General features: G+C 70.0%; 59 protein-coding genes and 1 pseudogene (1 of these 60 cut by a window edge). 20 read left to right on the top strand and 40 right to left on the bottom strand.

The window, feature by feature from the left end:
* Positions 1-220 precede the first annotated feature (220 nt).
* Positions 221-937 (top strand): hypothetical protein, encoded by a 717-nt coding sequence (locus ACIQ9E_RS11430; protein WP_403705504.1) that lies wholly within the window; start codon positions 221-223, stop codon positions 935-937.
* 179 nt (positions 938-1,116) lie between these two features.
* On the opposite strand, the gene ACIQ9E_RS11425 is transcribed toward ACIQ9E_RS11430, so the two are convergent.
* On the bottom strand, positions 1,117-1,797 hold the full coding sequence (locus ACIQ9E_RS11425; protein ID WP_006348412.1) for a response regulator transcription factor: 681 nt from the start codon (positions 1,795-1,797) through the stop codon (positions 1,117-1,119).
* Complete coding sequence (locus tag ACIQ9E_RS11420) at positions 1,794-3,053, bottom strand: sensor histidine kinase (RefSeq protein WP_403705501.1); 1,260 nt, start codon at positions 3,051-3,053, stop codon at positions 1,794-1,796. Before ACIQ9E_RS11420 ends, ACIQ9E_RS11425 begins: the two co-directional genes overlap by 4 nt.
* 215 nt (positions 3,054-3,268) lie before the next feature.
* Here ACIQ9E_RS11420 and phoU point away from each other — a divergent pair, with 215 nt between their 5' ends.
* Complete coding sequence (phoU, locus tag ACIQ9E_RS11415) at positions 3,269-3,958, top strand: phosphate signaling complex protein PhoU (protein ID WP_006348410.1); 690 nt, start codon at positions 3,269-3,271, stop codon at positions 3,956-3,958.
* A 172-nt stretch (positions 3,959-4,130) separates the two neighbouring features.
* On the top strand, positions 4,131-4,292 hold the full coding sequence (locus tag ACIQ9E_RS11410; protein WP_403705499.1) for a hypothetical protein: 162 nt from the start codon (positions 4,131-4,133) through the stop codon (positions 4,290-4,292).
* A 102-nt stretch (positions 4,293-4,394) separates the two neighbouring features.
* On the opposite strand, the gene ACIQ9E_RS11405 is transcribed toward ACIQ9E_RS11410, so the two are convergent.
* Positions 4,395-5,663: an MDR family MFS transporter gene (locus ACIQ9E_RS11405; protein WP_403705497.1), complete on the bottom strand. Its 1,269-nt coding sequence runs from the start codon at positions 5,661-5,663 to the stop codon at positions 4,395-4,397.
* Positions 5,664-5,851: 188 nt separating this feature from the next.
* Between ACIQ9E_RS11405 and ACIQ9E_RS11400 the strand changes: the two genes are divergently transcribed.
* On the top strand, positions 5,852-6,613 hold the full coding sequence (locus ACIQ9E_RS11400; RefSeq protein WP_403705494.1) for a phosphoglyceromutase: 762 nt from the start codon (positions 5,852-5,854) through the stop codon (positions 6,611-6,613).
* Between the two features lie 676 nt (positions 6,614-7,289).
* Here ACIQ9E_RS11400 and ACIQ9E_RS11395 read toward each other — a convergent pair.
* From ACIQ9E_RS11395 to ACIQ9E_RS11365, 7 genes and pseudogenes are all read right to left on the bottom strand, one after another.
* On the bottom strand, positions 7,290-8,552 hold the full coding sequence (locus tag ACIQ9E_RS11395; protein ID WP_403705491.1) for a tyrosine-type recombinase/integrase: 1,263 nt from the start codon (positions 8,550-8,552) through the stop codon (positions 7,290-7,292).
* The gene (locus ACIQ9E_RS11390) at positions 8,552-8,788 is read right to left on the bottom strand and encodes a helix-turn-helix transcriptional regulator (protein WP_403705488.1); all 237 of its coding nucleotides are present in this window, start codon (positions 8,786-8,788) and stop codon (positions 8,552-8,554) included. Before ACIQ9E_RS11390 ends, ACIQ9E_RS11395 begins: the two co-directional genes overlap by 1 nt.
* Positions 8,781-10,127 (bottom strand): annotated as a pseudogene (locus tag ACIQ9E_RS11385) (replication initiator). Before ACIQ9E_RS11385 ends, ACIQ9E_RS11390 begins: the two are co-directional and overlap by 8 nt.
* Positions 10,124-10,366 (bottom strand): hypothetical protein, encoded by a 243-nt coding sequence (locus tag ACIQ9E_RS11380; protein WP_403705486.1) that lies wholly within the window; start codon positions 10,364-10,366, stop codon positions 10,124-10,126. The pseudogene ACIQ9E_RS11385 and the gene ACIQ9E_RS11380 overlap by 4 nt, the downstream one beginning before the upstream one ends.
* 156 nt (positions 10,367-10,522) lie before the next feature.
* Positions 10,523-10,717 carry a hypothetical protein gene (locus tag ACIQ9E_RS11375; RefSeq protein WP_389879618.1) on the bottom strand — a complete coding sequence of 65 codons (195 nt, stop codon included), beginning with the start codon at positions 10,715-10,717 and terminating at the stop codon, positions 10,523-10,525.
* Positions 10,711-12,051, bottom strand: coding sequence for an FtsK/SpoIIIE domain-containing protein (locus tag ACIQ9E_RS11370; RefSeq protein WP_403705483.1), 1,341 nt, complete (start codon positions 12,049-12,051; stop codon positions 10,711-10,713). The genes ACIQ9E_RS11375 and ACIQ9E_RS11370 overlap by 7 nt, the downstream gene beginning before the upstream one ends.
* Positions 12,048-12,392 carry a hypothetical protein gene (locus ACIQ9E_RS11365; RefSeq protein WP_403705480.1) on the bottom strand — a complete coding sequence of 115 codons (345 nt, stop codon included), beginning with the start codon at positions 12,390-12,392 and terminating at the stop codon, positions 12,048-12,050. The genes ACIQ9E_RS11370 and ACIQ9E_RS11365 overlap by 4 nt, the downstream gene beginning before the upstream one ends.
* A gap of 202 nt (positions 12,393-12,594) precedes the next feature.
* Between ACIQ9E_RS11365 and ACIQ9E_RS11360 the strand changes: the two genes are divergently transcribed.
* Positions 12,595-13,335, top strand: coding sequence for a GntR family transcriptional regulator (locus ACIQ9E_RS11360; protein ID WP_403705478.1), 741 nt, complete (start codon positions 12,595-12,597; stop codon positions 13,333-13,335).
* 489 nt (positions 13,336-13,824) lie between these two features.
* Here the strand turns inward: ACIQ9E_RS11360 and ACIQ9E_RS11355 are convergent, their stop codons facing one another.
* The 8 genes from ACIQ9E_RS11355 to ACIQ9E_RS11320 all read right to left on the bottom strand — a co-directional run bounded on the left by ACIQ9E_RS11355 (position 13,825) and on the right by ACIQ9E_RS11320 (position 18,335).
* Positions 13,825-14,742: a pentapeptide repeat-containing protein gene (locus ACIQ9E_RS11355; protein ID WP_403705475.1), complete on the bottom strand. Its 918-nt coding sequence runs from the start codon at positions 14,740-14,742 to the stop codon at positions 13,825-13,827.
* A gap of 46 nt (positions 14,743-14,788) precedes the next feature.
* A complete protein-coding gene (locus ACIQ9E_RS11350) occupies positions 14,789-15,922 on the bottom strand; it encodes an IS630 family transposase (RefSeq protein WP_366259523.1) in 1,134 nt (377 codons plus the stop codon).
* A gap of 17 nt (positions 15,923-15,939) precedes the next feature.
* Positions 15,940-16,311 carry a VOC family protein gene (locus ACIQ9E_RS11345; protein ID WP_403705471.1) on the bottom strand — a complete coding sequence of 124 codons (372 nt, stop codon included), beginning with the start codon at positions 16,309-16,311 and terminating at the stop codon, positions 15,940-15,942.
* Between the two features lie 355 nt (positions 16,312-16,666).
* Entirely contained in the window at positions 16,667-16,879 is a 213-nt protein-coding gene (locus tag ACIQ9E_RS11340; RefSeq protein WP_403705469.1) for a hypothetical protein, read from the bottom strand.
* Positions 16,876-17,130: a hypothetical protein gene (locus tag ACIQ9E_RS11335; RefSeq protein ID WP_403705466.1), complete on the bottom strand. Its 255-nt coding sequence runs from the start codon at positions 17,128-17,130 to the stop codon at positions 16,876-16,878. The genes ACIQ9E_RS11340 and ACIQ9E_RS11335 overlap by 4 nt, the downstream gene beginning before the upstream one ends.
* A 50-nt stretch (positions 17,131-17,180) precedes the next feature.
* A complete protein-coding gene (locus tag ACIQ9E_RS11330; protein ID WP_403705463.1) occupies positions 17,181-17,489 on the bottom strand; it encodes a hypothetical protein in 309 nt (102 codons plus the stop codon).
* On the bottom strand, positions 17,486-17,797 hold the full coding sequence (locus ACIQ9E_RS11325) for a hypothetical protein (RefSeq protein WP_403705460.1): 312 nt from the start codon (positions 17,795-17,797) through the stop codon (positions 17,486-17,488). Before ACIQ9E_RS11325 ends, ACIQ9E_RS11330 begins: the two co-directional genes overlap by 4 nt.
* The gene (locus ACIQ9E_RS11320) at positions 17,787-18,335 is read right to left on the bottom strand and encodes a hypothetical protein (protein WP_403706214.1); all 549 of its coding nucleotides are present in this window, start codon (positions 18,333-18,335) and stop codon (positions 17,787-17,789) included. Before ACIQ9E_RS11320 ends, ACIQ9E_RS11325 begins: the two co-directional genes overlap by 11 nt.
* 391 nt (positions 18,336-18,726) lie before the next feature.
* On the opposite strand from ACIQ9E_RS11320, the gene ACIQ9E_RS11315 reads away from it, so the two are divergent.
* Positions 18,727-19,965 (top strand): hypothetical protein, encoded by a 1,239-nt coding sequence (locus tag ACIQ9E_RS11315; RefSeq protein WP_403706212.1) that lies wholly within the window; start codon positions 18,727-18,729, stop codon positions 19,963-19,965.
* A 4-nt stretch (positions 19,966-19,969) separates the two neighbouring features.
* Here the strand turns inward: ACIQ9E_RS11315 and ACIQ9E_RS11310 are convergent, their stop codons facing one another.
* Positions 19,970-20,884 carry a phosphotransferase family protein gene (locus ACIQ9E_RS11310; RefSeq protein WP_403705457.1) on the bottom strand — a complete coding sequence of 305 codons (915 nt, stop codon included), beginning with the start codon at positions 20,882-20,884 and terminating at the stop codon, positions 19,970-19,972.
* A 483-nt stretch (positions 20,885-21,367) separates the two neighbouring features.
* On the opposite strand from ACIQ9E_RS11310, the gene ACIQ9E_RS11305 reads away from it, so the two are divergent.
* Positions 21,368-22,507, top strand: a complete 1,140-nt coding sequence (locus ACIQ9E_RS11305) for a TIR domain-containing protein (protein WP_403705454.1) — start codon at positions 21,368-21,370, stop codon at positions 22,505-22,507.
* Between the two features lie 68 nt (positions 22,508-22,575).
* Here ACIQ9E_RS11305 and ACIQ9E_RS11300 read toward each other — a convergent pair whose 3' ends face one another.
* Complete coding sequence (locus ACIQ9E_RS11300; protein ID WP_403705451.1) at positions 22,576-22,959, bottom strand: ATP-binding protein; 384 nt, start codon at positions 22,957-22,959, stop codon at positions 22,576-22,578.
* A gap of 196 nt (positions 22,960-23,155) precedes the next feature.
* Positions 23,156-23,896 carry a GntR family transcriptional regulator gene (locus ACIQ9E_RS11295; RefSeq protein WP_403705448.1) on the bottom strand — a complete coding sequence of 247 codons (741 nt, stop codon included), beginning with the start codon at positions 23,894-23,896 and terminating at the stop codon, positions 23,156-23,158.
* Between the two features lie 80 nt (positions 23,897-23,976).
* Between ACIQ9E_RS11295 and ACIQ9E_RS11290 the strand changes: the two genes are divergently transcribed.
* A complete protein-coding gene (locus ACIQ9E_RS11290; protein ID WP_403705445.1) occupies positions 23,977-25,071 on the top strand; it encodes a DUF1152 domain-containing protein in 1,095 nt (364 codons plus the stop codon).
* Positions 25,072-25,083: 12 nt separating this feature from the next.
* Here ACIQ9E_RS11290 and ACIQ9E_RS11285 read toward each other — a convergent pair whose 3' ends face one another.
* From ACIQ9E_RS11285 to mshA, 3 genes are all read right to left on the bottom strand, one after another.
* On the bottom strand, positions 25,084-25,650 hold the full coding sequence (locus ACIQ9E_RS11285) for a hypothetical protein (protein ID WP_403705442.1): 567 nt from the start codon (positions 25,648-25,650) through the stop codon (positions 25,084-25,086).
* An 84-nt stretch (positions 25,651-25,734) separates the two neighbouring features.
* Positions 25,735-26,250, bottom strand: coding sequence for a YbjN domain-containing protein (locus ACIQ9E_RS11280; protein ID WP_403705440.1), 516 nt, complete (start codon positions 26,248-26,250; stop codon positions 25,735-25,737).
* Positions 26,243-27,601 carry a D-inositol-3-phosphate glycosyltransferase gene (gene mshA / locus ACIQ9E_RS11275; RefSeq protein ID WP_403705437.1) on the bottom strand — a complete coding sequence of 453 codons (1,359 nt, stop codon included), beginning with the start codon at positions 27,599-27,601 and terminating at the stop codon, positions 26,243-26,245. Before mshA ends, ACIQ9E_RS11280 begins: the two co-directional genes overlap by 8 nt.
* 343 nt (positions 27,602-27,944) lie before the next feature.
* On the opposite strand from mshA, the gene ACIQ9E_RS11270 reads away from it, so the two are divergent.
* The 3 genes from ACIQ9E_RS11270 to ACIQ9E_RS11260 all read left to right on the top strand — a co-directional run bounded on the left by ACIQ9E_RS11270 (position 27,945) and on the right by ACIQ9E_RS11260 (position 31,988).
* Positions 27,945-28,736, top strand: coding sequence for a class I SAM-dependent methyltransferase (locus ACIQ9E_RS11270; protein WP_403705434.1), 792 nt, complete (start codon positions 27,945-27,947; stop codon positions 28,734-28,736).
* A gap of 266 nt (positions 28,737-29,002) precedes the next feature.
* A complete protein-coding gene (locus ACIQ9E_RS11265; RefSeq protein WP_403705431.1) occupies positions 29,003-30,157 on the top strand; it encodes an NlpC/P60 family protein in 1,155 nt (384 codons plus the stop codon).
* A gap of 502 nt (positions 30,158-30,659) precedes the next feature.
* Complete coding sequence (locus tag ACIQ9E_RS11260) at positions 30,660-31,988, top strand: PP2C family protein-serine/threonine phosphatase (RefSeq protein WP_403705429.1); 1,329 nt, start codon at positions 30,660-30,662, stop codon at positions 31,986-31,988.
* A gap of 231 nt (positions 31,989-32,219) precedes the next feature.
* Here the strand turns inward: ACIQ9E_RS11260 and ACIQ9E_RS11255 are convergent, their stop codons facing one another.
* The 3 genes from ACIQ9E_RS11255 to ACIQ9E_RS11245 form a co-directional block, all read right to left on the bottom strand.
* Complete coding sequence (locus ACIQ9E_RS11255; RefSeq protein WP_403705426.1) at positions 32,220-32,558, bottom strand: DUF2516 family protein; 339 nt, start codon at positions 32,556-32,558, stop codon at positions 32,220-32,222.
* 131 nt (positions 32,559-32,689) lie between these two features.
* Entirely contained in the window at positions 32,690-33,421 is a 732-nt protein-coding gene (locus tag ACIQ9E_RS11250; RefSeq protein WP_403705423.1) for a hypothetical protein, read from the bottom strand.
* Positions 33,422-33,448: 27 nt separating this feature from the next.
* Complete coding sequence (locus ACIQ9E_RS11245; RefSeq protein ID WP_403705420.1) at positions 33,449-34,009, bottom strand: helix-turn-helix domain-containing protein; 561 nt, start codon at positions 34,007-34,009, stop codon at positions 33,449-33,451.
* A gap of 602 nt (positions 34,010-34,611) precedes the next feature.
* Between ACIQ9E_RS11245 and ACIQ9E_RS11240 the strand changes: the two genes are divergently transcribed.
* Both ACIQ9E_RS11240 and ACIQ9E_RS11235 read left to right on the top strand, forming a co-directional pair.
* The gene (locus ACIQ9E_RS11240) at positions 34,612-35,133 is read left to right on the top strand and encodes a SigE family RNA polymerase sigma factor (RefSeq protein WP_366262326.1); all 522 of its coding nucleotides are present in this window, start codon (positions 34,612-34,614) and stop codon (positions 35,131-35,133) included.
* A complete protein-coding gene (locus ACIQ9E_RS11235) occupies positions 35,130-35,708 on the top strand; it encodes a PASTA domain-containing protein (RefSeq protein ID WP_403705417.1) in 579 nt (192 codons plus the stop codon). Before ACIQ9E_RS11240 ends, ACIQ9E_RS11235 begins: the two co-directional genes overlap by 4 nt.
* Positions 35,709-36,143: 435 nt before the next feature.
* Here ACIQ9E_RS11235 and ACIQ9E_RS11230 read toward each other — a convergent pair whose 3' ends face one another.
* On the bottom strand, positions 36,144-37,091 hold the full coding sequence (locus ACIQ9E_RS11230; RefSeq protein ID WP_403705414.1) for an alpha/beta fold hydrolase: 948 nt from the start codon (positions 37,089-37,091) through the stop codon (positions 36,144-36,146).
* A gap of 177 nt (positions 37,092-37,268) precedes the next feature.
* On the opposite strand from ACIQ9E_RS11230, the gene ACIQ9E_RS11225 reads away from it, so the two are divergent.
* On the top strand, positions 37,269-38,246 hold the full coding sequence (locus ACIQ9E_RS11225) for a helix-turn-helix transcriptional regulator (protein ID WP_403705411.1): 978 nt from the start codon (positions 37,269-37,271) through the stop codon (positions 38,244-38,246).
* An 88-nt stretch (positions 38,247-38,334) separates the two neighbouring features.
* On the opposite strand, the gene ACIQ9E_RS11220 is transcribed toward ACIQ9E_RS11225, so the two are convergent.
* Both ACIQ9E_RS11220 and ACIQ9E_RS11215 read right to left on the bottom strand, forming a co-directional pair.
* A complete protein-coding gene (locus ACIQ9E_RS11220; protein ID WP_403705408.1) occupies positions 38,335-39,402 on the bottom strand; it encodes a PQQ-binding-like beta-propeller repeat protein in 1,068 nt (355 codons plus the stop codon).
* A 42-nt stretch (positions 39,403-39,444) separates the two neighbouring features.
* Complete coding sequence (locus tag ACIQ9E_RS11215; protein ID WP_403705405.1) at positions 39,445-39,951, bottom strand: hypothetical protein; 507 nt, start codon at positions 39,949-39,951, stop codon at positions 39,445-39,447.
* A 363-nt stretch (positions 39,952-40,314) separates the two neighbouring features.
* Here ACIQ9E_RS11215 and ACIQ9E_RS11210 point away from each other — a divergent pair, with 363 nt between their 5' ends.
* The 4 genes from ACIQ9E_RS11210 to ACIQ9E_RS11195 all read left to right on the top strand — a co-directional run bounded on the left by ACIQ9E_RS11210 (position 40,315) and on the right by ACIQ9E_RS11195 (position 44,251).
* Complete coding sequence (locus ACIQ9E_RS11210) at positions 40,315-41,394, top strand: MerR family transcriptional regulator (RefSeq protein ID WP_403705402.1); 1,080 nt, start codon at positions 40,315-40,317, stop codon at positions 41,392-41,394.
* A 278-nt stretch (positions 41,395-41,672) separates the two neighbouring features.
* The gene (locus tag ACIQ9E_RS11205) at positions 41,673-42,101 is read left to right on the top strand and encodes a helix-turn-helix transcriptional regulator (protein WP_403705399.1); all 429 of its coding nucleotides are present in this window, start codon (positions 41,673-41,675) and stop codon (positions 42,099-42,101) included.
* A gap of 10 nt (positions 42,102-42,111) precedes the next feature.
* The gene (locus ACIQ9E_RS11200; protein ID WP_403705396.1) at positions 42,112-42,525 is read left to right on the top strand and encodes a VOC family protein; all 414 of its coding nucleotides are present in this window, start codon (positions 42,112-42,114) and stop codon (positions 42,523-42,525) included.
* Between the two features lie 595 nt (positions 42,526-43,120).
* A complete protein-coding gene (locus ACIQ9E_RS11195) occupies positions 43,121-44,251 on the top strand; it encodes a selina-4(15),7(11)-diene synthase (protein ID WP_403705393.1) in 1,131 nt (376 codons plus the stop codon).
* Positions 44,252-44,458: 207 nt separating this feature from the next.
* Here the strand turns inward: ACIQ9E_RS11195 and ACIQ9E_RS11190 are convergent, their stop codons facing one another.
* Genes ACIQ9E_RS11190 through ACIQ9E_RS11180 form a run of 3 tightly spaced genes read right to left on the bottom strand, consistent with a single transcriptional unit; the run spans position 44,459 to position 47,710 of the window.
* A complete protein-coding gene (locus tag ACIQ9E_RS11190; protein WP_403705390.1) occupies positions 44,459-45,823 on the bottom strand; it encodes a GNAT family N-acetyltransferase in 1,365 nt (454 codons plus the stop codon).
* A 24-nt stretch (positions 45,824-45,847) separates the two neighbouring features.
* The gene (locus ACIQ9E_RS11185; protein ID WP_403705387.1) at positions 45,848-46,822 is read right to left on the bottom strand and encodes an asparaginase; all 975 of its coding nucleotides are present in this window, start codon (positions 46,820-46,822) and stop codon (positions 45,848-45,850) included.
* Positions 46,823-46,876: 54 nt separating this feature from the next.
* On the bottom strand, positions 46,877-47,710 hold the full coding sequence (locus ACIQ9E_RS11180) for a hypothetical protein (RefSeq protein ID WP_403705384.1): 834 nt from the start codon (positions 47,708-47,710) through the stop codon (positions 46,877-46,879).
* 155 nt (positions 47,711-47,865) lie between these two features.
* Here ACIQ9E_RS11180 and dtd point away from each other — a divergent pair, with 155 nt between their 5' ends.
* Positions 47,866-48,303 carry a D-aminoacyl-tRNA deacylase gene (dtd, locus tag ACIQ9E_RS11175; RefSeq protein WP_389879582.1) on the top strand — a complete coding sequence of 146 codons (438 nt, stop codon included), beginning with the start codon at positions 47,866-47,868 and terminating at the stop codon, positions 48,301-48,303.
* Between the two features lie 49 nt (positions 48,304-48,352).
* On the opposite strand, the gene ACIQ9E_RS11170 is transcribed toward dtd, so the two are convergent.
* From ACIQ9E_RS11170 to ACIQ9E_RS11145, 6 genes are all read right to left on the bottom strand, one after another.
* Complete coding sequence (locus tag ACIQ9E_RS11170) at positions 48,353-49,354, bottom strand: YgfZ/GcvT domain-containing protein (RefSeq protein WP_403705381.1); 1,002 nt, start codon at positions 49,352-49,354, stop codon at positions 48,353-48,355.
* Between the two features lie 9 nt (positions 49,355-49,363).
* Complete coding sequence (locus tag ACIQ9E_RS11165) at positions 49,364-49,825, bottom strand: Fur family transcriptional regulator (protein WP_403705378.1); 462 nt, start codon at positions 49,823-49,825, stop codon at positions 49,364-49,366.
* Between the two features lie 76 nt (positions 49,826-49,901).
* Complete coding sequence (locus tag ACIQ9E_RS11160) at positions 49,902-50,474, bottom strand: FABP family protein (RefSeq protein WP_403705375.1); 573 nt, start codon at positions 50,472-50,474, stop codon at positions 49,902-49,904.
* 306 nt (positions 50,475-50,780) lie between these two features.
* Entirely contained in the window at positions 50,781-51,629 is an 849-nt protein-coding gene (locus tag ACIQ9E_RS11155; RefSeq protein WP_403705372.1) for a hypothetical protein, read from the bottom strand.
* On the bottom strand, positions 51,626-52,375 hold the full coding sequence (locus ACIQ9E_RS11150; RefSeq protein ID WP_403705370.1) for a hypothetical protein: 750 nt from the start codon (positions 52,373-52,375) through the stop codon (positions 51,626-51,628). Before ACIQ9E_RS11150 ends, ACIQ9E_RS11155 begins: the two co-directional genes overlap by 4 nt.
* A complete protein-coding gene (locus ACIQ9E_RS11145; protein WP_403705367.1) occupies positions 52,372-53,274 on the bottom strand; it encodes a hypothetical protein in 903 nt (300 codons plus the stop codon). The genes ACIQ9E_RS11150 and ACIQ9E_RS11145 overlap by 4 nt, the downstream gene beginning before the upstream one ends.
* A 124-nt stretch (positions 53,275-53,398) precedes the next feature.
* Here ACIQ9E_RS11145 and ACIQ9E_RS11140 point away from each other — a divergent pair, with 124 nt between their 5' ends.
* Positions 53,399-53,761 (top strand): DsrE family protein, encoded by a 363-nt coding sequence (locus ACIQ9E_RS11140; RefSeq protein ID WP_403705365.1) that lies wholly within the window; start codon positions 53,399-53,401, stop codon positions 53,759-53,761.
* A 21-nt stretch (positions 53,762-53,782) separates the two neighbouring features.
* Here ACIQ9E_RS11140 and ACIQ9E_RS11135 read toward each other — a convergent pair whose 3' ends face one another.
* A protein-coding gene (locus ACIQ9E_RS11135; RefSeq protein ID WP_403706210.1) for a DUF3099 domain-containing protein crosses the window boundary here: on the bottom strand, positions 53,783-54,015 show its 3' portion. Its footprint extends 157 nt past the window's final position; the window shows 233 of its 390 coding nt (coding positions 158-390); its start codon lies off the right edge, out of view; the stop codon is at positions 53,783-53,785.

Raw genomic sequence — 54,015 nt, 5'->3', positions numbered from 1 at the left:
CTTCCGGGGCAGGGTCCGTCCGGACCGGCCCGGGGCCGGGCGGGGCCCGAGGGGCGAAGGGCCCGTAAGGGGCGGGTCGGGTGCGGGCCCGAAGGGAGGGCTCTGTAATCTGTGGACGAACTGACGCGGGCACGGCCGCCATTGCGCCGGTTCAGCAGAAGCAGAGCAGAACCAGAACAGTCCCGATGCCAGATCCGTACGTGCAAGGAGATGCCGCGCCGTGAGCCTCCCCCTTACTCCGTCCGGGGGCGCTACTCGCCTTCGCCGCGGCGCCGTCGCCGTGACCGCAGTCGCGCTGTCGTTCGCCGCGCTCACCGCGTGTGGCGCGGGCAACAACGCGCAGTCGCTCGGCATCAAGCCGGACACCGCGACGGCCTCCGTGGACAACATCGCCATCCAGAACGCGAATGTGATCACCCAGCCGAAGACGGGCGAGGCCGGTCCCGCGGTCGTCTCGGCGACGATCTTCAACAAGGGCGAGACCGAGCAGACCCTGGACTCCATCACCCTGCCGGGCGGTGCGGGCACCGTGAAGCTCTCGGCCGCCTCCGGCTCCGGCGGTGTGACCGTTCCCGCCCAGGGTTCGATCGTCATCGGCGGCAAGGGCAACGCCTCGGCCGTCATCGAGGACGGCACCGCGCTGACGAAGAAGATCGGCGGCGTCCAGGACGTCGTCTTCAAGCTCAGCAAGACGGGCGACGTCAAGCTGGAGGCCTTCGTGGTCCCGTCGTCGGCCGACGGCTTCGCGGACTTCGGTCCGGGCAACGCGCCCGCCCCCGCGGCCTCCCCGTCCCCGGCCTCGTCGGGTCAGCCCGGCGCAGAGGGCACGGAGGGCACGGAGGGCACGGAAGGTGCCGAGGGCGCGGAGAAGCCCGAGGGTGCCGAGCAGCCCGAGGGCGCGGACGCGTCGAAGGGCACGGAGACGCCCGCGGGCTGAGCCCCGCGCCGTACCGTACGAACGCAGAGCGAAGGCGCCCCGCCGTGACCGGTGGGGCGCCTTCGTACATCCGCCGCTTCGTACGTCCCTCCTACATCCGTCGTACTCCCGTCATACAACCTGTCGTATGTCGTCGTACGTCTCGTAGGTCGTCGTACATCCGGCAGCGGTGGGGCCTGCTACGGCTCGAACTTGTAGCCGAGGCCGCGGACCGTGACGAGATAGCGCGGGGCGCCGGGGTCCGGTTCGATCTTGGCGCGCAGCCGCTTGACGTGGACGTCGAGGGTTTTGGTGTCGCCGACGTAGTCCGCGCCCCAGACCCGGTCGATGAGCTGCATCCGGGTGAGCACCCGGCCCGCGTTCCGCAGCAGCATCTCCAGCAGGTCGAACTCCTTCAGCGGCAGGTCGACCTTGCCGCCGGAGACGGTGACGACATGGCGGTCGACGTCCATCCGCACCGGGCCGGCCTCCAGCGCCGCCGGGGCGGCCTCCTCCGGCTCCCCGCGGCGGCGCAGCACCGCGCGGATCCGGGCGACCAGCTCGCGCGAGGAGAACGGCTTGGTGACGTAGTCGTCGGCGCCTATCTCCAGGCCGACGACCTTGTCGATCTCGCTGTCCTTGGCGGTCACCATGATGACCGGCACGTTCGAGCGGCCGCGGAGCTGGCGGCAGACCTCGGTCCCGGGGAGTCCGGGCAGCATCAGGTCGAGAAGGACGAGATCGGCGCCGTTGCGCTCGAACTCGTCGAGCCCCTCGGGTCCGGTGGTCGCCACGGCGACCTCGAAACCCTCTTTGCGGAGCATGTAGGAGAGAGCGTCGCTGAACGATTCCTCGTCCTCGACGACGAGCACTCGGGTCACGGAAGGACCTCCGGGGCAGGGATCTCGAAATGCGGATCAGTGGGGGGAGTGGGCCGGTCGGCGCTGTCGGCGCGATCCGGTTCGATGGTGCGGGAGCGGTGACGTACGGATCCCGCTTCCGGGAGTCGCAGGGTGAAGGTGGAACCCTGGCCCTCGGAGCTCCAGACCGTGACCTCCCCGCCGTGCGAGGCGGCCACATGTTTGACGATCGCCAGCCCGAGGCCGGTGCCTCCGGTGGCGCGGGAACGGGCGGGGTCGACGCGGTAGAAGCGTTCGAAGACCCGCTCGCGGTCCTTCTCGGAGATGCCCATGCCCTGGTCGGTGACGGCGATCTCGATCAGGCTTCCGCCCGGGGCGGGGACGCGGCGGGCGGAGATGCCGACGCGGGTGCGGGCCGGCGAGTAGTTGACGGCGTTCTCGACCAGGTTACCCAGAGCGGCGGCCAGCTGACCCCGGTGACCCCAGATATGCAGTCCGTCGGTGCCGCCGGAGACCATGGTGATGGCCTTGGTGGAGGCCGGGTGGCGGGAGCGGTCGATCGCCTCGGCGACCAGTTCGTCGACCCGGACCGGCTCGGCGCCGTCCAGCGGATCGTCGTTCTGGACCCGGGAGAGGTCGATCAGCTCCTGGACCAGGCTGGTCAGCCGGGCGGCTTCGATCTGCATCCGCCCGGCGAAGCGGGAGACCGCCTCCGGATCGTCCGATGCGTCCATCACGGCCTCCGCGAGCAGGGAGAGCGCGCCGACGGGGGTCTTCAGCTCATGGCTGACATTGGCCACGAAATCCCGGCGTACGGCTTCGATGCGGCGGGCCTCGGTGAGGTCCTCCACCAGGAGGAGGACCAGCCGGGAGCCCAGGGGCGCGACCCGGGCGGAGACGGCGAGCGCCTCGCCCCGGCCGGTGCCCCGGCGGGGCAGGTCCAGTTCGACCTGGCGGATCTCGCCGTCGCGGCGGGTGTCCCTGGCCATCTTCAGCATGGCGTCGACCGTCAGTTTTCCGCCGCGTACCAGCCCGAGTGCGTACGCCGCGGAGCTGGCCTTCACCACGGAGTCGCTCTCGTCGAGGACGACCGCGGAGGAGCGCAGTACGGAGAGGACCGTGTCGACGCCGGGCGGCAGCACGGCGTCCGTGTGCAGCGACGACCGGGTGGGCCGGCGCTGCTCGCGTTCGCTCCAGCGGAACGCCAGCACGGCGAAGACGCCGGTCAGCAGACCGCCGATCGCCGCCACTGCGGCGACCGCCGCGTTCACGTCCATGCCTCAAGGTTAGGCATGGTCATCGCGCGGGTGGCGGCCGAAGGGGTGACCTGGGGTACTCGTCGCCCAGAGTTCACCGGGGGGACCGGGCCGGTTCATTTGGGAAAGTGGGGGTCGACTCCTTGGCCGCCGACCGTGGGAGCGTGGGGGTCCACGGACCCCATCCGGGCCCCGGTCACCGCGACCGGACCACGGTCACCGAGAGAGGGAACTCCATGCGGGACGCGTACCACGAGGAACTGGACTCCATCAGTGAGAGTCTGGTCGAGATGGCCCGGCTGGTCGGGTCGGCCATAGGGCGCGCCACGACGGCGATGCTCGACGCGGATCTGAAACTGGCCGAAAGTGTGATCGCGGCCGATCAGAAGGTCGACGATCTCCAGCACGATCTGGAGGGGCGGGCGATCGCCCTGCTGGCGCGCCAGCAGCCGGTGGCCACGGATCTGCGGATCGTGGTGACATCGCTGCGGATGAGCGCGGATCTGGAGCGTTCGGGTGATCTGGCCCAGCACGTCGCGAAGCTGGCGCGGCTGCGTTTCCCGGAGTCGCCGGTGCCGCGGGACCTCCAGGCCACGATCCTGGAGATGGGCCAGCTGGCGCAGCGGCTGATGGCGAAGGCCGGCGAGGTGATCATCACCAAGGATGTCGATCTGGCGCTCCAGCTGGAGACCGACGACGACGAGATGGACCTGCTGCACCGGACGCTGTTCCAGCATCTGATGGACGACCGCTGGAAGCACGGCATCGAGACGGCGGTCGACGTGACGCTGCTGGGCCGCTACTACGAGCGGTTCGCGGACCACGCGGTGTCGGTGGCGAAGCGGGTGGTGTATCTGGTGACGGGCGAGCACGCGGACGATCTCCAGCCGGACACGGTGGACCAGGCGGATGCCGTGGAGGCCTGAGGGGACCGTGTGTCCGGAGTGACGGCCGCTCCGTACGGCTCCTTGCCCACGCTCCGTACCGATGTCTCCACGCGCTGTTGACGCGCCCGCCTCCGCGGGCATCGAATGGCGGGAGGCGGCATGTGGTGCACGCCGTGCGCGATCATGCCTCCGTATCCGATGAGGAGGAACCATGGCCGATTCCCCGACCCCGGACACCCAGCAGGAGTCCGCGGCCGACGCACAGCGCGATGTGATGCGCCTTCCGCTGCTGGGCACCTGCGGCTGCGGCTCGGGCTGCGGCTGCGGCTGCAAGTCGGGGTCGCCGTGCCAGTGCAGTGGCGGCTGCGGCTGACACGCGTTCGTACGGACACCGCAAGGGCCAGGGCCCGCCGGCCGTCCCGAGCCGGCGGGCCCTGCCGTGCAGTGGTGGGTCCTGGTGCGCGTCCGCCCCGTTTCAGACGGCGGTCTTGGCCACCGCGCCCTTCAGTCCTTCCTCTCCTCCCTTTGCCACTCCGCTTGCCACTCCGCCTTCCCGCCCCTCCGGCACTCCCGGCTTCGGCTCCGCCCCCAGCCTGCGCAGCAGCAGCCAGAATCCGGCCGCGGCTGCGGTGCCGAGGACGGCGCAGAGGGCCCAGAGCCAGTCGGCGCCGAAGCGGTCGATCATCTGCCCGGCCATCAGCGGGGCGACCAGGGTGGCGACGGACCAGGTCAGGGAGTGCACGCCCTGATAGCGGCCACGGCCGTGGAGCGGGGAGAGCCGGACGACCAGACCGGCCTGGGTGGGGGCGCTGAGGATCTCGCCGAGGGTCCAGACGGCGACCGTGAGGGCGTAGAGGGCGATGGAGTCGGCGAAGGCGGTGAGCCCGTATCCGTACCCCGCGAGCAGGGAGGCGACGACCAGCAGCAGACGCGGGTCACGGTGGGTGATCACATGGGTGAGCGGGATCTGGAGGATCACGATCAGCAGCCCGTTGAGGGCCATGACCATGCCGAAGCTGGACGGGGAGAGCCCGGAGTCGCCCATGGCGAGGGGGAGGCCGATATAGCCCTGGGTGAAGATCAGCGCGAGGAGGAAGGAGAGGGTGACCAGGCTCATGAAGCGCCCGTCGCGCAGGACGGTCCCCATGCCGATCCGCGGTTCGGGGCCGCTGTCCTGCCCGGTGCCCGCGGGGCGCTCCGGCCGGGACTCGGGGAGTTTGACGAAGATGACGACCGCGCAGGCCAGGGTCATCACGGCCTCGCCGAGGAAGCCGATGAGGAAGCTGTACTCGGCGATGAATCCGGCGGCGGTCGCGGAGACCGCGAAGCCGAGGTTGATGGCCCAGTAGTTGAGGGAGTACGCCCGGACCCGGTCCTCAGGGGGCACGATATCGGCCATCATCGCCTGCACGGCGGGGCGCGAGCCGGTGGTCGCGGCGCCGACGACCGCGGCGACGGCGGCGATGGCGGCCGGGTGCTGGACGAAGCCGAGGACCCCGACGGCGACGGCGGACAGGGCCTGGGTGATCAGCAGGGTGGGCCGCCGTCCGATCCGGTCGGCCAGGATCCCGCCGCCGATGGAGCCGGCGACGCCGCCGAGCCCGTAGAGGGAGACGACCAGTCCGGCGTACGAGGCGGAGTACCCCTGCTCGGCGGTGAGGTAGAGCACGAGGAAGGTGGAGACGAAGGCGCCGAGCCGGTTGACCAGGGTGCTGGTCCACAGCCACCAGAACTGGCGGGGCATCCCCGCCGTACTTCTCCGTACGGCTCCGTGCAACCGCCCCGCGCCCATGCTGGTTCCCCCACCTCATGTAAGTGTCGCTAACCTTTGCCGCACATTACATCTGGCTGGATGCAGAGACCACCCATTTGACGGGACCCGTCAACCGTCCCGCGCGTGGGCCGCGAGGCGGGTCCATTAGGCTCGTACGCATGGCCGACGCACCGTACAAGCTGATCCTCCTCCGCCACGGCGAGAGCGAGTGGAACGCAAAGAACCTGTTCACCGGCTGGGTGGACGTCAATCTCACCGAGAAGGGCGAGAAGGAGGCGGTCCGTGGCGGCGAGCTGCTGAAGGACGCCGGGCTGCTGCCCGACGTGCTGCACACCTCCCTCCAGAAGCGCGCCATCCGCACCGCGCAGCTCTCCCTGGAGGCCGCGGACCGCCACTGGATCCCGGTCCACCGCTCCTGGCGCCTGAACGAGCGCCACTACGGCGCCCTCCAGGGCAAGGACAAGGCCCAGACGCTCGCCGAGTTCGGCGAGGAGCAGTTCATGCTCTGGCGCCGCTCCTACGACACCCCGCCGCCCCCGCTGGCGGACGGGTCCGAGTTCTCCCAGGCCGGCGACCCCCGCTACGCCGACATCCCGCCGGAGCTGCGCCCGCGCACGGAGTGCCTGAAGGACGTCGTGGCCCGCATGCTGCCGTACTGGTACGACGGCATCGTCCCGGACCTCCTGGCCGGCCGCACCGTCCTGGTCGCCGCCCACGGCAACTCGCTGCGCGCCCTGGTCAAGCACCTGGACGGCATCTCGGACGAGGACATCGCGTCCCTCAACATCCCCACCGGCATCCCGCTCGCCTACGAGCTGGACGCCGATTTCAAGCCGATCGTCCCGGGCGGCACGTACCTCGACCCGGACGCGGCGGCGGCGGCCATCGAGGCCGTGAAGAACCAGGGCAAGAAGAAGTAATTCAACGCCCGAAAGCCCCCGACCTGCGTTTTCCGCGCAGGGCGGGGGCTTTTTGCTGGGGCTGGGCCGTCTCTGGGCCGTCGGCGGTATTTGGGCCGCTTCCGGAGTTGCACCGCCTCCCCCGGCAACTGCCGCTGCTAGCGGTATGCTTGGCCCGCCTTACCTGAACCTCCCTTGAACTCTGTGCGAATGCATGCGAGTTCCAAGGCTCCGGCCCGATAGGCGGGTCGGCTGGAGGGGAAGGGAGGTGGTAGAGAGGTGAGTCTTGAGAAGGGCAAGCCTCGTAGCTGGACCGATGCCGAGAAGTGGCAGGTCTGGCTAACGGGGATCGGCCTGTTGACAACCATCACTGCCAGCGTGATGCAGTTCGCTCGATGAGCGACTCACGCGCGAGGCCGGGAGGGATCGGGTGCTGCACATGCAGCGAGCCCGGTCTGCTGCTACGCGACCGGGCTCGCTGACTGCACGAGGGCCTGGGTCTGGTTGCCGCCGGATCCAGGTCCTCGTTTGTTCTAGAGTCTTCAGCAGTTCCGCTAGATACCTCTAGTTGCAACTAGAGGTATCTATAGGCGAGTCTCCCACGAGACTGCTAATTCAATCAACTTTCCGCAATGGCTTTCCGAGCTCATTCGGACTTGCAGTTCACCGCGATTCGCGCTGCTCATCCGCCGACTCGTTACGGCTGCGAGGTTCGCGTCCCATGTTGCCTGCGCACCCCCATGCCAGCAAACACCGAGGCCACAGCCTTGCGCGTGCGCTCTCTGCTGGACGGCAGCAGATGCGCGTACACCCTGAGTGTCAAGCCGGGGTCGGAGTGGCCCAGGTACTCGGCGAGCGCCTTGACGTTCTCCCCCGCGTCCAGGAGGACGGAGGCATAGAAGTGGCGGAGGGCGTGCATGCCGTTCTCGCGCGACTCCGAGTAGGGCTCGCCGGGTTCGGGGACCGGAATCACCCCGGCCGCGGCAAGCGCTGGCTTCCACGCGTCGTCGTTGAGCGACGTCCGCCAGACATGGCCTCCGCGCGGTGCCGTGAAGACGAGACGCTTGGTCATGGGCGGGCCGTCCGCAACCTTCCACGGCAGAGTGATCTCCACGGGCGGGAACCGCTTCAGGTGCGCCCGCAAGGTGTCGGCCACCGGGCCAGGGAGGGGCACGTCCCGGAGCTTGCCGCCTTTGGGCGGTGCGAACACAGGCTTGCTTCGGCTGAGCTTCAGTTGCTGGACCACCTGCAGGGTGTCCGTGGCGAAGTCGATCGCGTCAATTGCCACCCCGAGGATCTCCCCCTGCCTCAGGCCGCAGCCTCCGCCCAGATCCACCATCGCCTGGTATCGCTCCGGCATGGCGGCTCGGACGCCGAAGAGGCGTTCCGGCGTCCAGGGGACGACCCGTCTTTCCTCCACGGTCGGCGGCCGGACGGACCGGGCAGCGCACGGATTCCGGGGGAGGTGTCCGTCGTCTACGGCTGCGCTGAGAACGGCCCGCGCGTTGGAGTAAATGGTGCGGGCGTACGAGCCGCGGATGCCGTTCTCCTGAAGCTGCCGGACCCAGTCACGGATGTGTGCAGGCTGGAAGGAGCCGAGTGGACGCGTACCGAGGTACGGATAGGCGTGCAAGCGAAGCTGCGACTCCATCGAAGCCCGGGTGTTCGGGTCGGGCGCGTGGACCACCCAGCTCTCGGCGTACTGCTGAAACGTGGTCCGGGCCGCACGAGGGTCGATGTACTGACCGCGCGCCATGTCCGCTTCCGTCTCGTTCAACCACCTCTCGGCAAGCCGCTTCTGCCGATCCGGGAAGCTCTTCGACTTCTCCGTGCCGTCAGGACCGATGTAACGGGCGCGATAGCGCATGCCCGCGCCGTACCGCTCGGTCCTGACCCTGTGCATCTGCCCGTCCGGCCCGGTCTCGGACTTGTACCAGCGGTCTTGGATGTGTCCCGCCATCAGGCAGCCACCCCCTTGCGCTGGGCATCAACCCAGGCCCGAACGTCGACGGGGTCGAACCGCAGATGCCGGCCGACACGGAAAGCCCGAGGGCCGGTGCGCTTGCGGCGCCACTGATAGACCGTCTCGACGCTGGGCAGCCGGAACATGGCCACCAGGTCCACGGGCGTCAGATATCGGGAAGGCAGGCGCGACTCCACGGCCGTGTCTGCTGAGGCGAGGCGTCGATCAGCCACGGGTGGAATCTCCTTCCATGTGGTGGGCGGTGGCTGCGACGAGGGCGGCCTCCGGGGAGTAGCCGCGTCCGGCATAGCGCCAGTGGCCGATGGCTATCGTGGGGCGGTCATCGAGGCCCAGGGCGCGCTACTGCTGGTGGGCCCGGTGCTCGGTTCGTGCGGTGCGCAGGGCGGTCAGGGTGGTCGAGTAGCTGCGGGATTTGGTGGAGAAGTGGCCGCGGTGGCCGAGCATGTGGGCCCAGCGGCGCAGTTCGAGGGTGGTGAAGGGCGGGAGGGCTCCGAGCCACCAGCAGGTGGCGATCATGCGGAGGACATGGGCGCGGACGGGGAGGAGTACGAGGTGCCGGGCGGTGGTAATCCGTCCGTCGACCGCGCCAGCCGCTTCCGCTCCCTTGGTTGCGTACTTGGCGATGTACGCGGCGACGGCGCCGTGCTCGGCAATGGGTCGGACGTCGACCTGGGCGCCGAAGCGGAGTGTGCGGTGGCCGATGACACCGGCTCCGGGTGATGGGAGCCGTACGCGCCCTGCGGCTGTGTGTACGGCGTCGGTCAGCAGGTCCGCAGTCGCCCATGCGGGTGGTGGGGTGCTCGGGCCGTCCGGGCCGTCGAGGCGGATGACGGCATGGAAGTGGATCAGGCCGCGCCGTTGGTATTCGACGACCTTGGTGTACGAGAGCCGGGCAGCCAGGCGGAGTTCGGTCCGGGGCAGTCCGGCCCGCCGGGCAAGTTCTCGCCGCAGTTCGATGGTGAAGCGGTGCCACAGGTGCCCGGACCGGGCCTGCCAGAGGACGGCCCCGGCGTAGTCGTAGCAGCGGGGGCAGATCGGTTCACCGAGCCGGGGATCATCCGTGCTGTGCCGTGTGGCGCAGCCGACCGGCTGATCGTGCGGACAGCGTTCCTTCGGCGACCGGGGACGGCAGGGGCTAACCCGTCCGCTTCGCTCCCGGCGGGTGTGCACGGGGCCGAAGCCGGGCGCCGTGAGGGTGGCGAACACCCGGGGGTGGTCGATGACCGTTTCGGGAGTCCCTTTGCCGCCGACGAGCCCGGCCCTGATCAGGTGGTAGGTGTCGGCCCGGTAGACGCGGGCACACGGCGAGCAGACGGTGGAGCGCCGGTTTCCGCAGGGGACCAGGAGCCGGCCGCCGTATGCCGCCGAAGAGTGGCTGAACAGGGCTTGGCCGCTGTCGGAGGCGAAGACGGTGGACTCGCCCACGAGGTGGACGGGGTTGGCACAGCCTCCGAGGCCGACGATGTTCCGGCGCCAGGCGGCGAACTCGGGAGTGGCCGCCTGCTCGACGAGGGCCGCAACGGCGTGCGGAAGGTGCTGGGGCTCGGTCATCGCGTACCCCTTCCTCCGAACGCCTGCCCCATGACGGCGGCGATGGCGTGCGGACGAGTCTTCGCGCTGAAGCGGAAGGTCGGGTCGGTGAGCCAGAGCGCGGCGGCATGGGCCGGGCACAGACGCTTTTCCGTACCGTCGAGCGCAACGAGGACCACTCCCTCCTCGCCGTCGCACAACGGGCGGTCGTCGTCCCGCAACGCGCACACGGGCGGATGCGGACGCTTCCTGGTGGACAATGAGTGTCGACTCCTTTCACTACTCAGGTGGCGGATGGAGTGGGTTCCTGACGGGGTCGGGTTTGGCGACTTCGCGCCCCGTCGGGAGCCCGTGATCGTGATGTCAGGGGGCATGGCCCCTTGTCCCTTCTGGTGTCGGGATCTCTGGTGTCCGGATCAGAAGCGGAACTGGCTGATGAAGCCCGCCACTCCGTCGAGGGCCGACTGGACCGTCGGCGCGGCCGCGGTCGTGGCCAGCAGGAATCCGAAGGTGGCGGCAAGCAGCGTGTGGGGCCACCGCAGGTAATGGATGCGCAGCAGGAACCAGATCAGCAGGCCGAGCAGGAGCGCGGCGGACATGGTGATCAGCACGGTGTCCCCTTCTCGGCGGTCGGGGTGCCGGCCAGTTCCGAGATCCGCGGTGTGAGGTGCTCGTACTCGGCGGCGACGGATTCGGCCTCGGCTTCCGTGATGAGGAAGGAGCGGGCCCGTTCCCAGCCGTCCCCTGAGGCGAGGATCGCCGTCCCCGCTTGTTCCGGGGTGATGGCCTGTGCGGCCTTGAGCGCGTCGGGGTTGAGGTCGCCCAGGGTCATCTCCGCCGTACCCGGATCCGATACGCGGTGGCAGGCACGGCCCCCGAGCTGGGCGCGGAGCGCCGTCACTCCCGGGCCCATATCGGATCCGACGCGCTGTCCGGCGATGATCAGAAACACTCCGAGAGCGGCGCCGAGCTGGGCAAGGCGGATGAGGGCGGTAGAGGCTGCGTGTGCCTCGTCCTTCTCTCGCCGGTCGGCCACGAGGAAGAGTTCCGCCACCTCGTCGACGATCACGACGACGGGGACCGGGCGGGTGTTGTCGGGCAGTCCCCAGACGTTGCGGACGTGCGCTTCGCGGCAGATCACCATCCGGTCGAGAGTGAGGTCCACCAGTGCCGACAGGAGCTTCACGGCTTGGGCTCGGTTGGTAGCGAGTGCGGAGAGCCGCGGGCCGTACAGGGACAGTTCCATGCCCCCTTTGCAGTCGATGCCGACCAGGGCCACGGGTTGCGGGGCCAGTCCGGCGACGAGCGCGTTGAGCAGGGTGGACTTGCCGGAACGAGTGGCGCCGACGATCAGCCAGTGCGGCACTCGCCGCAGGTCGACCACCCAGGGGGCAGCAGTTTCCAGGACCCCGACGGTCACCCGCAGAAGCTGGTGGTTCGAAGAACGCTCGAATCTCCGGGGTGCGTGGAGCGGATCCGAGGGCAGGGCAGCGATGCGTGCGACGCCGGGTGTCCAGGGGCTCACCCGGACCGCGTGCACCTCCCAGGCGTGGGCCATCGCGGGCGCCGCCTTGATGAAGTCCTCCGGCGTCTGGCCGGGGAGAAGCCGGGCAAGCATCCAGAAGCCGCTACGGGTTGGCCGGATGAACCCGTATCGGGGAACCTGCGGTTGTGGGGGCGGGGCGCCCTTGCCGACGAGTCCGGAGACGACGATCAGCGCGGCTTTGCGGCTGATCGCGAGGCCGCACCCGGCCATAAGCGGCCGCCAGGTCCGCACGACCCTGAAGCAGGCGGCCGGGTACCCGAAGACCAGCCACCAGACGTGCGGGTAGCGGGTTCGGAGAGCCGGAGTGGCCGTAGCCGCCGTGGCACCCAGCAGCAGGACCAGGAACAGAGCCCAGAACGGCCACGCAGCGGGTGTGTGTTGCTCGGTGGATAAGGTCACTGCCCACCGCCCTTGGCCGCCGCCGGGGCGGCGAGGGGGCGGATCTCCTCGGCCCGGAACGCGATCCCGTGCCGTCCCTCGTTCTCCCAGGGCATGGCGATGAGGTCCCGCACGTGCACCGGCATGCCGAGCTGAACACCGGCCGGCTCACCGGGCACGCTCACATTGACCACGTCGGCGGACGCCCCGCTCATGAGACACAAGCCCACCTGGTACATCGTCTTGCCGGTCGTACGGTCGATCTTGAGCTGTCCGGTCTCACGGTTGGCGACACGCGGGGAGGGCGGGACGGCACAGATGATCCCCGTGAACTTGGCGGTGTCGATCGGAAGGGCTGCCACGTACTGAACTCCTCTGTGAGAGCACCCGAAGGCGAATCCTTCGGGTTGATTGACCACCCGTAGTACGGGTTGAGACTCCACAGTGCAGCCCGTAGTACGGGTTGTCAAGCAGCAGGGAATGAGCGAGGCTGTCCAAACGAGTGCAACAGATCGTCCAAGCAGACGGATGAACCCGATGACGACCCCGGCACGGAGGCCCCTCATGCCGCCGAAGAAGACGCAGCCAAAGTACCGCCAGATCGCGGACTACCTGCGCGAAGGCATCCTCGACGGCACCTTCCCGGCCGGCCAGCCCCTGCCGTCGGAAGAACTGCTGGCCAAGCAGTTCGGAGTGACCCGCCCCACCGTGCGCCAGGGCATCACCGAACTACGCGCCTCCGGCCTGGTCGAGGCCATCATGGGCCGCGGCACCTTCGTCCGCTCGCCCCACAACCGCCCGAGCTTCACGCGCCCCCGCGGAGTCCGCCGTACGACGGAGGGCCGCTACGTCGAGGCCGACGGCATCCGCTGGACCGACGCCGAGCCCGCCACGATCACCCGCACGGACGCCCCGCTCGCCCTGGCGGACCTCCTGCGTATCCCGCCGGGCGAGCCGATGTTCACATACGACACCCTCCAGACCGCTGACCACGGCAGACTCCGCCAGCTCCACCGGACGTACGTCCCGTTCTCGGTGCTAACCGACACCCCTTACGAAGAGCAGCAGTTGCCAGCGGCGCCGGAGCTGTATGAAGCCCTGGCCGGCCTGGGCCACACCCTGTCCTTCACGGAACACCTCCGCCCCCGCATGCCCCTCCCGGACCAGGCCCAAGCCCTCCGCCTCTCCGAAGGCGTCCCCCTGCTCCACATCTTCCGCCTGACCACCAACCAGGACGGCAAGCCCCTAGCACTGGAGGAGTTCTTCCTCCCGGGCGAGGACCTTGAGGTGTCGTACCCCCTGTAGCCAATCCCGGGGCCACGACTGTGCACGGCTCAAACTTTCTCTACTTCATCAAGGCGCTGCGCAAGCGCACCGCATGCGGCCCGGCCCCCTCGGGCTAGGCTTGTCGCTCCCGTCTCCGTCCCATTCCGGACCCTGCACCGCTGGCCACGCAAGGCGACAGTACGCATGAGCAGGGAGAACCCCTCTGTGGCCGGGCGGTCGGTTCCACGGCTTTAGCCACCTCCCTGGTCCGGGACCCGCGCCGAGCAAGACCAGGGGGCCACTCGATCAAATTCCGAGCAGGATCACAGCCTGCCCGAGTTGCCAGCCAGCGTACGGCCCCCTGATCATGCTCGACCCCAAACCAGGCAGGACACCGACCAAACCCGATCCACCGACCTTGGATTGAAGTCATCCCAAAATCTCACAGAGCATCAGGCATGGTCACCAATGTCCCGTCTATCAATTCTCTACCACTAGGCCACGTCAGAAGGCCAGCAGAAGCGCAAGTCATCCCCTCGAATCGAGGGGGATGCTCAAAGCGTGCATCCGAAAAGTCCACTTCCCCCCAAACAGGACTCTATCGAATTTCACAGAAGCATGCTCGAAGGATGCCGAGACGAATAGAGCGCTTGAATGGAATTTCGCATCGGTGAATGATACTTGCTCCTTGAATCTGGAGTGGCCGAACCAGACTCTATCGTGGAATACCGCCTCATCGAACCATGTACGCCACTCGAATTGAGCTACCCCAAAGATCGTATTCCCGTGGAACTGCGCCCGAATGAAGACCGCCTTCTGGAATACGGCTCGACCAAATGAAGCAGAGTCCAGCGATGCGCCACTTAGGTCCACATCAGCATTTTTCCAAAAATGAGGGTGATTTGGCCTTAGCCGTTCTTCCAGTAGCCGCTGGGCAGCTAGCCGAACATTACCCTCCGCTCGATCAACTGGACTGGACAGCGCCTCATAGGGCATCCGAAGGTACGCACAAATTACGTTCATGCACGTTTCCCGATCCCGCTCGGAATCGTCAGCAATTCGAGCCAGAGCATACATTCCCGCTAGACGCACCGCAGCGGCTTCGTGCCCGAGTTGCTCGGCAGCCATAGTAAATCGGTCGGTGAAAAGCCTGTCACGCTCGCGATTACTGTTGGCCTCCTCGTTCCGCTGCTTCCTGTAGGCAACGTACAGGGCCGCTACAGCACCGCACCCGGCGACGACAGTAAGAGCTGTTTTAGCTACTTCCAGACTATTTTTGCTAGCACCTGGAACCAATTCATTAAGGGCGAAGTATGCACCAACGGCGGCAGTCGCCCCAAAAATAAGCATTGCGAGATACGGCACCATGAATGGCTTGGGCTGATAAGGACGCGACTGCGCCTTGTGCCATTTGGCGATGAACTTACGAATATCAATCACCCCCATGGAGGGGAATGGTACCCAAAGCACCCATGCCGGATCTAGTGCCGTATCAGGCAACGTTTGCCCTGGCGACCACGGCACGTAGTCGCTGGTCGTCGGCGTGGTGGTTTCGCCAGATGATGTAGCGGCGGATCATGCTGCCCTGCTCCTTGTGGCTGGCGTGGTCGGTGCCGTCGAGGGTGAAGTAGCGCAGGGCTGTGAACTGGGCCTCGATGCGGTTCAGCCAAGAGGAGTTGGTCGGGGTGTAGGCGATCTCGACGTTATTGGCCTCTGCCCAGTCGGCGACGCGGCGGCACCGCTTGGTGGTCAGGTGCGGGGAGTAGTTGTCACATACGATCGCCAGGCGGACTGTCGGTGGGTAGAGGGTTCGCAGGTAGCGGCAGAATTCCAGGAACTTCGACCGGTTCTTGGTCTTCTTGATATGGCCGTAGAGCTTGTCCTTGGCCAGGTCATAGGCGGCGAACAGGTGCCGCACCCCGTGCGGGCGGGTGTAGGTCGCCCGCCGCCTGGGCCTGGGCTCGCGATCGGGGTCTTTGTGCCTGCCCCCGCGTTTGGCCCACTGCCGCCCCGGGTGCGGCTGCAGGTTCAGCGGGCCGAACTCGTCCAGGCAGAAGACCACTTCCGGCTCGCCTTCCTCGGGTATCACCTCGCCGTCGGCGATCGCGTACAGGTGCTCCACTCGGGCCTTCTTGGTGGTGTAGTCCGGATCGCGGGAGGTTTTCCAGGTCTTTATACGTTGAATGGAGACGCCTTCCTCGCGGAGCAGGATGCGCAGGCCCTCGTGGCTGATGTCGTCGACCACCCCCTCGGCGACCAGGAAGTCCGCCAGTTTGGTCAGGCTCCAGGTCGAAAACGGCAGGCCGTGCTCGGCCGGCTTGGACTTCGCGATCTTCTTGATCTCGCGGCGCTCGGGCAGTGTGAAGGTCTTCGGCCGCCCGCCCTTGTACTTCGGATACAGGGAGTCGAAGCCGTCGGAGTTGAAGTTGTGGATCACATCCCGGACCCGGTCAGCGCTGGTGAAAGTGACCTCGGCGATCTTCGCCACCGCCATGCTCTGCGCGGACAGCAGCACCATCTGGGCCCGCCGCCAGGTCACCACCGAGCCGGTGCCGCGGCGGATGATCCGCAGCAGCCGCCGACCTTCGTCGCCGTCGATCTCCCGTACTCGCACGCGTTCCGCCATACGAGCCCCCGTGTCCGTCAGCTGTGACTGGTGTTGATGACGCAGAAGCGGTTGCCCTCGGGATCGGCGAGCACGACGAAATCGGCGTCGACCGGATAGAAGTCCCAGTCGACGCGTTCAGCGCCCAGGGAAAGTAGTCGCGCCACTTCGGCCTCCTGATCGGCGGCGTCGGCGGCGTAGAGGTCGAGGTGGATTCTCGGGTGTTCCTGCACGGGCGTCGTACTGAGGTCGAGGGCCAGCGCTGCACCGGAGCCGTCGGCCGGCACCAGTACCGCCCAGTCGTCCTTCACCTCACCATCGCGAGGGACGTAGCCCAGTGCCCGACTCCAGAACTCCGCGGCCCGCCGCACATCAGCGGCCCCCATCACGATCGTTCCGATGCTCAGCATCCGCCGATTCTGGCAGACACCGACAGACCCACGGCGTGAACCACGTCCCCAACCACGAGGCGAACGTTGCCTGATACGGCACTAGGTTTCACGTGCGCAGGACGGCAGTCGGAGTGTTTAGACGGTGATCACTCTGTGATGAGGAGTGATTCCCAAGCTCGGAGCCTTGCATTCAGTGGCCCCTGGCGCCGTTCGGGCTGCGGCGCTGGGGCGCCGGTCCCGAGCGGCGGCGGGGCCGAGGCGCGACAAAGCCCCGGTCGCTGGTGTTGGGGCACGGCGACCGGGGCTGGGATAGGGAGGCCGGCCAGGCATCATCGACGAGCCTGTGGGCTGCTCCCAAGTGGCTTGGAGGGTGCTATGTGGTGCCGGGGTAGGTCAGGTCTTCGTCGAGAGTGGGGCCGTGGGGCACGGTCGGGGCGCAGTGGGGGCAGGCGTAGAGGGTGGTGCCGGGGCCGCTGGGGCTGGGGAGCCAGCGAATATGGACCGGGGCCGTTGTTTCCATGGCGCACTTGAAGCACCTGGCCGTGAAGAGCTGCGGCGGGGGTGAGGTCAGGGCGTCGGTGGTCATGAGGCGGCGCCAGGGTGGAGGCGGAGTTGGAGGGTGGTGTCCAGTGGGGCGTACGGGCGGACCAAGGGGATGTCCTCGCCACTGAAGGGGTGTTGGCGTTCGAGGACGTGTGCGGGGGTGGGGGTGGTCCACGGGGTCATCCAAAGCGCCAGTCGCATGCGGGCTGGGGCCGGGTTCTGGCGGTGGCGGCCGTGGGCCGGGAAGAGGGTTTTCAGGGCGCGGTGGATCAGTTGGACAATATGCTTGGGCATACGTTGGTCAGCTCCTTGGAAGCTGGGTGGCGAGCCTCGGCGGGCCGGTCCTACGCGGACCGCCGGGGCGTTTGGTCGGTGGTGAGGTGGTCGGCCAGTTCGAGGGCTAGGCCGGTGACGAGTGCCTGTGCGAGGAATTGGGCGGCCTCGGGGCGGATCTGGCCGAGGCAGACGAGTCCGTCGCCGTCGACGTTCACGTCGGCCTTGAGTCCGGGGAAGTCGTTGTCGAGGCCCAAGGCGCGGAGCCGGTCTGCGAGGGCAGCGGTGCCGCGGTGGGCATGGGACCAGCCCCGTACGTAGGAGATTCCGGGGGTCAGTTCTTCTGCCCGCCTTGCGATCACACCTCTGCGGTTCGTCATGTCGGCGTCTCCTCTCCCCGGTCGGTGTGGGTGTTCGATGAGGCTTGGCGTGCGCAGGTGGCGTCGCCGGGCCATTCGCAGGACAGTGCGCGGTCGAGGAGTGCGGCCAGCCGATCGGCAGTCTCCGGCGAGACTCGGCCGAGTTCGACGAGGCCGTGCCCGAACGCGTTCATCTGGGCCTGGAGGTAGGGGAAGTCCTTCTCCAGGCCGGCCGAGACGAGGACGTCGCGCAGGGCGGCGGTGGCGCCCCGGGCCGCGTACCAGGGTTCGCTGTCGGCGGGTGACCAGTGGGCGAAGTCATGCCCCATCGGTCGTCTCCTTCGGCCATTCCTCCGACTCAAGGTCGAGGAACTCCGAGCCGTAGCGGTCGAACCGGTTGAGCAGCCGCGTGGTCGCGACGATCACCACCGCCAGGGCGACCGCCCGCAACGGAGAGCCCTCCACAGGGCGGACCGGGGCGGCAATCCACTGGTAGCGGTCGCCGGACAGGGGCATGGGACCCGGGATCATCACGGATGCGCCCTTGGTCAGGTAGGAGTAGCCGGGCCGGTCGCTGTACTCCGATTCCGTGGCCACGGTCCGCTCGAAGCGCTTGCGTGACCCGGCGTTGAGGAGGAAGCCGACCTCGCTGCTCCCAAGGTCGGACAGAACGGGCCCGCACGGCATGCCCCGCTGCTGGAGCTGGTGGAAGACCTCCAGCCCCGTCCTCTGCTCCACAACGACGACGTCGAAGCGGTTCCCCGCCGGGAACAGGTGAGGGGCGCGAGGGTCGTCGGCCCATACGGAGCGGCATTTCTCCGGATCGTCGGCGGCGGCGGACAGCCATTGCCTGCCGCGCCTCGTCATCTTCTGCACGTCGGTTCACCTCAATCGGTCCACGGCGACCGCTGGGAGTCGTCGTGCTCCTAGATTTGTGGTGAAGGCCCTGGTCAGGGCAGATGACGAGGGGTGACATGGGGTGACGAGGGGTGTCACCCCAGGGTCCCGTCCCGGGCATCCGGGCATTCCTTCGCGCGAATTCCCCTGCTGCGAGGGCGCCTAGTAGTCGTGTGTTCCTTATATTCGCTTTGCGACGGCTACAGCCACGGGGGAGGTGGGCACCATGACCGGTACACAGCAGATCGGAACGCGGCTTCTCAGTGCGCGGCGGAGCCGGGGGTGGAGTCAGGCGCGGCTCATCCGGGAGTTACGGACCGCAGCGGGCCGCAAGGGGCAGACCTTGGCAGCCGACGCCAGCGTGAAGCGGCGGATCGCGAGCTGGGAGAACAACCACGGCGTTCCGGACGAGTTTTACGCGGAGTTGCTGTGCGGGGCACTCGGGCTGGCCCCGGGTGATCTCGGGATGCGTGATCACGAGGTTCACGGGCTCCCGGATCTGAGGTACCCGGAGAGCGTGGGCGCCGCGATCGGAGCGGTCGGCCCGTTATGGCTGGCCGACCTTGCCGGTGACGCATCGCTTCTCACGGCGGATGCCTCGGACGGCCCCTGGCACGAAGCCTCGTTGCAGTGGCTCGTAGCACCCGACACCCCCGCGTTCACCGCCCCGACGGACACAGGGCCCCGAGTGGGGCTCACCGATGTGGCAATGATCAAGTCGACCGCCGACATGTTCGCCCAGCTCGACGACCGCTTCGGCGGAGACCACGCACGGCACAGCCTCATCCAGTACCTCAGCCGCGATGTCGCCCCACTCCTGTCGGGGCAGTACACCGAAGCCGTCGGGCGTGCCCTGTTCGCCACGGTCGCCGAGGCTACGCTCCTGGCCGGCTGGATGTCGTACGACGCCTGCCACCACGGACTCGCCCAGCGGTACTTCGTCCACGGACTGCGACTGGCCCAGGACAGCGACGACCGGCGGCTTGCCGGGAGCATCCTCTCCGCCATGAGCCACCAGGCCACCTTCCTCGGCCGCTACACCCAGGCCGCCACCCTGGCCCGTGCCGCACGGATGGGTATCTCTCGCGTTGCGACACCGACCCTGCTGGCCCAGTTCCACGCGATGGAAGCCCGCGCCCTCGCCCGCACCGGAGATACCCGCGCCTGCGAACTCGCCCTCGCGGAAGCCACCGGCGCGCTGGACCGGCGGAACAACGACGACGAGCCGGAGTGGATCACCTACTTCGACAATGTCGAACTCGCCGCGGAAGCCGCACACTGCTTCCGCGATGTCAGCAGCGCCCGCCGTTCCGTCGCCCATGCCGAGAACGCAGTCAGCGGCACACACGTCCGCAGCGACTTCTTCGCCACCATGGTCCTCGCCGACGCCCAGATGCACGCGGGCAACCCGGAAGAGGCATGCCGCGTCGCAGCCGATGCGCTCGACCTCGGCGAGCAGCTCAGATCGGCGCGCTGCGTCAGCTACCTTGCCGAGTTCCGGCGGAATCTCGCACGAGCATCGACCACGAACGCCGTACGGGACTTCCACGAGCTGGCCGCCGAACACCGGCTCTGGCGCGAGGCAGCAGGCATGGAGTGAGCGCTCAGAACGCCTGCCAGTCCTTGCGGCTTCCGCCAGTACGCAGGGCATGCACCCGCCGGGCGAACTCTTCCGCCGCCTTTTCGCTCGTGGTGACCTGATGGCCGATCCACAGCGTCATCTTCAGCTCGCGCAGATCTGCGAGGACCGGGTAGCCGGGCCAGTTCATCAGGTCGAAGCCGTAGTGGTAGACGAACGACTCGTACTCGGTACGGGTGTGCCAGCCGAACCGCTCGTAGTAGAGCGAAGTCAGTACGAGGTCCCATTCGCGCTGCCCCAGCGAGAAGCCGTCCAGGTCGATCAGCAGCGGCCGGCCGTCCCGGTCCCGGATCGCGTTCCCGACGTTGGCATCCCCGTGGATCATGCCGAAGTCGAGAACCCAGTCCAGGCGGTCGTACTCCTTCTGTATCCGCTCCGCCCGCTCGTTCAGAAACGCCACATCGTCGCCGGGAACGTCACCCAGAGCACGGAGGGTGTCCCACACGTCCTGGAACGGATCGTAGTAGGGAAGGGCAAGCGAGCCCGGCTCCTCCAGCCAGTGCAACCGCCGCAGCAGGTCACCCAGCTCCCGCAGGTCGGCATAGACCTCCGTGTCCTGCGCACTGACCCAGAACGTCACCATCCGGCCATCGACCACGAGCGGCTGCTCCAGACCCGCAACCACCCGCGTCGCGGCGAACCCCTCATCCTCCAGCCACCGGGCCACCCGCACCGCACGCGTCATATCCGCCAGCGAGCCGGGATCCCGGGCGATACGGACGATCACCGGGGAGCCGGCCAGCCGGTACACGGCATTGGAACCGAGCCGCAGCAACTCCGCGCCAGCCGGATCGAACCCGGCCGTCCGGCACGCCGACACCAGGACCGCTCCCGCCGCTTCCTCCGTGAACACACCGCCAACGCCCGCGCCCGAAGTCATACTCCGACGCTACAGGCACCATCCACGCCGGTCTGCCGTACAGCAGAGAAGTACAGCAACGGCGCCGCGAGCGGAGGTTCCTACCCGTGAAACGGCCGCGCTCCGGGCCGTCTCTGGGCCGTCCGAGGCTGCCCAGCGGTCGCGGAAGGCGACCGACAACGACCACCAAGTGGACTCCGCCACCACACCTGAGCAGCGAAAACGCAGGTCATCAAGATCCCCGACAAGACCCAGGGCAAGAAGAAGTAACCCGATACCCACGTCCCGACCGAGCCCCTGCCCGCAGCGTCGCCGGCGGGGGCTCGTCGCTGTCCGGTCCACGCCACCCGGGCTCCCGCGGTCGGCCCGGCGCGTCGGACGCGGTTCCGCCATGGGCCAAGAGGCTCTTCGGCACATCCGCCGGCCCACCAACGCTCAACTCCACCGCACCCGACTTCATCAATCCCCGTTACAGAGAAAGCCTTTTGGCTACTCTCTGAAGCCATGACCAACGCGCAGCCCGCCGGGTTCTGGAGCTACACGCATCGCGATGATCAACTCGACTCGGGGCGGATCGCCCGTCTGTCGGAGCGCATAGCCAACGAGTTCGAGATCATCACCGGCGAACCTCTTGAGATCTTCCTGGACAATAGGTCGATTGAGTGGGGGGACGCATGGCGGATGCGCCTCGACACCGCACTGACCGGAACCACCTTTCTGATACCCGTCATCACGCCGAACTTCCTCAAGAGTCAGGAGTGCAGGCGCGAGGTCATCAAGTTCTCCGGCCACGCGGCCAGTCTGGGGCTGGACGAGCTACTGCTGCCGATCCACTACGTCAACGTTCCCCAGCTCGCACACGGATCCGACGATCACCCTTCGGATGAAGTCGTCCAGCTCATCGCGAGGCGACAGTGGGTGGACTGGCGCGAACTGCGGCTCGAAGACGAGGCGTCGCCCGTGTACCGGCAGGCCGTACACAGACTGGCGTTGAAGATCTCGGAGGTGCTGGAGTCGGCACCGCCCGCCAGGCCGGTGGAGATGGTCCAGCAGAGTCTGACTGCCGATGATGAGCCACTGGGTTTTCTGGAGCTCATGGCAGAAGCCGAGACAGTATTGCCCGCATGGGTGGGAATCGCACAGAGGTTCCCGGACGTCATCTCGGCCATCAACCAGGAGACCTCCTGGGCAGCCGAAGAGATGATCAAATCGGATGCCCGGGGTGGAGGGTTCGCCGGTCGGATGCGCGTGACCGAGCAGCTTTCCGAGCGGCTCGCCGAACCCGTGGCGCAGGTCGAAGTCTTGGGAGGGCAGTACTGGTCAGCCCTTGCTTCCATTGACCCGGGCATCCAGGGATTCATCAGACGAGCGGGTGAAGAGGATCTTTCCTCAGAGGACAAGCAGGCCGTTCGCGAATTCTTCCGGCAGATCCAGGCGCTGGCGTTGACATCCATAACTACGACCGCGCAACTCCAAGGATTCTCCGACAGCATGGAAGGAGTCACCCAACTCAGCAGCCACCTGAAGCCGCGACTGAGGACTATCCAAGCCGCCGTGCAGAAGATGATCGACGGTCACACGGTGATCGACGAGTGGCGTCGTCTGATCGGCGAGACCGACCTCGGGAGCGACGACCCTTCCTAGCAACCGGGTTCGTCAGTGTCGGCCGAGATCGCCCGAGGCCGCACGTTGTGTGAGGCCGACTCCGGACATCATTCCGGCCATGCCTTATGCAGGACGAAGGAGACGACGGTGCCGCCGTACGGGCTGGGGCCGACGGACCAGTCGTCGGCGAGCACGTCGATCAACTGAAGACCACGGCCATGGGTGTCTTCGTCGGACGGAGAGCACATATGGACACGGGTCGGCGTGCCCGGGTTGTGGACGTTGACGCAGAGCGCGTCACCGATGCGCCACCAGTCGACGCGCACCCGCCATTCCTCCTCCGACTCCCCGTAGGCCACTGCGCTGGTGACGAGTTCGGAGAGCATCACCAGGCAGTCGTCGACGCAGCACACAGGATCGTGGCGTTCGATGAACCTCCGGAACCACCGGCGGGCCCGTGGCACGGACTCCGGCGTCGGGTAGAGCGTCATGGCCCCGAGCTGTCGATCATCCGCATCGGGCCTGGATTTGCCGCCGTAACTCCGCATCACGCCTCCACTTCTCCCCCGGGCCCGTACTGTCGCCGCCCGGCCACACTCCCATGAAGTGGCATTAGCCACTTACTGGATAGTGGCATTGGCCACTTCGGTTGGCAAGACACCTCAGGGGTGATGCGGTGCAGTCAACTCACGTCAGCGGATAGCCCTGTTCGAACGCCCACCGGTCCGGCGGGTAGGTGGCCTCCGCGAACTCCAGTGCACGGTCCTGGAGGTCATAGACCACGTGATAAACGCTCAGCACCGGAGAGGACGGCGGAAGCTCCAGGTCAGCGGCTTCGTCAAGGGTCGCCGCGCGGGCGCACATGCGGTCTTCCGCGTAACTGCCCTGGCGGCCCGTCATGTTCTCGACGTACAGCAGGGTGCCTTCCTGAATCCGCTCCGGCTCCCGGAGCCTCGGCGCCCGGTCCCCGACCTCAGGACCGAACCATGAGGTCGAGACGGTGAGGGGCCCGGCTTGATTCTTGGTTACCCGGCGCCGGTGAACCACCCTGCGATCTCCGGCCAGCCCCAGAGCGTCGGCGACATGGCCGGGCGCATCCATCCAGCCGGCCGAGGTAATGACGGCGTACTCGCCCGGCGTGTAGATCTTCCCTGTCTGCCGGGCCCGCCCGTACAGCTCCCGCGCCCGCCGATTGACATGGAGTCCGCGGACGTACGTCCCCGACCCCTGACGCTTCTCGACGAACCCCTGCTGCTTCAACGCCTCCAGCGAGCGGGCCGCCGTCGGCCTGGACACATTCCAGTCGGAGGCCAACTGCCTCTCCGAGGGAACTTCGTCACCCGGCCGAAGGTCCCCACGAAGGATCTGGTCACGGATGTAGTGAGCGATCTGCAAGTACTTGGGCTGGGCTTCTTCGATCTGCGGCACAGGACCCTCCCCCACAAGTGGCTAAGACCTCTGGCCACTATAGGCGGGTGGCCAGACCACGCAGGCCGTACCCTGCCCGGGTGACCCGGTTGATCGTGGCAGCGGGCGGCGGGGGCGACGCGGTCGCCGCAGCGATGCTCGACGCGGCCCTGTACGGCCCGGAGAATCCGGGGGTCATCCTCACCTATGCCTGGGACCGCCTTCTGGTCGACCCGGTCCCAGGCCCCAGAACACCGGCGGACTTCACCGCACTCGCCCATACGGTGCCGGGTGTCCCCGCCATTACCGCCTACACCGAATGCGTCCCACCGGCGGGCTCCACACTCCCCCGCCTGGCACGCGAACTCCCCCAGACCTTGGCCCTGATCGACCCGCGCCACGGCGTGCAAGGCATCACCGGGCAACTGACCGAACTGGTGAAGCAGCTCCGCCCCGAGTCCATCGACCTGCTCGACGTCGGCGGCGACATCCTCGCCCGCGGCGATGAACCCACCCTGCGCAGTCCCTTGGCAGACGCCCTGACTCTGGCCGCCTGCCACCGGCTCGACGCCCCCGTACGACTGCTCGTCGCCGGCCCCGGCCTCGACGGCGAACTACCCGCCAAGACCCTCCGCCCCCTGCTCGGCCACCTCGTCACCACCTTCACTCCCGAGCACGCCGCCGCAGTCGGCCCGATCCTGGAGTGGCACCCCTCTGAGGCCACCGGCATGCTCGCGGCCACCGCCCGGGGGATCCGCGGACTGTGCGAAGCCCGCGACACCGGCGCCGCCGTCCCCCTCACCGACGAAAGCCCCACCGTCCACGAAGTCGGCACGGACGACGCCTTCAAGCGGAACAGCCTCGCCCACGCCATCACCACGACGACCACCCTCGCGGCCGCGGAAGCAGTCAGCCGGGAGATCTGCGGCTTCTCCGAGATCGACTACGAACGCGACAAGGCCACCCGCATGGCCTCCGCACCACCGAAGTCCCTCGAACCCGAATCGACCCTCGCGCGCGTGGCCGCGTACGAGCACCAAGCCCGCGCCCGGGGAGCCACGCACACAACGTTCCGCCACCTCACCGAGGCGCTCAATCTCCCCGGTGCCCACCGCGACGCCCTCAAAGCCCTGCTGCTCACGCACCGCCCCGAGCAGTACACCGCACCTCTCTGGCACCTCCCGCCGACGACCTGAGCTGCACCCCGCTCATGCCACGGGCGGCTCCCGGCGAGCCCGCGCGCGGTCGAAGGACCAGGCAGCGATGCCGACCAGGACCGCCACCGCCGCCGCGTACGCCGGGAGCCAGCGGGTCGTCGTCGACGAGAGGCAGTCGGCCACGGCATCGTGGGCTTGGGCGCGTTGGGCCGCGGCGAGGGCCGTCGGGCTGTGGCCCGGGGTGGCCGACAGGGCCGCCGCCGCCTGTTCGGAGGCGTACACACCGAGCTTCGGGCAGGCCGCGCGGGTGCCCGGCATCGGGAAGAGCCACGACCAGCGTTGCAGCGCGGGGGCCAGAGTGATCGCCACGCAGAGGCCGACCACCATCGAGTACGCCGTCAGATTGCGGAGATATGCGGCGCCCGAGCCCGGGGTCCGGCTCGGGAGGCGGTAGAAGCAGGCGATCAGGGCCAGCAGTGTCGCCCCGATGTAGGTGGAGAACCACTGCCAGGACCCCTGGGCCAGTACGGCCGCCAGTACGCCGCCGAGCGCGATGCCGATGACACCGGCCTGGGTGCCGGGCGTATCGGGGGCCGAGGGTGGGCGGGAGTGGGCCATGGTCCGGCTCCTGAGGGTGGGGGGTCCCAGGATCCGGGGCGGTGCCGTCCGGTTACGGCACCGGGCGCCAACCGGCGGGCCGGATCAGTCCTTCGGGGGCTGCCCGTCCGTCAGGTGGGCGAACGCGTCCAGGTTGCGGGTCGATTCGCCGCGGGATACCCGCCACGCGTACTCCTTGCGGATCGCGCTCGCATAGCCCAGCTCCAGCAGCGTGTTGAAGGCGCCGTCCGACGCCTCCAGGACCGAGCCCAGCAGCCGGTCCACCTCCTCCGGGGTGATCACGGAGAGCGGGAGGCGGCCGGTCAGATAGATGTCGCCGAGCTGGTCGATCGCGTACGCCACCCCGTACAGCTTGAGGTTCCGCTCCAGCAGCCAGCGGTGGACCGCGGCGTCGTTCTCGTCGGGGTGGCGGATGACGAAGGCGTTCACGGAGAGGGAGTGCGCGCCGACGCGGAGGGCGACGTTCGTCGCGAGTTTGCGGGTGCCGGGGAGGGTGACGACGTACGAACCGGGCTCCGGGTTCTCCCATTCCAGGCCGGCCTCGCGCAGGGTTGCTTCGAGGACCTCGGCCGGGGGCCGGCGTACGGCGTCGTCAGGCATGGTGGGAGCGTACCCGGCGGCGGTAGTCGTGCAGAGCCCCGCCGTAGACGTCCGCGGTGGCGGCGGCCGCCGCGTCCCAGCCGAAGGACCGCGCGTGCAGGGCCGCCGCCGCACCCATCCGGGCCTCCAGGACGGGGTCGTCGATCAGCCGGCGGAGCGCGGCGGCGTAGTCGGCGGGGTCGTGGCCCCGGACCAGGAAACCCGTACTCCCGTCGCGTACCGCCACCGGCAGGCCGCCGACCGCCGCCGCGACGACCGGGGTGCCCGTCGCCTGGGCCTCGATGGCGACCAGGCCGAAGGATTCGCTGTACGAGGGCATGACCAGCGCGTTCGCGGCGTGGAACCAGTCGGCGAGCCGGTCCTGGCCGACGGGCGGGTGGAAGTGGACGACATCGGCGGTACCGAGGCGGGCGGCGAGTTTCTGGAGGCCCTCGGGGCGGGCGAGGCCGCTGCCGCTGGGGCCGCCGACGACGGGGACGTAGAGCCGGGAACGGAGCGAGGGGTCGCGTTCCAGCAGCCGGGCGACCGCGTGGAGGAGGACATCGGGCGCCTTGAGGGGCTGTATCCGGCCGGCGAAGAGGGGGACGAAGGCGTTCCGGGGGATGCCGAGCCGGTCGCGGGCCCGGTCGCGGGCAGTGTCGGCACTGTGTTTGCCGGGGTCGGGGCGAAACCGGTCGAGATTCACCCCGGGGTGGACGACCGCGACCTTCGCGGGATCGGCGTCGTAGAAGCGGACGAGTTCGGCCGACTCCCCTGCGGTGTTCGCGATCAGCCGGTCCGCGGCGTTCACGATCTGTGTCTCGCCGATGACCCGGGACGGCGGTTCGGGGGTGTCGCCCTCGGCCAGCGCCGCGTTCTTGACCTTGGCCATCGTGTGCATGGCGTGGACCAGCGGGACGCCCCAGCGTTCGGCGGCGAGCCACCCGACATGGCCGGACAGCCAGTAGTGGGAGTGGACGAGGTCGTAATGGCCGGGTCGGTGGCGGGCCCAGGCACGCATCACACCGTGGGTAAAGGCACAGAGCTGGCCGGGCAGATCCTCTTTGGCCAGCCCTTCGTACGGGCCGGCGTCCACATGCCGTACGAGGACTCCGGGCGCGAGTTCCACTGTGTCGGGCAGGCCGCCGGCGGTCGAGCGGGTGAAGATCTCAACCTCGATATTGATGGCGGCGAGGCGTCGGGCCAGCTCGACGATGTAGACGTTCATTCCGCCCGCGTCGCCCGTGCCGGGCTGGTGGAGCGGGGAGGTGTGGACGCTGAGCATGGCGATACGGCGCGGTTTGCGGGGGCCCCCGGGGAATCTGAGGCGGGGTGCCAGACCGGTGGAGATGCGGGAGACGTACTGGCTCACGCGTAGACCCTCCTCGTTCCGGGCATGGCAAACGGCGGACGGCTCTCGGCCTTCCGCCACCGCACAACAGCGGACTGGCCACTTCCATTTCCCGCTGCCCACCACTTTGCCAAATCGTGATGAGGGGGATGGCGGGAGGGGCGGGACGGAGGCCCGGGAGCGGGCCGGGACGGAGGTCGGGAAGCAGGCCGGGACGGAGGTCGGGAAGCAGGCCGGGAAGTAGTTGCCGGAGTGCCGGGCCCGTCCTCCCGGGTGCCGGGCAGGCCGGGCAGGCCGGGGCGATGCCACTCCGGGCTCCCGGGTGCCGGAGCCGGCCGTACGGGACGGGCCATACCCTCGACGTATGAGCACCCGTCCCGTCGGTACCGCCACCCGCGGGACGACCAACCCGAACCGCCTGCGCCGCATGGACCGCTGGATTGCGGCTACGCACGGGCGCGTGCTGCGGGCGAGCGGGCGACCGCTGGCCGTGGACCTCGGGTACGGCGCGGCTCCCTGGACCACCCTCGAACTCGCGCGGCGGCTGCGCGCCGAGGCCGATCCGCGCTGCGAGGTGGTCGGCGTCGAGATCGACCCGGAGCGGGTGGCGGCGGCGAAACCGTACGAGGAGGCCGGGCTGAGCTTCCGGCACGGCGGTTTCGAGGTGCCCGTCGACGGTCCGCCGACGCTGATCCGGGCGGCGAATGTGCTGCGGCAGTACGAGGAGGGGGAGGTCGCCGCCGTCTGGGCGCGGCTGTGCGGGCGGCTCGCGCCCGACGGACTGCTCGTCGAGGGGACGTGCGACGAGATCGGGCGGCGTCATGTGTGGGTGGCGCTGGGGCCCGAGGGGCCGCGCACGGTCACCTTCGCGGCCCGGCTCGGCTCCCTGGGCCGCCCCTCCGAGCTGGCGGAACGGCTGCCGAAGGCGCTGATCCACCGGAATGTGCCGGGGGAGCCGGTGCATGCGTTCCTGCGGGACTTCGACCGGGCGTGGGCGGCGGCCGCGCCGTACGCCTCGCTGGGGGCGCGTCAGCGGTGGATCGCGGCGGTGGGGGCGCTGGGGGCGGACTGGCCGCTGCGGGACGGCCGGCGGCGGTGGCGGCAGGGCGAGGTCACGGTGGCCTGGGAGGCGCTGGCGCCCGGTGGAAGCGGCTGAGGCCACAGGGCAGCTGTGCCCGTTTTCGGTCACTGGTTCGAGTGAACGTATGGATGGGCGGGAACCTGGGGGCCGGGGCGGACGTATTGAGGGTGATACGCCGAGCGCGTGATGGCCGAGGGGGGCGTGATAGGCCGAGGGGCTCTGTCGATTTGGGCGGGGCCATGGCACCATCGCCGCAGCTCAAGAAAGTTACTGACGCTTCATCAGGTCATCGGATGGCTGCCCCTGTTGCACGGGGTGCGGAAGCTGGAGGAGGGGGAATCGTGAAGCGACGACATGGGGCCGCCGCCGCGATCGTTCTGGTCTGCGCGGTGACGCTGTCGGCGGTTCCCGCCACTGCGGCCTTTGCGGCGCCTGCCGAGCCTGCGCCTCCGGTGGCTCCGCCCCTAGGGACCGGGGGGACGGCGGGGACAGCGGGGACGGCTGGTGCCGGTGGCACGGCTGCTGGTTCGGCGGGGGCTGCCGGCTCGCCTGTTGCGGGTGGGAAGACCCTGGAGCAGGTCCGGCTGGAGATAGAGGACCTCTATCACCAGGCCGTGTCCGCCACGGACGCGTACAACCTCGCGGAGGAGCAGGCCGATCGGCAGTCTTCGGAGATCGTGCAGCTGGCCAAGGAGGCCGCCCGTGCCCAGCAGCGCATCGACGATCTGAAGGACGCCGCGGGCACGGCCGCCCGCGCCCAGTACCGCACCGGCGGCCTGCCGTACGAGGCGCGGTTCATGCTGACCGACGACCCCCAGCTCTTCCTCGACAACGCGAGCAGGCTGGCCCAGGGCCAGAAGGCGACGAAGGACCTGCTGGGCGATCTGAAGCAGGCCCGGTCCGAACTGGACGCCTACGCGCAGGACGCCGGTGCCCACTGGAAGTCCCTGGAGGCCCAGCGCCAGCGCATGGCGGACGCGAAGAAGCGCGTCGCCACGAAGATCGCCCAGGCGGAGAAGCTGGAAGCCCGGCTGGAGAAGGAGGAGAGGGCCCGGCTGCTGCTGCTGGAGAAGCAGGCCGCGGAGCGGGCCCAGACCGCCTGGCTGCAGTCGGGCGCCCTGAAGGAGGTCAAGGGCACCGTCAGCGCCGAGGGCGGCAAGGCGGTGGAGTTCGCGCTGGCCCAGGTCGGATTGCCGTACGCATGGGGCGCGGAGGGCCCGAAGTCGTACGACTGCTCGGGGCTGACGTCGAAGGCGTGGGCCGCGGCCGGAGTGACGATACCGCGCACCTCGCAGGAGCAGTGGCGGCAGCTGCGGCGGATCGACATCAAGGAGATGCGGGCGGGCGACCTGATCATCTACCACGCCGATGCGAGCCACGTCGGGATGTACATAGGCGACGGCAAGATAGTCCACTCCCCGCGCCCCGGGCGCACGGTCACCGTCACGGGTGCAGGGGCCAACAAGATCCTCGGAGTGGTCCGGCCCGGAGCCTGAGCCCGCGCCCCAAAGGGGGCGCGGGTGCCGCAGGGCCGGCGGGTGCCGGGGCAGGGGGGGGCGGCAGGGACCCGGGAGGCCGGGGGCCGACCCGCCGGTTGCCGCGGCGCGAGCCGGCGCCTGGTGTCCGGCGCCTTGTGCCTGGTGTCCGGCGTCTGGTGTCCGGCCCGGACGCGCGGTGCGCTCCCGAGGCCGCAGGAGCCGGGGCCGGAAGCCGCGGCAAGCCCCGGCGGCGCGAGCCCGCACCCGGCGTTCCGGCCCGGCCGTGCGGTGTGCGTTCGGTCACGCGGGCCGGGGGCGGCGGCGGAAGCTGTCCGGGTGCGGATGGCCCCGGGCGTGGCGGGTGGAAACCGGGTGGAGGGCCGCGGGAGGGTGGCCGAGTCGGTCACGGCGGGAGTGGAATCGCATTCCGTTGGACCGCACCGGAGCGCTATGGTCCCCGTCGGCGGGTCGTCGATCGGCGGCCCTCCGCGCCCTCGGGGGAGGGAAAGGAACCGGACCCATGGCCGTACCCGTACCGCGACAGAGGGACTCCTCCGTCACGGGAGCCGAAGCAGCCGCCTCGGCGCCCGCACCCACCAGCACCGCCACTGCCACTGCCACTGCCACCGAATCCACGGTCGGCGGGGCCGCCGAAGCGCCCGCCGCCGAGCCCGCACAGCTCACGCTCCTGGTCATCGAGGACGACCCCACCGGGACGTTCGCCGTCCCCGAGCTGACCGAGTCCGGTGGTGGCACGGCGACCCGGGTGCGGATCAGGACCGCCCGCAATCTGACCGAAGCGGAACGGCTCCTCACCGACGATGTGCACTGCGTCCTGCTCGACCTCGCCCTCCCCGCCGGCAGCGCCGGGGCCGCGGACGGGCTGGGCCCGCTCCGGCACGTCCTGCGGCTCGCGCCCCGCCATGCCGTCCTCGCGCTGACCACATCGGGCGACACCGAGCGCGCGGCCGAGGCGGTGAAGCTGGGCGCCCAGGACCATCTCTTCCGGGACGAGCTGGACGGGCGGCTCCTGAGCCGGACCGTGCGCTACGCGGTGGAGCGCAAACGCGCCGACACCGCGCAGCGAAAGCTCGCCGAGTCCAAGCTGCGGGCCCAGGAGAACGCCCGGCTGGAACGCGGGCTGCTGCCCACTCCCCTGCTGGAGGGGTCGGAGCTGCGGTTCGCCTCGCGTTATCGGCCCGGCCGCTCCCGGGCACTGCTCGGCGGTGACTTCTACGACACGGTCCGCACCCCGGACGGCACGGTCCACGCCATGATCGGCGATGTCTGCGGTCACGGCCCGGACGAGGCGGCGCTCGGGGTGGAGCTGCGGATAGCCTGGCGCGCCCTGACCTTCGCCGGGCTCTGCGGTGACGAGCTGCTCTCCACGCTCCAGCGGGTCCTGGAGCACGAGCGCGAGAGCGACGAGATCTTCGCAACGCTCTGCACGATCGACATCGCCCCGGACGGACGCCGGGCGGGCCTCTGCCTGGCCGGGCATCCGTCGCCGCTCTTCCTCCGCGGCGGCCAGGCGGCGCAGCTCCTGCCGCACGAGGGCGGCGGTCCCGCGCTCGGCCTGCTGCCGCGGGCCCGCTGGCCGCGCCACCAGATCGACCTGGGCGGCGCCTGGTCGCTGCTGCTCTACACGGACGGGCTGATCGAAGGCCGGACGGGACCGGGCGAGAAGCAGCGGCTGGGGCAGGAAGGCCTCCAGTCCATGATCACCCGTCTGCTGGCCTCCGGGCGGGAGGGCGAATCTCTGCTGGAGTCGGCGGTCGCGCAGGCGCGGGAGCTGAACGGCGGCGAGCTGACGGACGATGTCGCGGTCCTGCTGCTGAGCCGCGGCTGACCGGCCCGCCGCGACGGCGGCAGGCGCCGAGGGACCCGCCGGAGACAGCCGGCGCGGGGCCACGGAGGCCGGGCGCCGAGGGTCGTCGCGGGCAGTGGGCGCGGAGGGGCGTCGCGGGCAGTGGCCGCGGAGCCGGGTACGTGTCCGGACCCGCGGCCGCCCTGATAGGCGTGGGTCCGGGCATCCCGCGGACCGGCCCGGCCCGACCCCGGGAAGGGCGGCCGCCGGTGCTTACCGGCCGCCGTTGTACGGACCGTACGGACCGTCGCTGCTGGAGCCGCCGCGGCGCTTGCCGCCACCCGTGACCTGCTTGATCGCGGGGCGGACGTCCACAAAGAAGACGATCGTGGCGACCAGCCCGATCAGGGACAGGAAGAGCATCGGGATCAGCAGGTTCACCAGCACCGTGATGCCGAGGATGATCAGCCAGAAGGGCTTGGTCTTCTTGTCGGCGGCGCGGAAGGCATCCTCGCGGGTGAAGGCAGCCATCAGCAGCGCCGCCACGGAAGAGACCGTGAAGACGAGGAAGAGGAACAGCGACAGCGAGAGGTCGAAGTTCTCACGCAGCATGGTGGCACCGCCTAGGGGGTCGATGATGGAACGCCCTCACCGGAAACGGTACCCGGCGTGGACGGAGAACGGACCGGACGCCTGAAAGGTGCCCGGTCCGCGCTCTTGCAGTCCTCCGCGCAACCGCGCGATCACTCAGCGGGCGGGTTCGTCTTCTTCGCAGCCGTCCGGCGGGCTGCGGGCGCCCGCCGCGGGGCGGGGGTCTTCTTCGCGGCAGCCTTCGGCTCCGCCTTGGGCTCCGTACCGGTCGCGGCCTTGTTCCCCGCGGCTCCGGTGGCAGGCCTGGCGGACCGGGTCCGGGACTTCGCAGCGGTCTTCGCCGCCCGCTTCGGCGCGGACGCGGGCGTGGACCGCGGGGCGGGCGCGGGCTCCGGCTCGACGGCGACCGCGATCTCGGTGATCTCCTCGGCGGCCTCGCCGCGCCAGGTCCGGACGGTCTGCTCACCGTGCTCGGCAACCCGCTCGTACGTCTCCCGGGCCCTCACCGCGTACTCGGCGGCGACGCCGACCCCGCGCAGCGCCAGGTCCTGGGCGGTCTCGCCCAGCTTCTTCAGATCGTCGCCGTCGAGGCCGCCCAGCCCGGCGACCACCTCGTTGACCTTCGCGGAGACGGTGGCCTGGGCCTCCTTGGCCTGGCCCGTCACCCGCTCCTGGACGGCCTTGGGGTCGGTGTTCCGCAGTTCGCTCAGGTCGTTGCGGAGCCCCTCGATGCGCTCCGGCGCCTCGGCGGCCAGCTGCTCCAGCAGCGCGGGCACCTTCAGCGCCTGCTGCACCGCGAGATCGGCCGTACCGGCGGCAAAGTAGAGGGGGGTGGGGTCGCTGAGGTTCTTGCGCAGTTCGCGCAGGTCATCGGTGATGGCCATATCGGTGGTCCTCCCGTGGGACGCGGTTCAGTCCGAGCCCTGGGGCGTACCGGCGGCGCTGTCACCGCGCCGCCCGCCCTTCCGGCTCTCGTCTGCATCGGCTTCGGCGGGCTTCTCCTGGGCGCTCCGCGGCTCCCCCGGGCCTTCCGGCCCGGCGGGGTCCTGCGGGTGCCGCACGACGTCCGCGCCCGTCGAGGCGTCCGTCGCGGCGGGGTCAGCGGCAGCGGAGCCGTCCGAGACCTCGTATCCGTTCTCCTTGCGGAAGGACTCGTAGATCTGGAGCAGAACGGCCTTCTGCCGCTCGTTTATGGAGGGGTCGGCGATGATGACCGCCCTGGTCTCCAGCTCCTCCCGGTCCCGCTCGTCGAGGATCCCGGCCCGCACATAGAGCGTCTCGGCGGAGATCCGCAGCGCCTTGGCGACCTGCTGGAGCACCTCCGCACTCGGCTTGCGCAGCCCGCGCTCGATCTGGCTGAGATACGGATTGGACACCCCGGCGGCATCCGCGAGCTGCCGCAGCGAAAGCTGCGCACTGCGCCGCTGTTCGCGCAGGTACTCACCGAGATTGCCGACGTTGAGTGATGCCATGCCCCGATCGTGCACCAGCCCTGCTAACTATTGCAAGCAGATGCTTGCAATAGTGCGCTACACAACTGAGACTTTGCAGGCCAACTGGCCGGTTTCACGCCACTTGGCCTGTGTGTTCAGGGTTTCTGGCCGAGGTTTCAAGCTTCGTGGCCGGCGCGGCGGGCCGCGTGGGAGGTTTCAGCCGGCCGGAGGCCGCTCGGACCGGCTGTCGGGGCAACGGGGGCTGAGGAACATCGGAACGAAAACCGGCGCTAAACCCTCCGCGCTCTCCGGAGCCCGTTGACCTGCGGTTCCGTGGTGGTTGAACCTTCGACAGTCGTGTTGATCAACTGTCTGGAGGTCCGGGGTGCCGGTCGAGTTTCCGACGGCTCGGCCGACTGCGGGCCGCCCGCCCGGCGGCCCTCCGCTTTGCCGGGCCCCGCCCGCACCCTGGGCGGCAGCGGCGCGAGGTCCTGGGGCACCCTTCCGTCCCGGCTGTGATTCACGTCACTGCCGGCGGCTCGGTGCAGCACTCGGCCCCGTTCCGCCGTCATGGGGGCAGTGATCGGGACGGGACGAGGAGAGGAGGTCGGCGGGTGAGGTTTCGCAGGAGCGGTCCGGGCATCGGATTCACGGAGTTCGTCGCACAGCGGTCGGGAGCGTTGTTCCGCACCGCGTATGCGCTGACCGGTGACGTGCACGTGGCCGAGGATCTGGTGCAGGAGGCGCTGGAGCGGGCGTGCCGACAGTGGCGGAAGGTCGCGGTGGCGGACTCGCCGGAGGCGTACGTGCGCAAAGTGCTGGTCAACCTGGCCAACGACCGCTGGCGGCGGCTGTCGCGCCGGGGCGAGCGCCCCGGGCTGTCGGGGGTGCCCGAGACGGCCGACCCCCGGGACCGGTTCGGGCAGGTGGATCTGCGCGCGGAACTGATCGAGGCACTGCTCGGGCTGCCGATGGGCATGCGCAGCGTGGTGGTCCTGTACTACCTGCACGATCTGGACGCCCGGCAGGTCGCCGACGTCCTGGACATCTCTTCGAGTGCGGTGAGGTCCCAGCTCGCCCGCGGCCTGGCCAAGCTGCGCGATTCCGTATCGGGCGCCCAGGCGCCGCACACGCCGTCGGCCGCTTTCGGAGGTACGAAGTGAGGAACACGCCGTCCGGACCGGCCCCGTTCGAGCCGGGCCTCGAAGCCGAGCTGCGTGCCGCGGTGGCCTCCTTCGCCGACGGGCCGACGGCGCCGGTCGTCGACGCGGCCGCGATCGAGCGAGCCGTCAGCCGCAGCCGCACCCGCCGGGCGCTCCTCGGCACCGCTGCGGCGTGCTGCGTGCTGGCGTGCGCCACGGTGGGGTTCTTCGCGCTGAAGCCCGTGCCGCCCGCGCCCGGCGCCTCCCCGTCCCTGTCCCCACCGGCGAACGGGGCGTGCACCCCGCTCGCCACCGGCACCCCCAAGAGCGGAAGTGCCGATGCGACTCCGACACAGGAGCAGGAGCAGACCCCGGGAGCGGGCATCGCGCTGCCGGACCTGGCCGGCATGCCGGTCGAACAGGCCGGAAGCCTGCTGCGCGGACTCGGACTGAGCTGCACGATCATGCGGCACACGGACTGGAACGCTCCCGCCGGGCAGGTGATCAGCAGTCAGCCCCGGGGCGGCGCAGAACCGGTGGCACCGGGCTCGTCCGTCCTCCTGCTGGTCTCGACGGGCAAACCCGGCGGAACCTGAGCGACCGGGCCCTTCGGCCCGCGCACCGGCCGAGTGACCCAGGGGCCGGTGCCGGGCAGTCCGTCGACCGCGGCGCACCGGCTGGACGCCCGCCCCTCCGGGCCGCTGCTGGGCTTTTCCTGGACGCGCGGGCCTGGACGACCGGGGAGGGCCTGGTGGTCGAGGAACTCCCGCAGCACCGCATCGACACGGCGACGCACGTCCCGCAGGTCCAGGGGGTCAGGGGGCAACCGCACGACGTTCACGCTCCTCCGGCCGGCCCGTGGCCCGTCACCGGGTGGCCGGTGTCGGCGTGAAGGGCGGTGCACCGCGGGGCCTGGCCGTGAACCAGTTCACCAGCCCCGCCACCAGGACGAACAGCCCTGCCGGGCAGTGGCGGCCGCCCCACGGCCCGACGGCCCGAAGAGCGTCAGACGACAGGAACCGGATCACCTGTCACCGGTCGGCGTCCTGCTGCGCCAGCCATGCCGTTATCACCCGGTTCGTTTCCTCCGGCTTCTCCTGCTGGATCCAGTGACCGCAGTCCAGATCGACCACTTCCACACGGGGCACGAACTCCGCGAGTTTCTCGGACTTCCGGACCGTATCCCGGGCGCCGTAGATCATGAGCGCGGGCTGCCGGATGATCGGGTCCGCGGCCGCCAGCACATGCCAATTGCGGTCGAGGTTCCGGTACCAGTTCACACTGCCCGTGAACCCCGTCGATTCGAAGGCGGACACAAAAACGGCCAGTTCGCTGTCGCTCATCACGGGATCACCGAGTGGCGTTTCCGCCCTGGCGAGGTCGATCAGCGCCATACCCGGCCGAGGCTCCGCGGGGGGCACGTTCTTCCGGTACAGATTGCGGAGGAACCGGAAGGTGTTCTCTTCGAAAACGGCGTCCGCGACGCCCGGCTGCCGATTGAAATGGACGAAGTAGAAATCGCCGCCGAGCACGGCTTCCATGACCTCGACCCAGGGCTTCGCTCCGCGCTCCTGGTAGGGCAGGCTCAGGTTGATCACCTTGTTCACCCGGTCCGGATGCAGCAGGGTCAGTCCCCAGACGACCATGGCACCCCAGTCGTGACCGACGAAGGCGGCGTCCTCGTATCCGTAATGGTCGAGCAGTGCGACGAGATCGCCCGACAGGTGTTCGATGTCGTAGTCCGTCACTTCGGCCGGACGGGACGAGTTTCCGTAACCCCGCTGGTTCGGGACGATGACGTGGTAGCCCGCTGCGGCAAGGGCCGGAATCTGGTGACGCCAGGAATAGGCGTGCTCCGGCCAGCCGTGACAGAGCACCACGGGCTTTCCTCCCTGGCGCGGCCCCGCCTCGAAGACTTCGAGTTCCACACCGTTGACCGGGATCAGGGCGGGCTCGGGGAAATCGGCTGGATTGAACATGACTTTTCCTCTCGTCTCTTCGGGGCAATCAGGCGACGAAGGCTCCCGAAGACGGTATCGGCGCAGCCCTGACGGGCCGAGGGGCGATACGAGTAAGTACGGGCAGTGGAACAGGGGACCCCGGGGGAATGTCGGTGAGGTCGTATCGCCATCCTGCCGACCCAAACCGGTCACCCCATGACCGCTTTCGGTGAGAGCTTTGTGGGCGTGAGAACCGACCGGCTGGTGGCCGTCCTCCTTCTGCTGCAACGGCGCGAGCAGGTGACAGCGGCAGAGGTCGCCCGTGAGCTGGAAGTCTCCGAGCGCACGGCCCGCCGCGACCTCGACGCCCTGGCCATGGCCGGGGTGCCCGTGTACTCCGTGCAGGGCCGGGGCGGCGGCTGGCGGCTCGTGGGCGGTGCCCGTACCGATCTGTCCGGTCTGACCGCGAGTGAGGCCCGCGCCCTGTTCCTGGTCGCGGGCCCGGCCTCGGCCGCGACACCGGCCGTGAAGGCAGCCCTGCGCAAGCTCGTCCAGGCCCTGCCGGAGCCCTTCCGGGTGCAGGCCGAGGCGGCGGCTTCGTCGTTGGTCAGGGACCCGCAGCGATGGGGGGCGAGCCGGGTCGAACACCCGCCGCCCCGCTTCCTCGACGAACTCCAGGACGCGGTGATCCGCGGCGTCCGGGTGCGGCTCGGCTACGTCGACCGCGAAGGCGCCGGGACCGAGAGGACCGTCCATCCGCTGGGCATCGTCGCCAAAGGTCCGTCGTGGTACCTCGTCTCCGACACCGAGGCAGGCCGGCGGACCTTCCGTATCGACCGGGTGTCGTCCGTCGAGCCGACCGGCGATCCCGTGGTCCGGCCGGAGGGCTTCGACCTCGCCGAGAGCTGGCGCGCGATCGCCGACGAGGTCGACCGCAGACGAACGCCCCTCGAAATCCGGGCGGTCTGCGTGCCCCACGGGCTGGACGTGCTCCGGATGGCGTTCGGTGACCGGCTGGAGGTGGGAGGCGCCACGGCCGACGGCCGCATCGAGGTCGTGATCCGCGGCAACAACGAGTACGTCGGCGCCGGAGAGCTGGCCGGGCTGGTCGAATGGCTGGAGGTGACCGGCCCTCCCGGTGTGCGGGACCGCTTGGCGTCGATCGGCAGGGCGCTCGCCGCGCGGTACGGCTGAGACCGTCCCGCCGTGCCGTGGCGCGGATCCCGGAGACGCCCTCGCGGATGGTTTCCCGGACCGAAGGGGACGGTCACGGCCGGGACGGTCACGGCCGAATCGGGCACTCCAGGATCCGGCCGTCGGCGGTCCCGATGAGCAGGTGCCCCCGGGGCGCCACGGCAAGGGACAGGGCCGTGGTCGGTGCCCCGTCGACCTTCAGCTCGGTGTGCCAGCGCACCGAGCCGTCGCCGGCGTCCAGTGCCGTCAGGGCGCCGGAGTTGTAGGCCACGTAGACCGTGTCCCCGTCGGTGTCGAGGGCGGTGGCCCGGTGATCGGTGCGGTGCTGCCACTCGACCGAGCCGTCCGGGGATCGCCGTACGACATAGGCGCTACCGGGTGGGAACCCCTGATGACGGTAGACGGCGCCGGCATGGACCAGGGACCGGCCCATTTCGACCGCGGGCCCCCCGAAGTGGTGCTCCTCCGGTACCCAGGAGTGCGGGAAGAGCCGTCGCAGCGTCCCGTCGGCTTCCAGGGCGGCGACCCACTTGTCCTGGTGCGGCTGGTCCGGGACGGTGCCGACCAGCACGTACGGGCGGCTCGCGCGACGGACCGGGAACGGGTGGTTGAACAGGTCGAAGTGCCCGACCGCCGGACCGTTCACCGGACCGGCCTCCGGACCCTTCACCGGACCGTCGAGGTCGAACATCAGCAGCCGTTGCGAGAGCTTGCGGCGGCCGTCCAACCGTCTGAGGACCGCCCTGCGGCCGACTGCGACGAGAACCGTGAACGTACCGGGGTTCAGGGTCTCCAGCACCTGGCCCGTGTCGACGGAGATCCGGGCCGTCCGGGGTGCGGACACCTCCCAGCCGCCTTCCGCCTTGAGGCGACCGCGGCGTTCGGCGTTGGTCCAGACCGATGCGCCGTCGGGGGCCGGGATCAGCTGCCGGCCGCCCTCCTCGTCCCCGACCGCCCACTGCAGGTCTCCCGACGGCAGCCACGACTCCGCCAGAACCCCGTCCAGAGCGGCCAGCACACGGCCGTCCTCCGTGCCTTCGACGGCCCACACCCGCCGTCGTACGGACCACTCCCGGCCGGCCGAGGCCGCGAGGTCCGCGAGGAACCGGCGGGCGGCCGCGCTGTGGTCCTGCCGGACGGCCGGTTCCGCGGGCACGGCCAGCTCCCTGGGGCCGATCGCCCCCGGCCCGACGGCGCTTCAGTCCGGGCGGGTCACAACGACCGTATGGCCCTCCTCGGACGCCCGCGGGTTGTCCCAGTCGTCCCACGGCGCCAGGACCAGACGGAGTGCCGTCTCGCTGCGCCATTCCACATCGAGCACCTCCCGCGGGTGCTCCAGGGCGGACACCGGTTCACCGGAGTCGAGGTGTATCAGCAGCAGTTCGCCTGTGAAGAAGTAGCCACCGTCGTAGGACCCCGTACCAACGTCCAACAGGGGAAGGGACGGGTGGAAGGCGAGAGACCGGACGGGGTGCCGGGACCGCACCAGGGTCCGGCATCGGAGCCCGGCCTGCTCATAGACACCGATCCGATGCCCCGTCCATCCGGAGTCCGCGGTCCCGTTGCCACTCCACTGGATATGCCCGAGGTCCCCGCCCACGGCGACCGTCCCCGAACGCTCGTCGGCGACGGCCAGAGCAGGTTCTCCGATCTCGGCGAACGGGCCGTCGCCGAGGACGCGTCGGACTGTGGGCGCAGGGGTCATACAGGGTTCCTCCCGGGTCGGCGCATGAACGACCGCCGTCCCGGGCCCAGCACGGCGGCAGCGGCAGCGGCAGCGGCAGCGGCAGCGGCAGCGGCAGCGGCAGCGGCAGCGGCAGCGGCAGCGGCAGCGGCAGCGGCAGCGGCTCATGATCCCACCGGGCGGCGGGACAGACCAGTGGATTCCAACCCGGCAAACCCCCTGAACGCTCCCGGTGGGTGAGCGCGGCGATCCGTCGGCATCGCAGACACGCAGACACGCAGACACGCAGACACGAGGACGGATCCCGCGGTTGACCTTCCCCCCTGGGGGAGCCCACAGCATCGGTGGTGCCGGGCGAACCGCCCGGCGCGAGGAGGGACGGGCATGGAGTTGCTGACCATCGGGGCGTTCGCGAAGGCGTCCCGGCTGTCACCGAAGGCGCTGCGGCTGTACGACGAACTCGGCCTGCTGACTCCCGCTCGCGTGGACCAGGTGACCGGCTACCGCCGCTACGCACCGGAACAACTGGAGCAGGCCCGGCTGGTTGCCTGGCTCCGGCGGCTGGGGATGCCCCTCGCCCTCATCCGGCAGGTCTGCGCGCTGGAGGCAGGCCCGGCGGCCGAGGAGATCCGCGCGTTCTGGGCCCGCGTCGAAGCCGAGACCGCCGCCCGGCGGGATCTGGCCGCCTTCCTCGTCGACCACCTCTCCCGGAAGGAACCCCTCATGTCCCCGATCAGCGAGCCCCTGGGCATCCGCTACGCAGCCCTTTCCGACCCCGGCCTGGTCCGGACGAGCAACCAGGACACCGTCTACGCGGGGTCCCGGCTGCTCGCCGTCGCCGACGGCTACGGCAGCGGAGGTGCCCCCGCGAGCGCCGCCGCCGTCGAAGCGCTCAAGCCTCTCGAAGACGGCAGCGTCCCGGCGGCCGGTCTCCTCAACGTCCTGGAAGACGCCGTCGACCGGGCCCGGCAGGCCGTACAGGGCATCACCGGAGCCGACCCCGCTCCCGAAGACGCCGGGACCACGCTCACCGCGATGCTGTGGACCGGATCGCAGCTGGCCCTCGTCCATATCGGGGACTCCCGCATCCACCTCCTGCGGGACGGGGAGCTGTTCCAGATCACCCACGACCACACCGTGGTGCAGTCGATGGTCGACGAGGGCCGTCTCAGCCCGGAGGAGGCCGCCTCCCACCCCCAGCGGTCCCTGCTGGTACGTGCCCTGGGCCGGGGGACGGACTCCACACCCGATATGCGGCTGTACGACGCCCGGCGGGGAGACCGCTACCTGCTCTGCTCCGACGGCCTGTCCACCGTCGTGCCGACCGAGGAGATCCGCCGGGTGCTCTCCGATATCGGCGAGCCCGAGCAGGCGGTACGGGAACTCGTCGCTCTCGCCAACGGCTCCGGCGGCCCCGACAACATCAGCTGCGTGGTCGCCGATGTCCTGGAGTCCCGGCAGTAGGCGGGAGCGGTGACCCGCTCGGCCCCGAGCCGGCCGGTTTCCGGGAGCGCCTGCATGCGGCGATCCTGACCGGCGCGACGGGGGCCGCGCCACCGTGCCTCACCGCGGTACGGTCGCCGGCCCCCGCCGACCGGGCCGGGTTGGGCTCACCGGGCGCGGGCGGCGGAGGGCGGAGGCGGAGGCGTGCTGATCGGGTACGGGCCCGGTGCCCTCGGCCGCTCACGGGCCCGCCCGATCACGCGTCGTACCGGCCACGCGCTGTCGGTACCGTGGAAGGCATGTCCCACGTGCCCCTGCCCGATCTCGTCCGGCTGCGCCGCGCCCGGGACACCATGGACCGCGACTACGCCCAGCCACTGGACGTCCCGGCGCTGGCACGGATCGCCGTGATGTCCGCCGGGCACTTCTCCCGTACGTTCCGCGCCGCCTACGGGGAGACCCCGTACAACTACCTCATGACCCGCCGGATCGAACGGGCCAAGGTGCTGCTGCGCCGGGGCGATCTGTCCGTGACCGAGGTCTGCATGGCGGTCGGCTGTACGTCGCTGGGGTCGTTCAGCTCCCGCTTCACCGAGCTGGTCGGGGAGGCCCCGAGCGCCTACCGGGCCCGGGACCACAGCGCCGGCGCCGCCGTCCCCGGCTGTGTCGCCATGGTCCACGGCAGACCGGTCAGGATTCGAGAAGCGGGACCCGGCTCCGGTCCGTAGCGTGAAGTGCATGGACATCGAGCTTGCACAGTGCTTCATCGCCGTCGACGACACCGACAAGGCGCTCACCTTCTACCGCGACGCGCTCGGACTGGAAGTCCGTAACGACGTCGGCTGGGAGGGGATGCGCTGGGTGACCCTCGGGGCGCCCTCGCAGAACGTGGAAGTCGTCCTCGAACCGCCGCTCGCCGACCCGAGTGCCTCCGAGGCCGACCGGAGGGCCGCCGCCGAGCTGCTCGCCAAGGGCATGCTGCGCGGGGTGAACTTCCGTACTGACGACGTCGACGCCACCTTCGAGAAGATCCGCTCCGCGGGCGGCGAGGTGCTCCAGGAGCCCATGGACCAGCCGTACGGCGTTCGGGACTGCGCCTTTCGCGACCCCGCGGGCAATATGATCCGTTTCAACTCCGCCGCCCGGAAGTAGCGGCCGGGACGGCACCCCGGACGGCTCCCGGCGCCTTGTGAAGGCCCCACCGGGGCTTCTCACAAGGCGCCGCTGCCCTTCAAACACGTATTTTCCGCCATCCGCGACGCACGCCGGGCGCACTCCGGGCGGCCCCGGATGCGCCTGGCGGAGTGATACGTCTGTTGTGCACCGCGCGTACGTAGCCGAGTGCGCCGTACGGCGCTCCAAGTGCCCATGTTTTCTACGCCATTCGCCGCGCCTGTCCACATGCCGTGGCGCAATTCTCACCCTGCGCAACCTCCATGCAACCCTTCGGCGGCTAGGGCGGCCCATCCCTGCTCCCCCGTCTGCCACCCGGCTCCCCCGACCGGTTCCACCAGCGGATTCATCCGCTCCGCCGGCCGGATCCGCCGGGCGCGCTCCGCACGCGACGGCTCCGATTCCGCGTGATCCCCGCCGCCGCACCTCGTACGCCGTCTGGCCGGATGGCAGAAAGCGGCCGTTGGATGCCTGTCGCACCGACAGTACTATCCAACATAGTTGATCTATACACATAACCCCCCGCACATCTTCGTGTACACCGTGGTCGCATTCCGCAAAGAGGTGATCAAGCGTGGGGCCTCAGTTGAGCGTTCCGCCGATCTACGCCCCGATTCCCCCGGCGATCCACCCCCGGCACGCCGTGATCGAGGCACGGACGGCGGCCTGGGCGGAGTCCTTCCGCATCGGCTCTCCGGAGCTGCGCGGCAGACTCGTCCGCCATGACATAGGCACCTTCTCCGCCCGCATCCTGCCCGAAGGGCGGCAGGAGGTGGTCGAACTGCTCGCCGACTTCGTGCTCTGGCTGTTCGGTGTGGACGACGGCTACTGCGAGGAGAGCGACCTCGGCCACCGCCCAGGCGATCTCGTCGGCGTGCTCCACCGGCTGCTGCGCGTCGCCCAGGACCCGGGCGGGCCGTTCCTCCGCTCGGACCCGCTCGCGGCGGGGCTGCGCGATCTGCGCGCCAGGATCGACCGCTTCGGCACGTACGCGCAGTGCACCCGCTGGGTGGACGCACTACGCGAGTACTTCTTCTCCGTCGTCTGGGAGGCCGATCACCGGCGCGCGGGCACCGTACCCGATCTGAACGACTACACCCTGATGCGTCTGTACGACGGCGCCGCGACGGTGGTGTTCCCGCTGCTGGAGATGGGCCGCGGCGACGAGCTGCGGCCCGAGGAGCGCGACCATCCGGCGACCCGCGCCCTCTGCGAGATGACCTCGTTCATCATCAGCTGGGACAACGACATCTTCTCGCACCACAAGGAGGCTTCGGGCGAGGGCTTCTACCTCAACGCGCTCCGCGTCCTCCAGCATCACGAGCAGCTGTCGCCAGCCGCCGCCCTGGCCACCGCGATCCGCCAGCGGGACCGGGTGATGTGCCTCTTCCTGCGGCTCGCGGAGGAGCATCGGCGCGGCGGGAGCCCCGAGCTGTGCCGCTATCTGGACAGCCTCCGGCACTTCGTCCGCGCCACCCAGGACTGGAGCGTCAGCTCCCTGCGGTATACGACGCCCGAGAACCCCGCTGCCTTCCCCACCTCGTTCCGGAGCACGCCCACGGACGACAGCACCGAGCCGCTGGACATTCCGGTGATCCGCTGGTGGTGGACGCTGGTACCGGAGGACCATGCGACCGGGGGACGGGGTCCGGAGCCCGGTGCGCCGGAGGAGGTACGCCGTCCCGAACGGGCGGCGGCCTGCTGACGGGAGCCGCCCCGGGGCGCGGGTGCGGTCCGGGGCGGGTCCGGTTCGGAGGCAGGTTCAGTCCGGAGGCAGGTTCAGTCCGGAGGCAGGTTCAGTCCGGAGGCAGGTTCAGTCCGGAGGCAGGTTCAGTCCGGGCCGAACCCGCCCCCGGACCAGACCGGCACCGGCACCGGCACCGGCACCGGCACCGAACCCTCGCACGGACGCTCAGAAAACGTCGGGGCACCAGGGCCGGCGGGCCGTGCGGAAGAGGCGTTCCGCCGTCGCCGCCGCGCCCGGACTCTCCTCGCGGACCGCACCCAGGGCGGCCAGCCGCAGCGGCGATGTGTCACCGAGATAGCAGGCGCCCAGCTCCCTGATGTCCAGCGACAGCCCGGCCGCGGCGTCCGTCGGGACACAGCGCGCGCCCCGCGGTCCGGCCTCCAGCAGGAACCGTCCACCGGCCAGACCGAGGCCGTCCGTGACATCGAGGACCAGCGCGCCCTCGCCCTCGTACCCCCGCGCCTCCAGCGCCCGGACGGTGTCGAGGATCCGCACCCACAGCATGTCCACATCCAGGTGGATCCGGGCGGCGCGCGGATCCGGGAACAGATCGGGCAGCAGGCTGTCGGGGGCACGTTCACCGCTGTCGACCCGGGACGTCCAGTCCAGCGCGCAGACGTACTCCCACAGGGCGCGCTCGGCCACCGGGGAGACGGTGAACAGGTGCCGGACCGTGACCGTGGCACCGGGCTGCTTGTTCTCGTCCCACTTGCGGTCGCTGACATAGGCGACCAGCCCTTCCAGCTCACCGGACGCCGTCCGGTAGGCGGCCCAGAAGGGCTCCTTCCACTCCCGGCTGGGAACGGTGATCCGGCCGGTCTCCAGATCCCACCAGCGGTCGTCGCGCGAGACCGCGCCCGGCTGCCCGGCGAAGAAGCGGGCGTGCAGCTCGGGGCCGATCCTGCGGATCTCGTCGAGCGGGACCAGATCCACCCGGCCGCCGTCGCGCGGCCCGGACCGGCGGCCGTCGAAACCCGCCCGGGTCAGATCGACGGACCAGGCGTGGGACCGGGTCGCGGGGCCGAAGCCGAACCGGCCGTAGATCGGGTATTCGGCGGATATCAGCGTCGACAGCGCATAGCCCCGCTCCTTCGCGGCCGCCAGGTCCGCGGTCATGAGCCGGCGGAGCAGGCCCCGGCGGCGGTGGGTGGCGGAGACGGTGACGTTGGTGACCGCGCTCGACGCCAGGGCACCGCCGCCCGGCAGCGAGAGCCGCTGGTCGAAGGTGCGGTACGTGGCCACGCAGCGGTCGCCGTCATAGGCACCCAGCGCACGGTCCGGGTCGATACCGCTGCGGCGGCCCGCCAGCTCCGCGTCGGACACGGACGGAGCCTGCAGGAAGCCGGCGCCCATCGCCCTCACCCACTCCGGGATCCCGGCCTCGGTGAGGGTCCGGATCTCGACGTCGGAACGGGCGGGAGCGGGCGGCGGCAGGGCGGATCCGGGACAGGACCCGAATTCGGCTCCGGCTCCGGCTCCGGCTCCGGCGGCAGCGGCGGGGGTGGCGGGGTGGGCGTGGTCGAGGGCCATGCCACCACGCTAGGCAGACCCGTCTCAGAAAGTCGCTTCAATTTCGCCGACCTCGGCGCCACCGCCCAGCAGCGGCGCCCGGCGGATCCGCGCCACCACCGGATCGTCCACCCCCATCAGCTCCAGCGCCCGCCCCAGCACCGGCCCCAGGGCCCGGGCCGCACCGTCGTCGATCTTGAAGGCGAGAGCCCGGCCGTCGGCGAGGGCGACCGCCTGCACCGCCTCGGCACCCATCTTCGACAGCGTCCCCGGCACCTCCCGCATCAGCCAGGTGTCGGCCCGGCGGGTGCCCGCCACATACTCGGGGTGCGCCCGCATCGCGTCCGCGACCCGCCGCCCGGCGGTGCCCGGGTCCGCGAGGACGAGGGAGCGGTAGGAGCGGGCCAGACCGGTCAGGCCGACCGCCATCAGCGGCGCCCCGCAGCCGTCGGTGCCGACCGCCGCGACCGGCTCGCCCGCGGCCTCCTCCACGGCCTCGCGCACCAGCCGCTGCACCGGGTGGCCGGGGTCGAGATAGCCCGCCCGGTCCCAGTTGTTGAGCGCGCAGGCCGCCAGCCAGGCCGTGTGCTTGCCGGAGCAGTTCATCGTGATCGGCTCGCGGAGCCGTCCGGCCGCGAGGTACGCCTCCGCCTCGACCGGGTCCAGCGGCAGGTCGGCGGGGGTGCGCAGCTCGTCGGGGGCGATGTCGTACTCGGTCAGCATCTTCCGTACGAGATCGAGGTGAAACCTTTCGCCGGAGTGGCTGGCGGCGGCCAGGGCCAGCCGCTCCCCGGCCAGGTCGAGCCCGGCCCTGAGGGTGGCCACGGCCTGCATGGGCTTGCCCGCGGAGCGGGGGAAGACCGGGGCGGTGACATCGCCGAGGGCCAGCTCCACACTGCCGTCGGGGGCCAGGACGACCAGCGAACCACGGTGGCGGCCCTCGGTGAACCCCGACCGGACGACCTCCGCGAGAACCGGTGACGCGGTGACGGGGGTCCGGGGGGTGGGGGTGCTGCTCATCGCGGGGGTGGCCTTCCGACGGGGTGGTACCGGCCCGCCGCCGGAAGGATCTCCTCAGGTCAGCAGGTCGTCTACTTGTGCTTCTCCTTCACGGTACCTGCGGGTGATCTCGGCGCTGCAATCGTCGGCTGTACGTTGCAACAGCTGCCGCCGCCGGGAGACCCGCTGCTCGTAGCGGACGAGCCGCGCCATCGCCGCGTACAGCTCGTCATCGGTACGTGCCTGGAGGTCGGAGAGTTCGACGTCGGCGAGCATATCGGCGGCGAGACGGCCGTACTTCTCGCTGTGCGGCGGGGCGACCGTCACATGGCGGACCGAGCTGCGGTGGGTGGAGGGGGCGTCGGCGAGGATCTCGGAGAGCCGGTCCACGACGGAGGCGGCCACCGGCACCACGGCGGGCGCGGTACGGGGCCCCTGCCCCGGAGCGGCGGCGGTACGGGAGCCGGGCGGGGCCGTGGGCGGCACGGAGGCCGAGCCGGTGGCCGCGGCGGTGGGGGCGGCCGGGCCGGTGACCACGGGGGCCTCCGCGGCTCCGGTGTCCCCGGCCGCTGCCCGCTCCCGCTCGCGTCCCCGCCCCCGCTCGCGCTCCCGGTCCTGCCCCTGCTCCACCGCTCCCGGCCCGGACCGCCGGGCCAGCTCCGCCCTGAGGATGTCGATCCGCCCCTGGAGCAGCCGCCGCAGATAGCTCAGATCGGCCTCGTCCTGCTGCGAGCTGCGCCGCAGGGTCCGCAGCTCCGGCAGGAGCAGCGCGGGCAGCTCGTACCGCGGCGGATCGGGGAAGTGGTCGGCCGCCCGGCACTCGCGGCCGCCCTCGCGCTGCTGGGGTGGGCGGGCGGTGGTGGGGCCGGCGGGGTCGGCCGTCGTGTGCCCGGTGCCCGAAGTACTCATGTCCTACCGTCCGTCCCCTCGACCGGCGCGGAGATCTTCCCCGGGCCCCGAATCCGGGTACGGGCCGGGACCGCGCCGCCTTCGTGCATCGTGCCATTGGGGAAGCGGTCCACGCAGGTGCTCTGCACCCGTTCAGCCCCGATAGGTTGGGCTGTATGCGTGCAGTGGTACAGCGGGTCGACGGCGCGAGTGTCGACGTGACGGACGAGTCGGGCACCCGTACGGTCGGGGAGATCACCGGGGAGGGGCTCTGCGTTCTGGTGGGGGTCACCCACGAGGACACCCCTGAGCAGGCGGAGCGGCTGGCCCGCAAGCTCTGGTCGCTGCGGATCCTGGAGGACGAGAAGTCGTGCTCCGACGTGAACGCCCCGCTGCTGGTGATCTCCCAGTTCACCCTCTACGGCGACGCCCGCAAGGGGCGCCGCCCCACCTGGAACGCGGCGGCCCCCGGCCCGGTCGCCGAACCCCTCGTGGACGAGGTGGTGGCGCGGCTGCGGGCGCTGGGGGCGCGGGTGGAGACGGGCAGGTTCGGCGCGAGCATGCGGGTGTCGCTGACGAACCAGGGCCCGTTCACGGTGCTGCTGGAGGTCTGAGCCGCCGCCGGGTCCGGCTACGGCTACGGCTACGGCTACACGACTACGGCTACGGCTCGACGACCGTCTCCTGGGCCGCTGCCGTGTTCCCCGCCAGCAGTTCCGCGTCCACCGGAACGTTCCGCTTCACCAGCGCCAGCGCGATCGGTCCCAGCTCGTAGTGCCGGGCGGATGTGGTGACGAAGCCGAGCTGCCGTCCGCCGTCGCCGTCCTTCGCCAGCGTGACCGGGGTGCCGGGGCCCGGCAGATGCACTTCGCTGCCGTCGAGGTGGAGGAAGACCAGCCGCCGGGGCGGCTTGCCCAGGTTCTGCACCCGGGCGACGGTCTCCTGGCCCCGGTAGCAGCCCTTCTGGAGATGGACGGCCGTGCCGATCAGGCCCAGCTCGTGGGGGATGGTCCGGTGGTCGGTCTCGAAACCGACGCGGGGCCGGTGGGCTTCGACGCGCAGTGCTTCGTACGCCAGCATTCCGGCGAGGGGCCCGTGTTCGGTCGCGTACGCCTCCAGACCGGCGCGGGGCAGGAACAGATCACGGCCGTACGGGGTCTCCCTGACGACCACGCCGTCCGGCGCGGGCGCGAGGGAGCCGGCGGGCAGGTGCACCAGCGCGATGTCACCGGTCCGGTCGGCCACCTCGACCCGGTAAAAGAAGATCATGGACTCCAGGTAGGCGATCAGCTCGCCCTGCGCGCCGGGTTCCGTGTGGATCCAGACGGTCTCCCCGTCGTCGACGAGGGACAGACCGTGTTCGATATGTCCGTTCGCGGAGAGGATCAGCGCCTCGGTGGCCTGCCCGGGCGGCAGGTCGGTGACGTGCTGGGTGATCAGGAGGTGCAGCCAGGCCAGCCGGTCGGAGCCGGTGACGGTGATCACCCCGCGGTGGGAGAGGTCGACCAGGCCGGTTCCGTCGGCGAGGGCGGCCTGCTCGCGGAAGATATCGCCGTAGTGGGCGGCCACGCCTTCGTCGACCCCTTCCGCGGGGACCGCACCGGGGCGGGACAGCAGGGGGCTGCGGGGAGCCTTCGGGGTCTTCACTTCGGTCGCATCGGCCATGGGAAAAGCCTACGACTCGGCCGGGGAACCCTGGCCGGCCGTGGCGTCCCCGGGTTCGGCCGCGCAGTTCCCGCAGCGGCCGAAGATCGCGAAGTGCTTCATATCGGTGTCGAAGCCGAAGGTCTGCCGGAGCGTCTCGGTGAATTCGGCGGCGATGCCGACCTCGGCCTCGATCACGCAGGAGCAGTCCCGGCAGACCAGGTGGAGATGGTGGTGCCGGTCGGCCAGATGGTAGGTCGGGGCGCCGTGGCCGAGGTGGGCATGGGAGACCAGCCCCAGCTCCTCCAGCAGCTCCAGCGTCCGGTAGACGGTGGAGATGTTCACCCCGGACGCCGTCTTGCGCACCTCGCACAGGATGTCGTCCGGAGTGGCGTGCTCCAGGGTGTCGACGGCCTCCAGCACGAGCTGCCGCTGCGGGGTCAGCCGGTAGCCGCGCTTGCGCAGGTCGCTCTGCCAGTCGGTGGTCACCACGCTCCCAGTGTAGGGAGTGCCGGACCGAATGACGGGGCCTGCCGGAAGGGGGCCTGCTCGAAGAGGGAAGCGGGGCCTACTTGAAGAAGGCGATGCCGTCGTCGGGGAGGTCGCCCAGGTTCTTCGCCCACTCGGCGACTTCCTCGGGCGAGACCGACTTCTTCAGATGCGCCGACATGTACGGCCGCAGCGGGACCTCGGGGGTGGCCTTCTCGCCCACCCACATCAGATCGCCCTTCACATAGCCGTAGAGCCGCTTTCCGCCGCTGTACGGGCCGGAGGCCGCGGTCCGGGCGACGGCGTCCGTCACCAGGTCGATCTGCGGCTTCTTGTCGGCCAGCTCGCCGTACCAGATCTCGACGATGCCCTGGTCACGGACCATGACGACCTCGACCTTGCGGTCCTTGTCGATCCGCCAGTAGCCGTGCTCGCTCTCCAGGGGGCGGACCTTGTTGCCCTCGGCGTCGAGGACCCAGGTGTGCGACGCGTACTCGACGACGTCACGGCCGTCGTGGGAGAAGGTGACGGACTGGCCGAAATTGCACTTCTCGGAACCCGGGAAGTCGGAGACGCCCGCGCCCTCCCAGGTGCCGAGGAGGAAGGCCAGGGGGACGAGGTCCGGGTGGAGGTCGGACGGGATCTCGATCATGAGCTGATTTCCGTGGTGGGAGCGGGGATTCCGGACGGGCGGGGGACGGTCAGCGCTGGCCCTGGTACAGCTTCTTCACGGCCAGTACGGCGAAGGCGGTGACGCCGATGCAGACCAGGACCAGAAGGGCCTCGAAGAATGCCTCAAGCACGGAGTGCTCCTTGTTCAGGTGCGAAGGAAACAAAGGAAACAGCGGACCTACCGGGCCCCAGCCTAATGGGTGGGGCCCGGACGGGCCGCCGGGGGCCGCCGGGGCGTGCCGGGGGCGGGGCCGCGCCGCGGCCCGCCCGGGTGGGCGGTTCCCGGTCAGCTCAGGAGCTGGTTCTGGAGCGCGGCGGTCTGATGGAAGGGGACGGCCGCCGTTCCGCCGTTCTTCCTCTTCTGGATGATCACCGCCAGGGTGTCGCCCGCGTGGATGTAACCCTGGCGGCTGCCGACGGGACCGTCCCCGTCCTGCTCCCGGTAGAGGTAGGAGTAGACGTAGGACTTGGACGCACCGTGCCAGTCGTGGTCCTCCTGGAAGCGTTCCGTGGCGTCGAGGTCCGCCTCGGGGGCATTTCCGCCGGCGGCGCCCAGCGTCTCGTCGTTGAAGTCGTTCGCAGCCTCCGCCGAACCGAAACGCAGCAGATAGACCCGGGACTCCGTACCGTCCGGCATGGTCCAGCCCCGGGCGGCGATATGACGGAGCCCGTAGTCGGCGAGGCCGATCTCGATATCGGCCCGCTCGTCCTTCACATACTCGGACGCGAATCGTTGCGGGGTGGTCCAGTCACCTGTCAGCTTCGGGTCCTGCCGGGCGCCCTTCGGCGCAGGCAGCAGCAGTTTCCGCAGGTCGGCGTGGTGGATCCCGTCGTCGTTCTGATTGCTGAAGGGGCGCGGGGTTCCCTTGGGGAGCGCCGGGAGCGAAAGCTCCGGATAGTCCCAGCGGCCGTCGCTCCCGGTCGCGAGGCCCGGGAGACGGTCGCGGTCCAGTGTCGTGATGCCGTACGCCGTTCCGGCACCCAGCCCCAGACAGACGGCGGCGACGGTGCACCAGCGCCCGGCGGACCTCAGCACCCGGCGGTCGCGCGGAGGCGCCGTCTCCCCCGGACCTGGCGGGACCGCCGGTACGGCGGGAAACTCCGCCTGCGGGCCCTGCGACTGCGGCTCGGTCATACGTACTCCCCCGGGGATGCGATGTGATCCAGCTGCTTCTTCACGAACCCCGCCACGACCGAGGGGTAGAGCTCCCGGGAGCCGTTGAACTCGACGGAGACGACGGTGTCCGAGCGGTATGCGTAACAGGCGTAGACGACCAGATCGTTCTCCGTCCCCGGTCCGCTGGTGGCGCCCTTGAAGCAGATGGCGCTCTTGTGGCCCCCGACCACCGGCCCCTTGGCCACCTTCAGCGCCCGCAGCACACCGGTCTGCAGCGCGAACAGGGCCTTGGCGTCCTTCGCGTTCCTCAGCCGGACGATCTGCACCTCGGTCACGTGGTCGGCGACCTCGTCCTGGGCATAGGTGCGCCAGACCATGCCCTGCAGGCCGAGCCGGTCGACCGCCGTCTCGAACCGCCGCCGTTCGGCGCCCGTCAGTCCTTGTTGCTGCTGCTTCATCAGGCGGGTGGTGGCCCGGCCGTCGAGTTCGCCGTCGTTGCTGCCGAACGGGATCGCTTCGGGGCCCAGCCGGTGGCTGTCGGGCACGGGAAGCAGCATCTTGCGCAGCGGGGTGTCGGTCCGCCCGCGGCCGAGATCCCCCGCCGGGTCGTCGACCAACTCGGCCGGCAGGTCGTCACCCCAGATATCGGTCTCCGCGGAGTGGTCGGCGCCCGCGGCGGACACCGCGCTGTAGGTCACCGCGCCACCGACCGTCAGCAACGCGACCGCCGTGGACAGCACGATTCTTACCGTCGGACGTTTCACAGTCGCTCCAACTGACGCTCGGCCAGGATCCGGATGTCGTTCTTTCCGATGGGTGAGGTGTCCCAGATGGTGAGGTCGGCAAGGACGTCGCCACGCTGGATGACCGCCTGTGCCTGGTACAGCGGCTTGTATCCGGGCTCGCGTTCGGGCTTGAGGATGTAGTAGCGGCCGTTGCCGCTGCCCGAGAGGGCGTCGCCGGGCGATCCCGTGCTCTCCTTCTCGGCCTCCGCCGGATACTCGTGCACGCTTTCGCCGTACTGCGACGCGCCGCGGGCGCTGCGGAACTGGAGAAGGTGAACCTCGTAGGTCCGGTTGCCCTTCTCCCAGCTGGCGCCCGCGATACGCCGCACCTCCTCCTGCAACAGGTCGAAGAGAACGGCGTCGGCTCCCTCGTACTGATAGGCGTAGAGCCCGAGATCCGCCCAGTTGTCGTCGAGCCATTCCACAGGGGCGTTCCTGGCGCCCGCGGGCCTGTCCACCAGCAGCTTGCGCAGATCGCCGTTGGTCCGGACCCCGCGGTCCTCGGCGGCGGAGAGCGGCGCGGGGCCCTGTCCGGCCGGAAGCGGCTTGGCCGGGTACGCCAGCCCCGGCTGGCTGAGCGCGGGCAGCGGCTCGGGCTCGCGACCGGCCTGGACGCCGTAGCCGACGGCGGTGCCCGCGCTGATGCCGACCACCGCGGCGACGGCGAGGAGCAGCGCGGTCGCACCACGGGGCCGTACCCGGGCGGGCGCATCGGGCACTACCGGCTCCGGTACATCCGGCGCCTCGGGCGGGGCGGGCGCGGACGACTCCGGAACATCCGGCGCATCGGGCACCACCCGCTCCGGTACATCCGGCACCTCGGGCGCGGCGGGTGCGGGCGGCTCCGGCGCGGCGGGTGCCGGCCGCCCGTCGTCCATGGGCTGTTTCTTCAAGGTGAGGGTCCCCCTGAGACCTGAATCGCGACGCGGTGTGCGTTGTCGCGTGTACGTCAGACAGATAGCGGGTAGGGGGAGTTGTCCGCATCCGGATTACAGTTCGGACATGGCCAAGAAGCTCGTGATCAAGGTGACCGCCGGTGCCGATGCGCCCGAGCGGTGTTCGCAGGCGTTCACCGTCGCCTCCGTAGCCGCCGCCAGCGGGGTCGAGGTGTCCCTCTGGCTGACCGGCGAATCCTCGTGGTTCGCGCTGCCCGGACGGGCCGCCGAGTTCGAGCTGCCGCACGCCGCGCCGCTGCCCGATCTGATCGACGCCGTACTGGCGACGGGCAGCATCACCCTGTGCACCCAGTGCGCGGCCCGGCGTGACATCACCTCGGAGGATGTGCTCGCGGGCGTACGGATCGCGGGGGCGCAGGTCTTCGTACAGGAGGCGATGGGGGACGGCGTACAGGCGCTCGTCTACTGACCGAGCCCGTACGGACTCATGTCACTGGTCGTCGGAGCGGTTCGGGCGGTCCGGGCGGTCGTCGGAGCGGTCGTCCGGGTGGGGCGGGCGGCGTTTGCCGTCCAGTTCGTCCCACCATGCGTCGGACTCCGGATCGCCGGTCGGATCGTCCCACCAGCGGTCGTCCGGGCCGCGCCGGTTGGCGACCATCGCGGCGATCGGCGGGATGACCATGGCGACCACGCACATCGCGACGGCGGCCGGAACGGACCAGA

Source organism: Streptomyces sp. NPDC094448, from assembly GCF_044763775.1.
Classification (GTDB): Bacteria; Actinomycetota; Actinomycetes; order Streptomycetales; family Streptomycetaceae; genus Streptomyces.
This window is presented reverse-complemented; position numbering and strand designations above follow the sequence as displayed.

Coding starts and splice junctions, on each gene's coding strand:
- ACIQ9E_RS11205 (WP_403705399.1), top strand. CDS start 41,673: ATGTCCCACGTGCCCCTGCCCGATCTCGTCCGGCTGCGCCGCGCCCGG.
- ACIQ9E_RS11340 (WP_403705469.1), bottom strand. CDS start 16,879: ATGACCACCGACGCCCTGACCTCACCCCCGCCGCAGCTCTTCACGGCC.
- ACIQ9E_RS11160 (WP_403705375.1), bottom strand. CDS start 50,474: ATGATCGAGATCCCGTCCGACCTCCACCCGGACCTCGTCCCCCTGGCC.
- ACIQ9E_RS11145 (WP_403705367.1), bottom strand. CDS start 53,274: ATGGACGACGGGCGGCCGGCACCCGCCGCGCCGGAGCCGCCCGCACCC.
- ACIQ9E_RS11305 (WP_403705454.1), top strand. CDS start 21,368: ATGACCAACGCGCAGCCCGCCGGGTTCTGGAGCTACACGCATCGCGAT.
- ACIQ9E_RS11250 (WP_403705423.1), bottom strand. CDS start 33,421: ATGGCCATCACCGATGACCTGCGCGAACTGCGCAAGAACCTCAGCGAC.
- ACIQ9E_RS11225 (WP_403705411.1), top strand. CDS start 37,269: ATGACCGCTTTCGGTGAGAGCTTTGTGGGCGTGAGAACCGACCGGCTG.
- ACIQ9E_RS11170 (WP_403705381.1), bottom strand. CDS start 49,354: ATGGCCGATGCGACCGAAGTGAAGACCCCGAAGGCTCCCCGCAGCCCC.
- dtd (WP_389879582.1), top strand. CDS start 47,866: ATGCGTGCAGTGGTACAGCGGGTCGACGGCGCGAGTGTCGACGTGACG.
- ACIQ9E_RS11155 (WP_403705372.1), bottom strand. CDS start 51,629: ATGACCGAGCCGCAGTCGCAGGGCCCGCAGGCGGAGTTTCCCGCCGTA.
- ACIQ9E_RS11320 (WP_403706214.1), bottom strand. CDS start 18,335: ATGACGAGGCGCGGCAGGCAATGGCTGTCCGCCGCCGCCGACGATCCG.
- ACIQ9E_RS11255 (WP_403705426.1), bottom strand. CDS start 32,558: ATGCTGCGTGAGAACTTCGACCTCTCGCTGTCGCTGTTCCTCTTCCTC.
- ACIQ9E_RS11285 (WP_403705442.1), bottom strand. CDS start 25,650: ATGGCCCACTCCCGCCCACCCTCGGCCCCCGATACGCCCGGCACCCAG.
- ACIQ9E_RS11360 (WP_403705478.1), top strand. CDS start 12,595: ATGCCGCCGAAGAAGACGCAGCCAAAGTACCGCCAGATCGCGGACTAC.
- ACIQ9E_RS11270 (WP_403705434.1), top strand. CDS start 27,945: ATGAGCACCCGTCCCGTCGGTACCGCCACCCGCGGGACGACCAACCCG.
- ACIQ9E_RS11325 (WP_403705460.1), bottom strand. CDS start 17,797: ATGGGGCATGACTTCGCCCACTGGTCACCCGCCGACAGCGAACCCTGG.
- ACIQ9E_RS11260 (WP_403705429.1), top strand. CDS start 30,660: ATGGCCGTACCCGTACCGCGACAGAGGGACTCCTCCGTCACGGGAGCC.
- ACIQ9E_RS11230 (WP_403705414.1), bottom strand. CDS start 37,091: ATGTTCAATCCAGCCGATTTCCCCGAGCCCGCCCTGATCCCGGTCAAC.
- ACIQ9E_RS11180 (WP_403705384.1), bottom strand. CDS start 47,710: ATGAGTACTTCGGGCACCGGGCACACGACGGCCGACCCCGCCGGCCCC.
- ACIQ9E_RS11190 (WP_403705390.1), bottom strand. CDS start 45,823: ATGGCCCTCGACCACGCCCACCCCGCCACCCCCGCCGCTGCCGCCGGA.
- ACIQ9E_RS11420 (WP_403705501.1), bottom strand. CDS start 3,053: ATGGACGTGAACGCGGCGGTCGCCGCAGTGGCGGCGATCGGCGGTCTG.
- ACIQ9E_RS11335 (WP_403705466.1), bottom strand. CDS start 17,130: ATGCCCAAGCATATTGTCCAACTGATCCACCGCGCCCTGAAAACCCTC.
- ACIQ9E_RS11350 (WP_366259523.1), bottom strand. CDS start 15,922: ATGGCGGAACGCGTGCGAGTACGGGAGATCGACGGCGACGAAGGTCGG.
- phoU (WP_006348410.1), top strand. CDS start 3,269: ATGCGGGACGCGTACCACGAGGAACTGGACTCCATCAGTGAGAGTCTG.
- ACIQ9E_RS11140 (WP_403705365.1), top strand. CDS start 53,399: ATGGCCAAGAAGCTCGTGATCAAGGTGACCGCCGGTGCCGATGCGCCC.
- ACIQ9E_RS11400 (WP_403705494.1), top strand. CDS start 5,852: ATGGCCGACGCACCGTACAAGCTGATCCTCCTCCGCCACGGCGAGAGC.
- ACIQ9E_RS11300 (WP_403705451.1), bottom strand. CDS start 22,959: ATGACGCTCTACCCGACGCCGGAGTCCGTGCCACGGGCCCGCCGGTGG.
- ACIQ9E_RS11410 (WP_403705499.1), top strand. CDS start 4,131: ATGGCCGATTCCCCGACCCCGGACACCCAGCAGGAGTCCGCGGCCGAC.
- ACIQ9E_RS11185 (WP_403705387.1), bottom strand. CDS start 46,822: ATGAGCAGCACCCCCACCCCCCGGACCCCCGTCACCGCGTCACCGGTT.
- ACIQ9E_RS11355 (WP_403705475.1), bottom strand. CDS start 14,742: ATGGGGGTGATTGATATTCGTAAGTTCATCGCCAAATGGCACAAGGCG.
- ACIQ9E_RS11200 (WP_403705396.1), top strand. CDS start 42,112: ATGGACATCGAGCTTGCACAGTGCTTCATCGCCGTCGACGACACCGAC.
- ACIQ9E_RS11405 (WP_403705497.1), bottom strand. CDS start 5,663: ATGCCCCGCCAGTTCTGGTGGCTGTGGACCAGCACCCTGGTCAACCGG.
- ACIQ9E_RS11215 (WP_403705405.1), bottom strand. CDS start 39,951: ATGACCCCTGCGCCCACAGTCCGACGCGTCCTCGGCGACGGCCCGTTC.
- ACIQ9E_RS11395 (WP_403705491.1), bottom strand. CDS start 8,552: ATGGCGGGACACATCCAAGACCGCTGGTACAAGTCCGAGACCGGGCCG.
- ACIQ9E_RS11280 (WP_403705440.1), bottom strand. CDS start 26,250: ATGCCTGACGACGCCGTACGCCGGCCCCCGGCCGAGGTCCTCGAAGCA.
- ACIQ9E_RS11330 (WP_403705463.1), bottom strand. CDS start 17,489: ATGACGAACCGCAGAGGTGTGATCGCAAGGCGGGCAGAAGAACTGACC.
- ACIQ9E_RS11210 (WP_403705402.1), top strand. CDS start 40,315: ATGGAGTTGCTGACCATCGGGGCGTTCGCGAAGGCGTCCCGGCTGTCA.
- ACIQ9E_RS11245 (WP_403705420.1), bottom strand. CDS start 34,009: ATGGCATCACTCAACGTCGGCAATCTCGGTGAGTACCTGCGCGAACAG.
- ACIQ9E_RS11345 (WP_403705471.1), bottom strand. CDS start 16,311: ATGCTGAGCATCGGAACGATCGTGATGGGGGCCGCTGATGTGCGGCGG.
- ACIQ9E_RS11310 (WP_403705457.1), bottom strand. CDS start 20,884: ATGACTTCGGGCGCGGGCGTTGGCGGTGTGTTCACGGAGGAAGCGGCG.